At 56.0% G+C, this 57,671-nt stretch carries 49 protein-coding genes (1 of these 49 running past the window's edge); 21 read left to right on the forward strand and 28 right to left on the reverse strand.

The genetic code is table 11. The annotated features are described in order from the left end of the window. Positions 1-253: 253 nt before the first annotated feature. Both tyrS and A377_RS0103315 read right to left on the reverse strand, forming a co-directional pair. Positions 254-1,447, reverse strand: coding sequence for a tyrosine--tRNA ligase (gene tyrS, locus A377_RS0103310; RefSeq protein WP_019894732.1), 1,194 nt, complete (start codon positions 1,445-1,447; stop codon positions 254-256). A gap of 17 nt (positions 1,448-1,464) precedes the next feature. Then, positions 1,465-2,385, reverse strand: a complete 921-nt coding sequence (locus A377_RS0103315; protein WP_245546764.1) for a dihydroorotate dehydrogenase — start codon at positions 2,383-2,385, stop codon at positions 1,465-1,467. Between the two features lie 35 nt (positions 2,386-2,420). On the opposite strand from A377_RS0103315, the gene A377_RS0103320 reads away from it, so the two are divergent. Next, entirely contained in the window at positions 2,421-2,894 is a 474-nt protein-coding gene (locus tag A377_RS0103320) for a tRNA (cytidine(34)-2'-O)-methyltransferase (protein WP_028485223.1), read from the forward strand. A 27-nt stretch (positions 2,895-2,921) separates the two neighbouring features. Here the strand turns inward: A377_RS0103320 and A377_RS0103325 are convergent, their stop codons facing one another. From A377_RS0103325 to A377_RS0103340, 4 genes are all read right to left on the reverse strand, one after another. Next, positions 2,922-3,980 (reverse strand): NAD(P)H-dependent glycerol-3-phosphate dehydrogenase, encoded by a 1,059-nt coding sequence (locus A377_RS0103325; protein ID WP_028485224.1) that lies wholly within the window; start codon positions 3,978-3,980, stop codon positions 2,922-2,924. Between the two features lie 10 nt (positions 3,981-3,990). Next, positions 3,991-4,437: a protein-export chaperone SecB gene (secB, locus tag A377_RS0103330; protein ID WP_019894736.1), complete on the reverse strand. Its 447-nt coding sequence runs from the start codon at positions 4,435-4,437 to the stop codon at positions 3,991-3,993. Between the two features lie 92 nt (positions 4,438-4,529). Beyond that, positions 4,530-4,796 (reverse strand): glutaredoxin 3, encoded by a 267-nt coding sequence (gene grxC, locus A377_RS0103335; protein WP_019894737.1) that lies wholly within the window; start codon positions 4,794-4,796, stop codon positions 4,530-4,532. Beyond that, on the reverse strand, positions 4,793-5,242 hold the full coding sequence (locus A377_RS0103340) for a rhodanese-like domain-containing protein (protein ID WP_019894738.1): 450 nt from the start codon (positions 5,240-5,242) through the stop codon (positions 4,793-4,795). The genes grxC and A377_RS0103340 overlap by 4 nt, the downstream gene beginning before the upstream one ends. A gap of 240 nt (positions 5,243-5,482) precedes the next feature. Here A377_RS0103340 and gpmI point away from each other — a divergent pair, with 240 nt between their 5' ends. Further along, on the forward strand, positions 5,483-7,042 hold the full coding sequence (gene gpmI, locus A377_RS0103345) for a 2,3-bisphosphoglycerate-independent phosphoglycerate mutase (protein ID WP_019894739.1): 1,560 nt from the start codon (positions 5,483-5,485) through the stop codon (positions 7,040-7,042). A 167-nt stretch (positions 7,043-7,209) separates the two neighbouring features. On the opposite strand, the gene A377_RS0103355 is transcribed toward gpmI, so the two are convergent. The 4 genes from A377_RS0103355 to A377_RS0103370 all read right to left on the reverse strand — a co-directional run bounded on the left by A377_RS0103355 (position 7,210) and on the right by A377_RS0103370 (position 12,212). Beyond that, positions 7,210-8,508, reverse strand: a complete 1,299-nt coding sequence (locus A377_RS0103355) for an NAD(P)/FAD-dependent oxidoreductase (protein ID WP_019894741.1) — start codon at positions 8,506-8,508, stop codon at positions 7,210-7,212. A gap of 9 nt (positions 8,509-8,517) precedes the next feature. Next, the gene (locus A377_RS0103360) at positions 8,518-8,829 is read right to left on the reverse strand and encodes a c-type cytochrome (protein ID WP_033422827.1); all 312 of its coding nucleotides are present in this window, start codon (positions 8,827-8,829) and stop codon (positions 8,518-8,520) included. Positions 8,830-9,013: 184 nt separating this feature from the next. Beyond that, positions 9,014-10,999, reverse strand: coding sequence for a BCCT family transporter (locus tag A377_RS0103365; RefSeq protein WP_019894743.1), 1,986 nt, complete (start codon positions 10,997-10,999; stop codon positions 9,014-9,016). Positions 11,000-11,117: 118 nt separating this feature from the next. Next, positions 11,118-12,212 (reverse strand): hypothetical protein, encoded by a 1,095-nt coding sequence (locus A377_RS0103370; RefSeq protein ID WP_019894744.1) that lies wholly within the window; start codon positions 12,210-12,212, stop codon positions 11,118-11,120. A gap of 239 nt (positions 12,213-12,451) precedes the next feature. On the opposite strand from A377_RS0103370, the gene A377_RS0103375 reads away from it, so the two are divergent. From A377_RS0103375 to A377_RS0103395, 5 genes are all read left to right on the forward strand, one after another. Next, positions 12,452-14,578 carry a BCCT family transporter gene (locus A377_RS0103375; RefSeq protein ID WP_019894745.1) on the forward strand — a complete coding sequence of 709 codons (2,127 nt, stop codon included), beginning with the start codon at positions 12,452-12,454 and terminating at the stop codon, positions 14,576-14,578. A gap of 100 nt (positions 14,579-14,678) precedes the next feature. Then, a complete protein-coding gene (locus tag A377_RS0103380; protein ID WP_019894746.1) occupies positions 14,679-15,170 on the forward strand; it encodes a DsrE family protein in 492 nt (163 codons plus the stop codon). A gap of 191 nt (positions 15,171-15,361) precedes the next feature. After that, positions 15,362-15,979, forward strand: a complete 618-nt coding sequence (locus A377_RS0103385) for a TRAP transporter small permease subunit (protein WP_019894747.1) — start codon at positions 15,362-15,364, stop codon at positions 15,977-15,979. After that, positions 15,980-17,356, forward strand: coding sequence for a TRAP transporter large permease (locus A377_RS0103390; protein ID WP_019894748.1), 1,377 nt, complete (start codon positions 15,980-15,982; stop codon positions 17,354-17,356). Positions 17,357-17,675: 319 nt separating this feature from the next. Further along, the gene (locus A377_RS0103395) at positions 17,676-19,391 is read left to right on the forward strand and encodes a DEAD/DEAH box helicase (RefSeq protein WP_019894749.1); all 1,716 of its coding nucleotides are present in this window, start codon (positions 17,676-17,678) and stop codon (positions 19,389-19,391) included. A 123-nt stretch (positions 19,392-19,514) separates the two neighbouring features. Here A377_RS0103395 and A377_RS0103400 read toward each other — a convergent pair whose 3' ends face one another. From A377_RS0103400 to sppA, 4 genes are all read right to left on the reverse strand, one after another. Beyond that, entirely contained in the window at positions 19,515-20,615 is a 1,101-nt protein-coding gene (locus tag A377_RS0103400; protein ID WP_019894750.1) for a Fic family protein, read from the reverse strand. A 211-nt stretch (positions 20,616-20,826) separates the two neighbouring features. Continuing rightward, the gene (locus tag A377_RS0103405) at positions 20,827-22,998 is read right to left on the reverse strand and encodes a TonB-dependent receptor family protein (protein ID WP_019894751.1); all 2,172 of its coding nucleotides are present in this window, start codon (positions 22,996-22,998) and stop codon (positions 20,827-20,829) included. Between the two features lie 88 nt (positions 22,999-23,086). Then, entirely contained in the window at positions 23,087-23,278 is a 192-nt protein-coding gene (gene hemP, locus A377_RS0103410) for a hemin uptake protein HemP (protein WP_019894752.1), read from the reverse strand. A 465-nt stretch (positions 23,279-23,743) separates the two neighbouring features. Next, positions 23,744-24,706, reverse strand: coding sequence for a signal peptide peptidase SppA (sppA, locus tag A377_RS0103415; RefSeq protein ID WP_157760724.1), 963 nt, complete (start codon positions 24,704-24,706; stop codon positions 23,744-23,746). A gap of 374 nt (positions 24,707-25,080) precedes the next feature. Between sppA and A377_RS12645 the strand changes: the two genes are divergently transcribed. From A377_RS12645 to A377_RS12660, 4 genes are all read left to right on the forward strand, one after another. Next, a complete protein-coding gene (locus tag A377_RS12645) occupies positions 25,081-26,400 on the forward strand; it encodes a hypothetical protein (RefSeq protein WP_019894754.1) in 1,320 nt (439 codons plus the stop codon). A 365-nt stretch (positions 26,401-26,765) separates the two neighbouring features. Continuing rightward, positions 26,766-31,283 (forward strand): PAS domain-containing protein, encoded by a 4,518-nt coding sequence (locus tag A377_RS12650; RefSeq protein WP_019894755.1) that lies wholly within the window; start codon positions 26,766-26,768, stop codon positions 31,281-31,283. Next, the gene (locus A377_RS12655) at positions 31,283-33,355 is read left to right on the forward strand and encodes a response regulator (RefSeq protein WP_019894756.1); all 2,073 of its coding nucleotides are present in this window, start codon (positions 31,283-31,285) and stop codon (positions 33,353-33,355) included. The genes A377_RS12650 and A377_RS12655 overlap by 1 nt, the downstream gene beginning before the upstream one ends. A gap of 50 nt (positions 33,356-33,405) precedes the next feature. Beyond that, positions 33,406-37,119, forward strand: coding sequence for a response regulator (locus A377_RS12660; RefSeq protein ID WP_019894757.1), 3,714 nt, complete (start codon positions 33,406-33,408; stop codon positions 37,117-37,119). A gap of 106 nt (positions 37,120-37,225) precedes the next feature. Here the strand turns inward: A377_RS12660 and A377_RS0103440 are convergent, their stop codons facing one another. The 3 genes from A377_RS0103440 to A377_RS0103450 form a co-directional block, all read right to left on the reverse strand. Then, the gene (locus tag A377_RS0103440; protein ID WP_019894758.1) at positions 37,226-37,492 is read right to left on the reverse strand and encodes a hypothetical protein; all 267 of its coding nucleotides are present in this window, start codon (positions 37,490-37,492) and stop codon (positions 37,226-37,228) included. A gap of 219 nt (positions 37,493-37,711) precedes the next feature. Next, the gene (locus A377_RS0103445; RefSeq protein WP_019894759.1) at positions 37,712-38,818 is read right to left on the reverse strand and encodes a TRAP transporter substrate-binding protein; all 1,107 of its coding nucleotides are present in this window, start codon (positions 38,816-38,818) and stop codon (positions 37,712-37,714) included. A 138-nt stretch (positions 38,819-38,956) separates the two neighbouring features. Next, positions 38,957-39,325: a hypothetical protein gene (locus A377_RS0103450; protein WP_019894760.1), complete on the reverse strand. Its 369-nt coding sequence runs from the start codon at positions 39,323-39,325 to the stop codon at positions 38,957-38,959. Positions 39,326-39,462: 137 nt separating this feature from the next. Here A377_RS0103450 and A377_RS11750 point away from each other — a divergent pair, with 137 nt between their 5' ends. From A377_RS11750 to A377_RS0103485, 8 genes are read left to right on the forward strand one after another with little or no spacing between them, the layout of a single operon-like run. Next, on the forward strand, positions 39,463-41,052 hold the full coding sequence (locus tag A377_RS11750) for an FAD-binding domain-containing protein (protein WP_019894761.1): 1,590 nt from the start codon (positions 39,463-39,465) through the stop codon (positions 41,050-41,052). A 13-nt stretch (positions 41,053-41,065) separates the two neighbouring features. After that, positions 41,066-41,236 (forward strand): DUF2256 domain-containing protein, encoded by a 171-nt coding sequence (locus tag A377_RS12950; protein ID WP_083919090.1) that lies wholly within the window; start codon positions 41,066-41,068, stop codon positions 41,234-41,236. Then, positions 41,233-42,156 carry a GIY-YIG nuclease family protein gene (locus A377_RS11755; protein WP_019894762.1) on the forward strand — a complete coding sequence of 308 codons (924 nt, stop codon included), beginning with the start codon at positions 41,233-41,235 and terminating at the stop codon, positions 42,154-42,156. The genes A377_RS12950 and A377_RS11755 overlap by 4 nt, the downstream gene beginning before the upstream one ends. Then, entirely contained in the window at positions 42,153-42,635 is a 483-nt protein-coding gene (locus A377_RS12665) for a DUF3429 domain-containing protein (RefSeq protein ID WP_019894763.1), read from the forward strand. The genes A377_RS11755 and A377_RS12665 overlap by 4 nt, the downstream gene beginning before the upstream one ends. Further along, positions 42,632-44,218, forward strand: coding sequence for a cryptochrome/photolyase family protein (locus A377_RS0103470; RefSeq protein ID WP_019894764.1), 1,587 nt, complete (start codon positions 42,632-42,634; stop codon positions 44,216-44,218). The genes A377_RS12665 and A377_RS0103470 overlap by 4 nt, the downstream gene beginning before the upstream one ends. Before the next feature lie 55 nt (positions 44,219-44,273). Continuing rightward, a complete protein-coding gene (locus A377_RS0103475) occupies positions 44,274-44,594 on the forward strand; it encodes a type II toxin-antitoxin system TacA family antitoxin (protein WP_019894765.1) in 321 nt (106 codons plus the stop codon). Next, on the forward strand, positions 44,594-45,100 hold the full coding sequence (locus tag A377_RS11765; RefSeq protein WP_019894766.1) for a GNAT family N-acetyltransferase: 507 nt from the start codon (positions 44,594-44,596) through the stop codon (positions 45,098-45,100). The genes A377_RS0103475 and A377_RS11765 overlap by 1 nt, the downstream gene beginning before the upstream one ends. Positions 45,101-45,130: 30 nt before the next feature. Further along, positions 45,131-45,679 (forward strand): lipocalin family protein, encoded by a 549-nt coding sequence (locus tag A377_RS0103485; protein WP_019894767.1) that lies wholly within the window; start codon positions 45,131-45,133, stop codon positions 45,677-45,679. Positions 45,680-45,727: 48 nt separating this feature from the next. Here A377_RS0103485 and pdxH read toward each other — a convergent pair whose 3' ends face one another. From pdxH to A377_RS11770, 3 genes are read right to left on the reverse strand one after another with little or no spacing between them, the layout of a single operon-like run. Further along, complete coding sequence (gene pdxH / locus A377_RS0103490; protein WP_019894768.1) at positions 45,728-46,423, reverse strand: pyridoxamine 5'-phosphate oxidase; 696 nt, start codon at positions 46,421-46,423, stop codon at positions 45,728-45,730. Continuing rightward, a complete protein-coding gene (locus A377_RS0103495; RefSeq protein ID WP_019894769.1) occupies positions 46,424-46,636 on the reverse strand; it encodes a CPXCG motif-containing cysteine-rich protein in 213 nt (70 codons plus the stop codon). A gap of 12 nt (positions 46,637-46,648) precedes the next feature. Further along, positions 46,649-47,677 (reverse strand): alpha/beta hydrolase, encoded by a 1,029-nt coding sequence (locus A377_RS11770; protein WP_019894770.1) that lies wholly within the window; start codon positions 47,675-47,677, stop codon positions 46,649-46,651. A 212-nt stretch (positions 47,678-47,889) separates the two neighbouring features. Between A377_RS11770 and A377_RS12670 the strand changes: the two genes are divergently transcribed. Then, on the forward strand, positions 47,890-49,749 hold the full coding sequence (locus A377_RS12670; RefSeq protein WP_019894771.1) for a GGDEF domain-containing protein: 1,860 nt from the start codon (positions 47,890-47,892) through the stop codon (positions 49,747-49,749). Between the two features lie 19 nt (positions 49,750-49,768). On the opposite strand, the gene A377_RS11780 is transcribed toward A377_RS12670, so the two are convergent. The 8 genes from A377_RS11780 to A377_RS0103545 are packed head-to-tail and all read right to left on the reverse strand — an operon-like array spanning position 49,769 to position 56,705. Beyond that, the gene (locus A377_RS11780) at positions 49,769-51,523 is read right to left on the reverse strand and encodes a complex I subunit 5 family protein (RefSeq protein ID WP_019894772.1); all 1,755 of its coding nucleotides are present in this window, start codon (positions 51,521-51,523) and stop codon (positions 49,769-49,771) included. Further along, positions 51,520-53,013 carry a complex I subunit 5 family protein gene (locus A377_RS0103515; protein WP_019894773.1) on the reverse strand — a complete coding sequence of 498 codons (1,494 nt, stop codon included), beginning with the start codon at positions 53,011-53,013 and terminating at the stop codon, positions 51,520-51,522. The genes A377_RS11780 and A377_RS0103515 overlap by 4 nt, the downstream gene beginning before the upstream one ends. Continuing rightward, positions 53,010-54,425 carry a complex I subunit 5 family protein gene (locus A377_RS11785; RefSeq protein WP_019894774.1) on the reverse strand — a complete coding sequence of 472 codons (1,416 nt, stop codon included), beginning with the start codon at positions 54,423-54,425 and terminating at the stop codon, positions 53,010-53,012. The genes A377_RS0103515 and A377_RS11785 overlap by 4 nt, the downstream gene beginning before the upstream one ends. Beyond that, complete coding sequence (locus A377_RS0103525) at positions 54,418-54,699, reverse strand: NADH-quinone oxidoreductase subunit K (protein WP_019894775.1); 282 nt, start codon at positions 54,697-54,699, stop codon at positions 54,418-54,420. Before A377_RS0103525 ends, A377_RS11785 begins: the two co-directional genes overlap by 8 nt. Beyond that, complete coding sequence (locus A377_RS0103530) at positions 54,696-55,625, reverse strand: hydrogenase subunit MbhD domain-containing protein (RefSeq protein ID WP_019894776.1); 930 nt, start codon at positions 55,623-55,625, stop codon at positions 54,696-54,698. The genes A377_RS0103525 and A377_RS0103530 overlap by 4 nt, the downstream gene beginning before the upstream one ends. Then, the gene (locus tag A377_RS0103535) at positions 55,625-55,930 is read right to left on the reverse strand and encodes a cation:proton antiporter (RefSeq protein ID WP_019894777.1); all 306 of its coding nucleotides are present in this window, start codon (positions 55,928-55,930) and stop codon (positions 55,625-55,627) included. Before A377_RS0103535 ends, A377_RS0103530 begins: the two co-directional genes overlap by 1 nt. Next, a complete protein-coding gene (locus A377_RS0103540) occupies positions 55,927-56,196 on the reverse strand; it encodes a monovalent cation/H+ antiporter complex subunit F (RefSeq protein WP_019894778.1) in 270 nt (89 codons plus the stop codon). The genes A377_RS0103535 and A377_RS0103540 overlap by 4 nt, the downstream gene beginning before the upstream one ends. Beyond that, on the reverse strand, positions 56,193-56,705 hold the full coding sequence (locus A377_RS0103545) for a Na+/H+ antiporter subunit E (protein WP_019894779.1): 513 nt from the start codon (positions 56,703-56,705) through the stop codon (positions 56,193-56,195). The genes A377_RS0103540 and A377_RS0103545 overlap by 4 nt, the downstream gene beginning before the upstream one ends. Before the next feature lie 231 nt (positions 56,706-56,936). Between A377_RS0103545 and A377_RS11790 the strand changes: the two genes are divergently transcribed. Continuing rightward, a protein-coding gene (locus tag A377_RS11790) for an ABC transporter substrate-binding protein (RefSeq protein WP_019894780.1) crosses the window boundary here: on the forward strand, positions 56,937-57,671 show its 5' portion. Its footprint extends 279 nt past the window's final position; the window shows 735 of its 1,014 coding nt (coding positions 1-735); it begins with the start codon at positions 56,937-56,939; its stop codon lies off the right edge, out of view.

Below are 57,671 nucleotides of genomic sequence, written 5' to 3' on the forward strand. Positions count from 1 at the left end.
AAACCTTCGCTCTTTACATCCCTTCTCAGACCAAAACGGGCGCATTAAAACCGTTTGTTCAACTTGCTTCTCTGCGCCTTGCCCGGCCTGACTGGCTCACTCGCTGAGCAGGTGGCGTATTCTAGCTGTTCTGACTTGGAACGCAAGGGGTTTTTTGGAAATTTTTTTGGTTTTTTTAAAGCACCTGTTCTTGGTAAGCAAAACTGACCAGGTCTGGTCAGTTTTGCATTGGCTGTCTTCCTGAATCCTGGCGTTACTTCAGAGTGACCCGGGCAAACTTGCGCTTGCCAACCTGATACACATCGCCGTCCGCCGTTTCGATCAGTGCGCGCGAATCGGTGAGTTTTTCACCATTGCATTTGACTGCGTTCTGCTTGACCATCCGATGCCCCTCGGAGGTAGAAGCCACCAGGCCGGTTTCTCTCAACAAGTTTGCCAGCGGCATGGATGAGTCGATAGTAATTTCCGGCATCTCATCCGGGATGGCGTTTTTGCTGAAGCGCGTCTCGAAATCCTGCAAGGCCTTTTGCGCGGCGTCATCCGAATGGAAACGTCCAATCAGCTCCAGCGCCAATTTGATTTTGATGTTACGGGGGTTTTCGCCATCCGCCACCGTCTGTTTGTAATCGGCAATGGTTTCCAGTGACTGTAGAGACAGCAATTCAAAGTAGCGCCACATCAGTTCGTCCGACACCGACATGATCTTGCCGAACATCTCATTGGGCGGTTCCTGAATCCCAATATAGTTGTTTAGGGACTTGGACATTTTCTGCACCCCGTCCAGCCCTTCCAGAATCGGCATGGTCAAGGTGCACTGTGTAGGCTTGCCATAATGGTGCTGCAGGGTACGCCCCATCAACAGATTGAACTTCTGATCGGTCCCGCCCAGTTCGATGTCGGATTCCAGCGCCACTGAATCATATCCCTGAACCAGCGGATACAAGAACTCATGGATCGCAATCGGTGTTTTGGATTCATAGCGCTGCTCGAAGTCGTTGCGCTCCAGCATCCGCGCCACCGTCTGAGTGGAAGCCAACTGAATCATATCGGCCGCCGAAAGCTCATTCATCCAGCTGGAATTGAACACCACCCGGGTTTTTTCCGGGTCCAGAATTTTAAACACCTGAGTCTTGTAGGTATCGGCGTTGGCAACCACGTCCTCACGCGAAAGCGGTGGGCGCGTGGTGGTTTTACCGGAAGGGTCGCCGATCATGGCGGTAAAGTCGCCGATCAAAAACTGTATTTCGTGCCCCATATCCTGAAACTGGCGCAGTTTATTGATCAGCACCGTGTGCCCCAGGTGCAAGTCCGGTGCCGTTGGATCGAATCCGGCCTTGACCCGTAGAGGGCGACCGCTCTTGAGTTTTTCAATCAACTCGTCTTCGACAATGATTTCTTCGGCACCGCGTTTGATCACGGCCAGTTGCTCTTCGATACTTGGCTTCATGCGAATGTCATCTTCTCTTATTCGTTTAATCTCAGACGGCCAGTCAGATCGCTTACCCGACTGTAACCGTAACGTTTCATGTAGCGGCGCAAACCGCGATTAATTTTTTTGACCAGCAAAGGGTCCTTCGCCAGCGCCGTGCCCACCGCCACCATCGAGGCACCGGCCAGCAGAAATTCAATCGCATCTTCGGCCGAGGCAATCCCTCCCAGACCAATCACCGGGACATTATGTGCCTTGGCAACCTGATAGACCTGATGCACCTTCAGCAAGGCCACCGGCTTGATCGCTGGGCCGGACAAACCGCCCTGATTGTTGCCCAGAGTGGGCGCCTGAGTATGAATGTCAACTTGCATCCCCATCAGCGTATTAATAGCCGAAAGCATGTCGGCACCGGCATCGATCACCCGCCGGGCGCCTTCGGCAATGTCGGTCTGGTTGGGCGACAGTTTCACAATCAGAGGCTTGGTGGTTGCCTTGCGACAGGCTTCCACTACCTGCGCCGCCATGCTCGGGTCGTTGCCGAAGGCCGCACCGCCTTTTTTGACATTGGGACAGGAAATATTGATTTCAATCGCCGGCAAGTCGGTCTGATCAAACATCCGCACCACCTCAGCGTAATCCTCCACCGTGGAGCCGGACACATTGATGATAAACTGCGATTCGCTCAAATCCAGCTTTGGCAGAGTGTTTTCTATGATCGCCTTCGCGCCCGGATTTTGCAGACCAATCGCATTAAGCAATCCACTGGGCGACTCCATCACCCGTTCAGGTCGATTGCCGGTCCGTGGCTCCAGCGTGGTGCCTTTCAAAAAAACCGCGCCAGCATCCCGATTCGAAAAACCGGACACAAACGGGTATTCTATGCCATAACCGGCATTGCCCGAAGCCATGGCCACCGGGCTGGAAAAATTCAGTCCGCACAAGGTCGTCGACAAATCAATCAATGGACATCCCACCCGTTTATTCAATCATGATTCATATTATTTTATACGAACCGGAAATACCTCAGAACACCGGCGCACTGATCCGGCTCAGCGCCAACATGGGGGCGCACCTTCACCTGATTCAACCCTACGCGTTCGATCTGAGCGAAAAAAAGGTGCGCCGCGCCGGACTGGACTATGCCGAACTGGCGCAACTTCAGGAACATGCCTCACTGACAGATTGCCTGGCGACCGTGCAGCCTAATCGCGTGTTTGCACTGACCACCAAAGCCCGCCGGCTGTATACCGAACCGACCTTTCAGCCGGGGGACGCGTTTCTGTTCGGCCCCGAAACCCGCGGCTTGCCGTCGTCGGTTCTGGACGATTTCATCCCGGATCAACGCCTGACCATCCCGATGACGCCCGGCGGTCGCAGCTTGAACCTGGCCAATGCCGCTTCCATTGTGGCCTACGAAGCCTGGCGCCAACTGGACTTTGCCGGGGCCAAAACGCTCGATTGAAGCGTGATCATGGCGCTCATGCGAGCGTCAGAAAAACTCCAGTTCGGATTTCCCGGATCGGGCCATCAAGGCCTGAGCCGCGGCTTCAACCGACTTCTGCCCATGAATCACCGCCCAGACTTCGGCCATGATCGGCAGTTCGATCTGGTGGCGTTCGGCAATGGTCTTGACGGCCTCGGCCGCCTTAATCCCTTCCACCACCTGCCCGATGGACTGCAAAATCGTTTTGGAGCGTTCGGCCACATCGCCGGAAGTCGCGGTCTGAGACTGGGCCAACGCCATGCCATAACGGCGATTGCGCGACTGATTGTCGGTACAGGTCAACACCAGATCGCCCAAGCCGGACAGACCCATCATGGTTTCCTGATGCCCGCCCAGCGCATTGGCCAGACGCATCATTTCCACCATGCCGCGACTGATCAGCGCCGCCCGGGCATTGGCTCCCAACCCCAGACCATCGGACAAACCGGTGGCAATGGCCATAATATTCTTGTAAGCCCCGCCGACTTCCACCCCGGCCATGTCCTGCTGGGTGTACATCCGAAACTGTTCGCCGTGAAAGGCATCGGCCCAAAATTGGGCAATGTCCAAATCAGTGGACGCCGCCACCATGGCAGTCGGCAACCCCTTTGCCACCTCTCCGGCAAACGTCGGACCAGACACCACCGTTTGCGGTGTCGCAGCGCCCAACACATCCTGAGCGACCTGATGCAACAGCAGACAGGTCTCGGGCTCAAAACCCTTGGTGGCCCAGGCCACAGGCAAAGACGAGGGCAGGTGCATCGACAACCGCTGAAGCACCGAGCGAAATGCGTGACTGGGCACCACCACCAACACCGCGTGAACCCCGCTGACCGCACCAGACAAATCGGCGGTGGCATTCAGAGCACTCGGTAACGCAATGCCTGGCAGGTAACGTTTGTTTTCACGGTCCTGCTCAAGCGTCTCGGCGCGTTCCGGCTGGTGATCCCACAGCCGGATGCGATGCCCCTTGCGCGCCAGATGCACCGCCAGAGCCGTGCCCCAGGCACCGGCTCCCAGCACAGCCATTGTCAGTGTTTGGTGCGATTCAGTCGAATCAGACATATTCTACGGCTTATTGCGCCTGTTCCGAATCGCCCTGCTGCTGCATGTGATTGGCGTACATGGCGTCAAAATTGACCGGCTCCAGCAACAATTGCGGGAACCCACCGCGAATCACCAGGTCGGACACCGCTTCACGGGCATAGGGAAACAGCGTATTGGGGCATTGCGCGCCCAGCAGATAATTCAATTCGCCTTCTTCAAACCCTTGAATGGTAAAAATTCCGGCCTGCTCCACTTCGCACAAAAAGGCGGTGCGCTCTTCCATTTTGGTGGTTGCGGTCACCCGCACCACCACATGAAACACATCGTCTTCCAGCTTTTTGGACTCGACGTTCAAGTCCACATCCAACTGAGGCTGAAAATCGCGGGTAAACATTTCGGGCGCATTGGGCGACTCAAATGACACATTGCGCGTGTAAATCTTTTGGATGGAAAACTGCTTTTCTTGTTCTGACATGGTTATTGTCCTGCTGAATAAATTGGGTCAGGCTCAGCCTTCATTGTGACCAGGCCTGGTTAAAAACATGGTTCTGATGATCGATCGGGCACTCAATGGCCCAACAATTGATCCAACTCTCCGGAATTGTCCGCCGCCTGAAGCTCATCAAAGCCGCCGACGTGATGGTCCCCGATAAACACCTGGGGCACGGTATTGCGTCCGCTTTTTTCCTGCAGCACTTTCCACAGACTGCGGTCGGCGCCCACATCGATCACATCGTATTCCAGTTCGCGCCCATCCAGCAGGCGCGTGGCCATGGTGCAAAACGGACAGGTCTGAGTCAGGTAAATCAAAATCGGTGGCGTGGAATCACTCATGCCTTCTGCCTTTTCTGTTTTTTTTTGGAAACGGGCTTGTTGACCGGCAGGCCGGCACTTTTCCAGGCCGCGATCCCGCCTTTCAGGTTATACACATTGGAAAAACCGTTCTTGACCAGTTTTTTGGCCACACTGGCCGAGCGCATTCCACTCTGACAATAGACCAGAATCGGCTGGTCTTTCTGGTTGGCCAGGTTTTTCATGGTTTGCTCGATTTCGGTCGGCGTCACCAGCGTGGCCTCGCCGATGAAACCGGTTTTGTACTCGCCGTCTGAACGCACGTCCAGCAACTTGGCATCCTGATTATAAACACGCACGGCTTCGTCCGTGCCGATATTATTGATGCCGGAGATCGAGTCTCCCACATAACTCCAGATCAACATGGCCACAATCACCGCCATGGCCACAAACAGCAAAATCTGCTCTTCTACAAATTCAATAAACATTCACAAACCCTCGTCAACGCCGCCATTAAACTGTGCCCTGTCGACACCGGATCCTCCGACCGGACCCTTGGCGGCTTTTCTGGCGCGGGTGATTTTAACAGCGAAAGCCGTTACAATAAATGAGATTTTTCAATCGGACGTTTTCAGCCGTCCCGGCCAACCGTTTCCGCCAGGCCTGCTGCCGACGCCCGACCAGCGATACCCGCTGCACCACGTTTCTCAAAAGGAAAACACAGCATTATGAGTCAGTCGAAACCCTTTCCACGCCCGACCGGTCTGATTATTCTGGATGGCTGGGGACACCGTGAAGAGACCCAGCACAACGCCATCGCCCAGGCCCACACCCCCAATTGGGACCGGCTTTACCAGAATTACCCACACACACTGATCAAGACCTCCGGCGAAGCCGTGGGCCTGCCGGACGGCCAGATGGGCAACTCCGAAGTCGGGCATATGAACCTGGGTGCCGGGCGCGTGGTGTATCAGGAACTGACCCGCATTCAAAAAGACATCGACGATGGGCGCTTCTTTCAGAACAACGCCCTGCTCAAGGCCGTTGACGCCGCCATAGATCGCGGCAAACGCGTCCACATTCTGGGCCTGCTCTCGGACGGCGGCGTGCATTCGCACATCAACCACATCAAAGCCAGCATCAAACTGGCGCATGACCGTGGGGCCAAGGTACTGGTGCACGCTTTCACAGATGGGCGCGACACGTCTCCGCACAGTGCGATTGGCTACATCGAAGAGCTCGAAGCTTTCATGAAAGAACTCGGCGGCGGACGCATTGCTTCGATCACCGGGCGTTATTTTGCACTGGATCGCGACAACCGCTGGGACCGGGTCAAAAAAGCCTATGACGTCATCACCTGCGGCGAAGCCGAGCAGAAAAGCACCAGTGCGGCCAAAGCAGTCGAAGCCGCTTACGAGCGAGGCGAAACCGACGAATTCATCCCGGCCACGGCCATCATGCGAAAAAACGGAAAAACGTTCAAGGTCAAGGAAGGCGATTCCCTGATCTTTATGAATTTCCGCTCAGACCGGGCGCGCCAGCTGACTCAGGCGTTCATTGATGACGATTTCGGCGATTTTCATCGCTGCAAGACCCCGGTGCTATCCGCCTTTGTCACCTTGACCGAATACAAAAAGAGTTTTGAAAAATTCGGCGCACTGGTGGCCTACCGCCCCAACAAGCTGCGCAACACCTTCGGCGAATTCATTGCCAGCCAGAACTTGAAACAGTTGCGCATTGCCGAAACCGAAAAATACGCGCATGTGACCTTCTTCTTCAATGGCGGGGTGGAAGCACCGAACAAGGACGAAGACCGCGTTCTGATCAATTCACCCAAGGTCGCCACCTACGATCTGCAGCCGGAAATGAGTCTGCCGGAGTTGACCGAAAAGCTGATCGCGGCGATCGAATCCGACCAGTACGACACTTTTATCTGCAACATCGCCAACCCGGACATGGTCGGTCACAGCGGCGATTTTGATGCCTGCGTCAAAGCCGCCGAAGCCGTAGACGAAGGGATTGGAAAAATCTTGAAAGCCCTGGAAGCCGCCGGAGGCCAAGCGATTGTCACCGCCGATCACGGCAACATGGAAATGCTGTTCGACGAATCCACCGGCAAGGCGCTGACTTCTCATACCACTCTGCCGGTACCACTGGTGTACTTCAGCCAGGAAAGCGGGCAATTGCGTGAGGGCGGCGCCCTGTGCGATGTGATCCCCACCCTGCTGGACATGATGCACCTGCCTCAACCGGAAGAAATGACGGGCAAAAGCCTGCTCAAAAGCTAGCGCCCGTCAAACACCTTTTTTACCAGGCCTGGTGAAAAAGGGGTTGCGCCTTGGCATGGCACCGTACCGATGTGATCGCGCTTGGACGCAAAACATCCGGTCACAAAAAAGCCCCATCTCATGAATCTGAGAATGGGGCTTTTTTGTGGCTCGGACCTGGGTTGGGATTATCCCCAGACCTCGTCGGTGATGCTGCGATACCAGCCACGGGTGTAGTTGGCCTCCAACTCCCGCTCACGTCGGGTGGCATCCATTTTGGATACGCCACCCGCGGCGTCCACTTCTTCAATAGACCCATTGACCGTGTTGTAGACCGCCGCAACGGAAATGCCATAATCCGGCGCAATCAGTGAATAACAAGTGTTCACGTTTTTGGCCGCAATCGTTTCTTCCCCGGCCATCGTCAACACAATGTTGGCGGCCACAATCTTGCCGTGACTGGCCGCCGAGTGCCCCGACTTGGGCATGGGCGAAGCAATGGCCGCATCGCCAATCACATACACATCCGCCACCTGCGTGGAAGCAAAGGTTTTCTGATCCACCGGACAGAAACCGCTGTCATCGGTCAGACCCATGTCGTGCGCAAGCTGCCCAGCTTTTTGCGGCGGAATGTAATTGATCACATCGCCCTCAAAATTGCCAAAGGTGGTTTCCACCACTTTTCTGTCAGCATCAATGCCTACGGCTTCGCCGCCGTCCATTTTGGCAATCCATTGAATACGCGCGCCATAGTTTTCTTCCCAGCCTTGCATAAACAAGGCCTGCTTGGAGAATTTGTTTTTCTGATCCAGGATGATCAGCTCGGCATTGGGCTTATGCTTGCTCATGTAATGCGCCACCATCGAAGCCCGCTCGTAAGGGCCGGGCGGACAACGGAACGGATTGGGCGGGGCCACCATAATAAAGGTGCCGTCTTCGGGCATGGCCTGCAACTGGTCGCGCAGCAGCAATGTCTGCTCACCGGCTTTCCAGGCATGCGGCGTTTTTGTGGCAATGCCGGGATCGGCGCCTTCTATTTCGTTCCACTTGAAATCGATCCCGGGAGAAACCACCACCTTGTCGTAACCCAGAACCTCACCGCCAGCCAGCTTGATCGTTTTGCCGGTGGTGTCCACCGATTGCACCAGGTCGTGAACCACATCCACCCCGTTTTTACGGGCGGCATCGTAACTGTGGGTAATGGTGGTCATTTCCGCTTCGCCGCCGATCACCCAATTGGAGCCGGGGCAGGTGATGTAGGATTTTTTGGGTTCAATCAACGTCACCGCCAGATCCGGGTTGTAGCGCTTCAGGTACTTGGCCGCACTGCTGCCACCAAAACCGCCCCCGATCACCACGATGTGACCCGCTTTTTTGGAACCACTGTCGGAACACCCCGAAGCCAGCATCGCAGACGGCACGGCCGCCCCGGCCGCGATCAGCTTGAGCAGTTCACGACGCTTTAAACCACTGTTCAATACATTCATACGATCTCCTTACTGCCCTTGTTTGCCAATGTACTGCGCCAGCAGCTCGATTTCTTCGTCGGTGTAACCGCGTGCATGACGTGGCATGACCGTGCCATCGCGCTCACCATCGCGGTAGGCTTTCATTTGCGAGACGATCATCGACGCCGGGTAATCGGCCAAAGGGGGAATGGTCGCACCTTCGACGGTTTTGCCGTCATAACCGTGACAGGAAAAACAGCTGTTTGCCAGCAACTCCCCTTTCGACACGGGCTTTTCGGCCATCACAGGCAGTGAGGCCATTAATACGCCAGTGGTGGCGATCCATGCTTTCCAGGACATGGCAGCTCCTTGTTTACTGAGTTGTTCATTAAATAATTCTTAATAACTATAAACAAACTGTATGGCAATGACCAATCAAAGCCTTTTTACAATCATAAGCTAATTTTATCCTTGCATAAATGTGCATAAAATATGCAAAAAAAAATCCCGCCGCAGCGGGATTCCAAAACGTTTCAACACGGTATCAGCGCAACACGTGCAGAAAGTGCATGTGTTTGTGATAGTGGTCGATCATGTCATTGATCATGGCCAACTTGGACCAGCCCATCACGTCATAATCCTGCCCACCTTCACGCAAGTGCACCTCGGCCCGATAATAATGCGCCTGTTCCGACAACTGATCTTCCGGCATTTCTTCCTGACTGAATTCCGGTTTCAGATGGGAGCGACTGCGCACTTCGTAGACAAAGTCGGTTTCCTCACCGTGCTTGACCACCAGTCTGGCGCGGTCTCGCTCGGTGTCGTGAACGACGTCCACTTCCAGTTCTTCATTGCGCAGCTCTTCGGCCACTTCCTCACAGGCCGGCACCACAATGTTTTTGATAAAGCTGCGCACCTTTTCTTCCGAAGGATAGCCCACAATATTGTGCAGCCGACTCTTCCAGTTCTGTCCGCCGCCGGTGGCCACCGGCGCCAGATTGGTCTGCAGGGTGTCACGCTTGGTAATGTCCACCCGCAAGGCCTTGATCAGGCCATAGGTCGCGATCAGCAACACAATCGAGAACGGCAAGGCACTGGCAATGGTCATGGTCTGAAGCGCCCCGAGACCGCCGGCCAACAGCAGAATGATCGCAATCAGCCCAATACCGATGACCCAGTACATGCGCTGCCACAGAGGGGTGTCATCACGGCCGTTGGAACACAGCATGTTCACCACCAGTGCGCCCGAATCCGCCGAGGTCACAAAGAAAATCACCACCATGACAATGGCAATGAACGACAGCACTGACCCAAACGGAAACTGGTCCAGAAAGGCAAACAGCGCCACAGCGACATCATTGGACACCGCATCGCCCAGGCTGCTCAGGCCGTCATTCAGAATCATGTCGATGGCGGAATTCCCGAAAAAGGTGAACCACATCATACTGAAACCGACCGGCACAAACAGCACACCGGTGACAAACTCGCGGATACTGCGACCACGCGAGACCCGGGCGATAAACAAGCCCACAAACGGTGCCCACGCCAGCCACCAGGCCCAGTAGAAAATGGTCCAGCCGCCGATCCAATCGGTTTTTTCATACGCGAACAGATTAAAGGTGACGCGAATGATGTCGGACATATAGGTCCCGGCATTCTGAATCAAAGCCTGCATCAGAAACACCGTCGAGCCCAGAAACAGCACCATAAACATCAGAATGATCGCCAGACTCATATTCAGTTCAGACAGGCGGCGGATGCCTTTGTCCAGCCCCGTGGCCACCGAAATCGCGGCCAGACCGGTCACGGCGGCAATCAGAATGATCTGCGTAACCACACCGATCGGAATGTCAAACAGGGTATTGAGCCCGGAGTTCATCTGCAGTACGCCATAGCCCAGCGAGGTGGCGATCCCGAAAATGGTGCCGATCACGGCAAAAATGTCCACCGCATGACCGATGGGACCATAGATTTTTTCCCCGATAAACGGATACAGCGCCGAACGCAGGGTCAAAGGCAGGCCATGGCGATAACTGAAGAACGCCAGAATCAGCGCCACAATCGCGTAAATGGCCCACGCATGCAGGCCCCAGTGGAAAAAGGTGATCCGCATCGCCTCACGTGCGGCCTCCACCGTGCCGGATTCGGCCACCGGCGGGGACAAATAGTGCATGACCGGTTCGGCCACCCCGAAAAACATCAGCCCGATGCCCATCCCGGCTGAGAACAGCATCGAAAACCAGGTGATCTTGGTGTAATCGGGCGAGGCATGATCCGGCCCCAGCTTGATGTCGCCATAGCGCGACAGCCCCAAAAAGGCCACGGTGATCAGGACAATGGCCACCGTCAACACGTAAAACCAGCCAAAGTTGGAAATGATCACCGATTGCAACCCATTAAAGGTCGCCTCGGCGTGGGTTGGCATCGCGGCGGCATACGCCAACAGCAAAATCACCAGGCCTGATGCCGTATAAAACACCGGCGGATTCAGCCTTGCCGGCGTTTTGGGTGTTTTATCGGGTACGTTCATAACCCTGCTCCTCTTGAATGATTGTTTCTGATGCGCTTTGACTGCAAGCGCCCTCTTTGGTTCATGTGCCTTTGCCCATCAAAAAACCGGCCATGAGAGCCGGTTTTGGTGGGATCGATCAGAAGTAGAAGTCAATGGTCAGATACAAGGCACTGAAATCGCTCTCATGGCTGTCGCCATTGCGTCCGACATAGCCGCTCTGATCCAGGTATTCGGCATAAATCCAGCCCGGGCCGTAGTTGTATTTCACGCCCGGGGCGTAGGCATACACCGTCCCGGCGTCATTGCCACTGGTGTCGGTTTGTGCCCAGGAGGCATCGACGTAATAGGTCCAATTGCCCGAGCTACGCCCCAATGTGGCCGCATAGCGAGTGGTTTCTGCCTCATCTTCTGCGATGCCCGCATCGTCCACATAAGTGTCAGGCAGCTCACGTTGAGTTTTCATGACTTCGGCGTTGACAAAGGTTTTGCCAAAAGACCCTTTGTAATACAACACCCCGGCCTGATGCGAACCTTCCACATCGTGATCGGTGTTTGCCACCAGATTTTGAAGTTTGCCGGACTGCAATGACACACCAATGCGATGGTCCTCTGAAATCGGATAGTTCAGATCCCCGACCAGGGTCTGCACTTTACGATAGGTGGTGGAAGACCCCCAGTGACCGTTGTCGTCCACGGTATCGGTACTGTCCGTCCCCCAGTCATCTTGATGATAATAAGCGGCGCTGTAGTTGACCTTGCCCATGTCTCCGGTCAGTTTCAGACCGATGTCCATCTGGTCGCCATAGCCTGCCTGCAACAGGTCTCCCGGCCAGAAGTTGGAGGTTTTCCAACCAAAGGGCACCTGGCTTTTACCAATAATGAGCTTGTGATGATCGGCAAAATCAAAGCCCAACCAGGCTTTGTGCAACGCGATCTGATCGCCGGTGGAATTGTTTTCGGTGTCGGTAAAACTGCCCGGCCCGACACGCAATTCGGCGGAATAAGACCAGTTGCCCTGGCCATCTTCTGCGGCCCCATCGGCATACAGCACCAAAGCCTCGTCCTGAAAGTTGCCGTTGTTGTCATTGTCCGCGCCGTCGGTGGTCTCGTACACATAGTTGAACCAGACACCGCCGGCAAGGTTATTACTGGCCTGTGCCGAGGCCGAGCCGGTGGCCAACAGCGCAATGGCCATCGCCCGGCCCAAAGGGGTTAAAGCGTTCGAGTGCATATGGAATGTCTCCTTTGCTTTCATTTTCTCTCCAATCTTTTTCCACACTTCCTTCATCATAGCAACGAAACCGTCTCGTTTTCAAACAAAAACATGTACAACCAAAAAAACATGATCACAATATTTGTACAATTCCTGTCTCTCAGCCCGCTCGGTCGTCACGCGCCATCCGTCCCTGGCATTTGCGCAAAAACCTTGATAGAGTGTTGAGCAATTCCAAGCAAAAGGCTCACAGTTGCATGGCTCAGACAAATCCGCCGGAAACCCAAACCCGAAAGCGCTTCATCCCCCAATCCACCTTGCTTTTGCCTGTTTTCATTCCCGCCGTCAGCGTTCTGGTTCTGATGATCGTCGGTACCCTCAGCAACCCGGAACTGGCCGGCGAACTCTTTTCGGCCACGCTGTCAGCGATCACCACCAATTTCGGCTGGTTTTACATGCTGGCAGTGGCGCTGTTTCTGATTTTCATTTTCTCGGTGGCGATTTCCCCCTGGGGCAAAATCAAGCTGGGCCCCGACCACACCGAGCCCGAATACAGTTTCGGCGGCTGGTTTGCGATGCTGTTTTCCGCCGGTTACGGCATTGCGCTGCTGTTTTTCGGGGTGGCCGAGCCGGTCCTGCATTACGCTTCGCCCCCAAACGGCGCGCCCGAAACACTCGACGCGGCCAAACAGGCGATGCAAATCGCCTTTTTCCACTGGGGCTTTCATATCTGGGCGATTTACGGACTGGTGGGGCTGGTGCTGGCCTACTTTGCTTTCCGCCATGGCTTGCCCCTTTCCATGCGTTCGACCCTGTACCCGTTGATCGGCGAGCGCATTTACGGACCAATCGGGCATACAGTGGACACCTTTGCCATCCTTGGCACTGTGTTCGGGCTGGCTACGACTCTGGGGCTGTCGGTGGCCCAGATCAACGCCGGTTTGCATTACCTGATCCCGGCGATCCCCGTTGCCACCAGTGTGCAAGTGGTGGCGCTGGGGGTCATCACCCTGTTGGGGATCGCTTCTGTGGTCGCGGGCATGGAAAAAGGGATCAAGCGTCTGTCGCTGATCAACATCGGCCTGGCGATTGCGCTGATGGCTTTTGTGTTTCTGGCAGGGCCCACCATTTTCATTCTGGAAGTGTTTTTGCAGAACACCGGCAGTTACCTGAGCGGCATTGTCGAGCGCACCTTCAATCTGCAGGCCTACACCCGCAGTGACTGGATCGGCAACTGGACCCTGTTCATTTTCGGCTGGACCATTGCCTGGGCGCCGTTTGTGGGGCTGTTTATTGCCAAAATCAGTCGCGGTCGCACCATTCGTCAGTTCGTTTTCGGGGTGATGCTGGTGCCGACATCTTTCACCTTTTTGTGGTTCTCGGTGTTTGGCGACACCGCTCTGCACATGATCATGAATGAAGGCTACTCGACGCTCATAACCCAGGTGCAGGACGACCACGCCATTGCCCTGTTCAAGCTATTTGAACGGCTTCCGCTGACCGAAGTCATCTCCACCATTACCGTGTTTCTGATCATCACCTTCTTTGTGACCTCCTCCGATTCCGGCTCGCTGGTGGTCGACTCGCTGGCTTCCGGCGGCGCCCATTACACCCCGGTCTGGCAGCGGGTTTTCTGGGCGGCCATGCTGGGGGTCATCGCCTCGGTGCTGCTGCTGGCCGGTGGCTTGAAAGCGCTGCAAACCGCCTCGATCACCTTTGCCCTGCCCTTTGCCGTGATCATGCTGATTGCGGCCGTGGGGATGTGGCGGGCCCTGACCATTGAAAGCCATCGCGAAGCCAGTTTGCAAAGTGCAATCGCCCACAGTGCCAAAAACCAGAATGGACGCAACTGGAAAGACCGCCTGTCGCACCTGATGGATTACCCAAGCGAAGCAGAAGTGGGCGGTTTCATCAACAAGGTGGCATTTGACGCCATGCATACCGTGCGCGAAGAACTCAACAAGCGCGGCTGGGATGCCGAAGTCTATTACGATGAAGACCCTTTGCGCGTGCGCATAGAGGTGCTCAAAGAAGCGGAAATGGACTTTATCTACGAAGTGCGTCGCTGCCAGTTCACCACCCCCACCTTTGCCTACCCCGAAATCGAAGCCAAGGTCCCGGACAAGGACCATTATTACCGGGCCGAAGTTTTCCTGCGTCGGGGCGGGCAGGCCTACGATGTGTACGGCTACAGTCGGGGCGACATGATCACCGACATTCTGGATCAGTTCGAACGCTACATTCACTTCCTGCATCATTCGCCCGGCCTGTTGCCGTGGAAAATGGAAATGCACGATGAACAACTGCAACCCACCCAGCCCAAAACGCTGGAAGAGGACATCAGCAGCGAAGAAAGTCACAAAGGCCATTCTTCGCAAACCTGAGCAGGCCTGGTCAAAACCATGAAAACACTGTGCAAAGCTGGACTTGAACGCCCTTTAAAGCTAATCTGAAACGGTAGTTTTCACCGAAAAGGAGATCCTCATGAGTTTGAGCCAACGTTTTATGCCCCTGCTGCTCGCCGCCCTGATCTCGCTGGGCTTTGCCTCCGCGACTCAGGCGGCCGACGAAGGGGCCAAAGTGGTTTACCACGTCGACTTCAAAGACCCGACCCGCTATTCCGCCACCCTGACCTCGATCAACAACATCATCAACTATTATGAATCCGAGTTGATGATGCCGGAAATCCACTTGGTGTTTGTCGGCTACGGCATTCGCTTTACCACCGATGACAACCTCAAAGGCACGCCTTATGTGGCCAAAAAGCCTTTGCTGGACCGCCGCGACGAACTCAAGGGGCGCTTGGATGCGCTGGTCAATACCCGCGGGGTCAAAGTGCATTTGTGTGACAAAACCCGCAGTGAAATCAATCTGGGCAAAGACAAACTCTATGAGTTCATCGACACCACCGCCTCGGGCGTGGCCAAAATCGCGATGCTGCAGAGCGAAGGCTTTGCTTACCTGAAAATTCAATAGCCAAAACCCGGTCCCATCATACAAAAACCACCAGGCCTGGTGGTTTTTGCCTTTTCTTTTCCCTTCAACTCACCCGCTCAGATTGCCATAACCCCACCCGTGCTATAAAATGCCTGACATTTCAAACGTCTAACGCTGGCAGCCAGTTCGGACTCATGCCAACCGGCTGCCTGCTCGCATATGGAACGCTCATGCACTCTGAACCCTCTTCGTTGCAAAGACTGGGGCTGATCTTTTTAAGCCGCAACAACCGATTTCAAAAAACACTGGGGCACTGGACCGCCTGGCTGTCGCTGTCGCTGGTTCTGCTCTCGGCGATGGTGGTGGTGATGCGTTACGGCTTTGACTTTGGCAATGTTGCCCTGCAGGAAACCCTGATCTACAACCACGCCATTTTCTTTATGCTGGGCATGGCTTACACCTTGCAGCAGGACGCGCATGTGCGTGTGGACGTGTTCTACAGCCGTTTTGATTTGCGCCAGAAAGCCTGGGTGAACCTGCTGGGCTCCCTGTTACTGGCCTTGCCGGCCATGGCGTTTCTGTTTGTGGCCAGCTTTGACTATGTCACCGGCAGCTGGGCCATCCAGGAAGGTTCCAGTGAAGCCGGCGGTCTGGCCTGGCTGTACCTGCTGAAAAGTTTCATTCTGATCATGGCGGCGCTGATGATCACCCAGATCCTGGCGCTGGCCAGCGCCAGCGGCTTGCTGCTGACCCTCTCCGCTGAACAACGCCAACACCCGCTGGCACAGGCCGCCTTGAGCGACACCCTGCAGGCGCTGGACCAACATCACAACCAAGAGGTGGCGTAAATGGAATGGTTGGCGTTGCTGTTGTTTGTGCTGGTCTTTGCCGCACTGCTGTTTGGGTTTCCGGTGGCCTTGACGCTGGCGGGGATGTCACTGTTGTTTGCCTGGGGCGCGGAAGCCATCGGCGCGTTCGACAGCGCCTTTCTGCAAAGCCTGCCCAACCGGGTGTTCAGCATCATGCAAAACCCGACCCTGATGGCGGTGCCGCTGTTTGTGTTTATGGGCATCATGCTGGAAAAATCCCGCATTGCCGATGAACTGCTGATGGGGCTGGACCAGTTGATGCGGCATTTCCGGGGTGGCCTGGGCCTGTCGGTGATCATGGTGGGCGCGCTCCTGGCCGCCAGCACCGGCATTGTCGGCGCCACCGTGGTCACCATGGGTCTGCTCGCGTTGCCGACCATGTTGCGTCAGGGCTATTGCCCGCGTCTGGCCAGTGGCACCATCTGCGCCGCCGGCACTCTGGGTCAGATCATTCCACCGTCGATCATTCTGATTCTGCTGGGCGATGTGCTGTCCTCGGCCTATCAGGAAGCGCAACTGGCACAGGGCATCTTCTCGCCCGAACCCATTTCCGTCGGCGACCTGTTTGTGGGCGCGCTGTTGCCGGGCATGCTGCTGGTGGTGCTGTACATGACCTATGTGTTTGCGCGCAGTGTCTTCAACCCAAGCGTCGCACCGGGACTCGACCAGGCGCAACTGGACAATTCACCAGGCCTGGTCAAAAACCTGTTGGTCAGTCTGCTGCCGCCCCTGCTTTTGATTTTGCTGGTACTGGGGTCGATTCTGGCCGGTTTCGCCACGCCTTCCGAAGCGGCGTCACTCGGGGCCATCGGCGCATTGATTCTGGCCGGACTCAAACAGAAACTGTCTCTGGACGTGATGCGTTCGGTGATGCGCGGCACCCTCAAAATCACCAGCATGATCTTTTTGATTTTCATCGGCGCGGCCTTTTTCTCACTGGTGTTTCGCGGGCTGGGCGGCGATGACCTGATTCACGAACTCCTGTCCGACCTGCCGGGCGGCACCTTTACCGCGGTGTTGATCGTCATGCTCTTTTTGTTTGTGCTCGGCTTCTTTCTCGACTTCATCGAAATCACCTACATCATTGTGCCCGTGGTCGCCCCAGTGTTGTTGATGCTGGGCGTGGACCCGATCTGGCTGGGAATCATGATTGCGATCAATCTGCAGACCGCGTTTCTGACCCCGCCCTTTGGCTTTGCCCTGTTTTACCTCAAGGGCGTGGCCCCACCGGAACTGAAAACCGCCGATCTTTATCGCGGTGTCTGGCCCTATATTCTGCTGCAACTGGGCGTGCTGGTCATTCTCGCCATCTGGCCGGAACTGGTCACCTGGCTGCCCAGTGTGATTTATGGCTAGAACGGTTTATGGCTAGATAAATAATCCTACACGCATCGTGCTTTTCAAGTACAATGCGCGCATTCATTGATTCAGTGCTTGCCACTGTGTCAAACGCACCATGCCTACCTGTTCGTTTGAGTACGTATTGCATTAGCGGTCATGACGACCGCTTCAGGGGAAGCGCAGTTTTTGCGCGACAGGGAGGCATTTTCAGGACAGCCGTGTGGTGAAACACCGCACGCATCCGGCCACAACCTGTCACACACCCAAACAATGCGGTGACGTTACCCTTTGCGCGGCACACTTTTCTGCCGACTCAAACCAACAGGAACATTTCATGACCGAACAAACCAACGCCCCACAACCCACCGAAAAACCCACTTTTTCCGATCTGGGCCTGCCAGAAACCATCTTAAGCACCCTTGACAGCATTGGCTATGAAACGCCCTCGGCGATTCAGGCTCAGGCGATTCCGGTGCTGCTGGAAGGCGGTGACATTCTGGGCATGGCGCAAACCGGCACCGGTAAAACCGCGGCCTTTGCCCTGCCGATTCTGGCACGCATCGACATCAGCAACGCCAGTCCCCAGGTATTGGTGCTGGCACCGACTCGCGAACTGGCGATTCAGGTGGCCGAAGCCTTTCAAACCTTTTCCCGCGGCCTGAAGGGTCTGCATGTGCTGCCGATTTACGGCGGCTCCGACTACGGCACCCAGATTCGTGCGCTCAAGCGCGGCGTGCATGTGGTCGTCGGCACCCCCGGACGGGTGATGGACCACATCAAAAAAGGCACACTCAAGCTGGGTGGCCTGACCAGCATGGTGCTGGACGAAGCCGACGAAATGTTGCGCATGGGCTTTATCGATGACGTGGAATGGATTCTGAAACACACGCCCAAAAGCCGTCAGATCGCGCTGTTTTCCGCCACCATGCCCAAGGAAGTCCACCGCATTGCCAACACGCATTTGCAGAATCCGACCGAAGTCATCATCAAACAGAAAACGGCGACCGCTTCCACCATCGAACAGAAATACTGGTTGGTCAGCGGCATGCACAAGCTGGATGCGTTGACCCGCATGCTGGAAGCCGATCCTTTTGACGGCATCATCATTTTTGTGCGCACCAAAAACGCCACGGTGGAACTGGCCGAGAAACTCGAAGCCCGCGGTTACGCCGCCGTCGCCCTCAACGGCGATGTGGCCCAGAACCACCGTGAGCGCATTGTCTCGCAACTGAAATCCGGCAAAATCGACATTCTGGTTGCCACCGACGTGGTCGCCCGTGGTCTCGATGTCGAACGCATCAGCCACGTCATCAACTACGACATCCCGCAGGACAATGAATCCTATGTGCACCGCATTGGTCGTACCGGCCGTGCCGGACGAAGCGGCAAGGCGATTCTGTTTGTGGCACCACGCGAACGCCGTCTGTTGCGCTCGATTGAAAAAACCACCAAACAGCCCATCACCGAAATGCAGTTGCCGACCGCGTCTGAAATCAATGATTCACGGGTGGCGCGTTTCAAGGACCGCATCGTCAATGCCGCGCAGGACACCGACATTGAGTTTTATCACGAAATGATCGAGGCGATTGAAAACGATCACAACATTCCTGCGATTGAACTGGCCGCGGGGCTGGCCAAGATGCTACAAGGCGACACCCCTTTCTTTTTGAGCGAAAAGCCGATCAAGCAGTCGCGTCCGCCGCAAGAAGATTTCTCACAGCGCCGCCACAATGATAAGCCGCGCAAACCACGTCGCAATACGCCGCCCAATGACGGCATGGCACGTTTCCGCATTGACGTGGGCAATACCCACGGCGTGAGACCGGGCAACATCATCGGCTGCATTGCCAACGAAGCCGGACTGGATGGCGAATTCATTCAGAAACTGTCGATTCAGGACAGCTTCAGCACCATTGACCTGCCCGAAGACATGCCCACACCGGTCCTCAATGACCTGAAAAACGCCTGGGTCTGCGGTCAAAAGCTGAACATTCGCCCCGACACCGACAAAGCCAACCTCAAAAAACGTTTGAAGCCGCGCAAGAAATAAACACGCTCTAACGGCTCTCAACCAATCCCAACCACCCGCGCCCGGTCGTAAAACCACCAGGCCTGGTGGTTTTTTTGTTTCAGGCCGACAAAGCCAATGCACCAGGCATGACGATAACGGGCATCATTGCAGTCTTAAGTGGTATTTGGTCGCACGGCCACTGCCAGAGGCCTCCAAAATTCGTTTTTCGGTTAAATCTTTTAAGTCCCTGGTCGCCGTGATATCGGTGGTATGGGCGAGGCCTTTGTATTTTTTTCGAGAAATACCATCAGCGAAATCCTCGGTTTCCAACAACCGAACCAGTAATTTTCGTTGACGTCCGTTAAGCGGCGTTTCCCGATGCCGGTCCCAGAAACGGGTCGCTTGCTGAATTTTATACAGCTTTCGATGGCTCTTTTGAGCCGCATTTGCGACCTGCTCAAGAAACCACACAATCCAGTCGGTAATATCCAAATCGCCTTTTTGTGTTTTTTCCAGCAGCTTGTAATAAGCGTCTTTATTTTTGTCAATTTCGGATGAAAGCGAGTAGAGCCGCAGTGTGGTGTTTTCCGCTTGCGCCAGCAGGCGTTCAGCGATAATCCGTGAAAACCGTCCGTTACCGTCGTCAAAAGGGTGAATGGTGACAAACCAGAATTTGGCAATGGCCGCCTTGATATACAGCGAGACGTGCCCAGATCCATCCAGGCGATTAAGGTCATCCAGAAACGCCGCCATCTGTTTTTGTACACACGCCCTGCTTTCACAGGGGGCCTGGAAGTGCACCGTTTCTTTACCGAATCGTCCGGAAACCACCTGCATCCTGTCATCCCGATAATCGCCGATGACAAGGTCGTAAAGCGCGGGCTTTTCGGTGAAGAGCATTCGGTGCCATTTAAACAAGCCTTTTTCAGTGAGTGGTTTCTGGCAGCTTCGGATCGACTCAAGCAATACATCAATAAACGCCTGGGAAGATTTAGACAGTCGCGTGCTCTGACCGATGCCCAAACGGTTGGCAATACTGGAGCGGACGGATTCCCGATCCAGCAACTCGCCTTCGATTTTGGCCGTGGAAAGCGCTTCTTCAAGCAGAATTTGTGATTCGAGGGTCAGGCGCTTGGGTTCGTCCAGCTGACTGGCCAGGGTCGCCAAAGGTGACACGGCCCGAACGACCTTTTCCAAAACAGGCAGGAGGCGCTCGGTTTGATAGCGAAATGCTGGCCAGTGTTCGGATTCCCAAATCCACATAATCTCTTCCCCTTGCCTCCATGCGTCGATTCAAAGTAATTATCGTATCATTTTATGATATGAAAATAACGCATAATCGTATCATTTGATTTGCGGCCTTTAAACGCTGCAACTTCATACAAAAAAACCGGTGACAAACTGGGTTTGCCACCGGTCAAAGGGTCTGCCGCAGACGCGGCAAACCGGAACGTTACATGAAAAAGTCGGGGACTTAGAAGTCCATTTTGTAACCCACGGTGATGGTACGGGGCATGCCACCACGAACACCGGCCGGACGACGGGCGGTCATGTATTCTTTGTCGAGCAGGTTATCGACTTTCAGGTAAGCCGCGCCGTCTTTGCTCACATTGTATTGCCCAGTCAGATCAAACACGGTATGGCTGTCGATTTTCTGGTCGCTCGGGATCGATCCGCTGCCCGCTTGCGTGCGCATTTGATCCATGTATTTGGCGGACAGAAACGCCTGCCAATCGGTTTTGACCATGCCAGCGCTCAGATACAGTTGATGCGGGGCCAGATACGACATTTTGTCGCCTTTTTCCACATCGCCCCAGAAGCCGTCACTGAAAGATGAACCGAATTCCGCGTCGGTATAGGTATAGGTGGCCATCAACGGATAGCGTGTCCCGGCCTGTTCCAACACATAGTTGAGACTGGCTTCCAGCCCTTGCACGGCCACTTTACCGGCATTGTGCTGATCCCCGATGTCGCAACCACTGCCCGTTGCGGCGGTACACTCACCCAGCAAATTGTCGAAATCGTTATAGAAACCGATCACTTCGGCACCCAGATTGGCCGCCTGATAACGCGCACCCAGTTCGTAGTTCACGCTGTCTTCCTTGTCGGCCTCATTGTTGCCCGGACTGGCGGGCGCAAAACCTTTATGCACCCCACCCAGCAATTGCCACCGGTCGTTCAACTGATAGGTCACGCCCGCACCCGGCACCCAGGCGGTAATGCTGTTTTTCTTGACCGCGTCTTTGCTGTCACGCCCGGTTCCCGCGTATTCGACCCGTTCGGTATCAATGGTTTCAAAGCGCAAACCGCCCTGGAAACCCCATTGGCCATAGGCCACTTGATCGTGGACAAACGCGGAAAAGGCTTTGGCGCTTTCAACCCGGTTGGAATCACTGCCTGGCTCGCCACGGCTGTTCAGTGTCATATCACCATCGGCGCTCATGTTGTATTCGTCCACCCACTGGAAGCGGTCCATTTCATCCTGATGATAACGCGCGCCGACGGTCATTTTGTGCTGGGCTTCGCCGGTATTGAAACGCATGCCCAGAGCGGATTGAACGCCTTCCGAAGTGTAGTCACGGTTATTGGCTTTCACATCCACTGTGCCCGCCTGATCCCCTTTGGTCACAGCCAGTGCCGTGGCATTGCCTGACGGATCGGACAGAATGTCACCGATGCTCGTCCCATCCACTTTGTCGGTCTTGTACCAGTTACGGTGAAACTGATGGTGATACACGGTGGTATCCAGTTCCAGCGCATCATTCAATTCAATGTAGTGGTTCACACTGACCGACTTGTGGTCATTGTTCATCACATCTTCCTGCGCCGCCGCATAGCGTCGATAAGGGTCACGGTCAAAATCGGATTCGGTCAGCCCCAGGTACGACATGTGCGAGGTTTCATCGGCATAACCCAGCTTGATGTTCAATTCCTGATAGCGCTCGGCGTCCGGCCCCGAATTGATGCGGAACTTGGCCATGAAATCGTTCTTGTCGAAACCGGTGTCGCCACCGCCATCTTGGTCCTTGAACCCGTCGGAACCGTAGCGCAGACCTTCGATCAGCGCACCGAAGGTTTCGGTCGAAGCCCCATAATGCCCGTGCAGTTTGTAATTCCCAAACTGCCCGCCGCTGACATCGATGCCACCGGCCTCGCTAAACGGAATCGGACGCGTGATCAGATTGACGGCCCCGGCCAGCGTGCGCGGCCCATATTGCACCATACCCGGCCCCTTGGTCACTTCCACCGCGTGGATGCGCGGTGCGGAAGGAAAGTAATACGCCGCAGGAGACGCATAAGGCGCAGGCGCGATCAAGACCCCGTCTTCCATCAGGGTGATGTTGCTGCTTCGACTGACCCCACTGCCGCGAATGCCGATATTGGGCCGCAGGCCAAAGCCTTCCTCTTCCTGAACATTGACGCCCGGCACTTCACGCAGAATCCGGTGAATATCGGTGTATTCATTCTGTTCCAGTCGTTCGTTGTCCAGGTATTGGACCGACCCGGCTTTGGCCGCCACATCGGCCTGTGAGCCAATGATCGAGATTTGGTTCAAACGCTCGACTTCTGCTTGAGCGCTCATTGATACCGCCAGCCCGATCAGAGTGGCCAGAGTTTTTTTACGAAAATGACAATGCGTTTTCATCTTATCGCTTCCTTTTTTACATGGTTTGTCAGTTTCGCAACGTGGCTGGCTGGGGTTGGCCTGGCTGGCTGGTTGCTGGGTTGATTGTTTACTTGGTTAAAATCAGTTTGTTTTCCTTGGTGCGTCTTAGTAGATACTGCTGGTCGCCATGCTGGATAATCACTTTGTCCGCCTCACCCAACAGGGCCCGCGAATCCACCTGCTTCGGTGCCTGCGCATCCACTCGATCGGACAATGACTCGTTTTCCCGACGACCTGCACCCTCACCATAAGCTTCCATAATCGCCTCCCTCAATCTTGAACGGCACAATATAGTGAATACAAACGGTGATGTCAATAGTAATAACAATGGTTATCATTGAGATAATGGAATGCCATATCGGTGATGACGGCTGACTGAAAAAACGAAGAACTCAACACCCAAAGGGGTAAGTCGAGCCACATGCCTTGTGGCATCAGAGGCATGCTAGGTCGGTGTAAATTGGTGACATATTCGGGTCGGGGATCAAAACAAGGCTGGCACGCCAAAGAAAGCAAAAAAAAAAACCGACAAGCCTGAGGCCTGTCGGTCAAATGTTTACTTAGGAGGATATCGGAACCCACGTTCCTGAAGAAAACGACGGAACCGACTGCCATCGAACCCTGGACAGACGCAGAGGATCGATGAAGGTCGGTCAGACCGTGATCTGTGGTTCATTCTATTTTACTTGAATACAAATGGCAACCATTACCATTATTAATTTCACTATGGTGCGTTTTCCGGCCAATAGAGATAATACTGACCGGGCTTGAGCCAACGCTCACTCAACTCAGCGCCTGGCAACAACGACAGGGACGGCGCATAAGGCGATTGCATGCCGGGACTGTAGCGGTTGGCATTGGGATTGAGGTCAAACCGATAGGCCACTGTCTCACAGGCTTTCGCGCCTCCGAGGCGACAGGCCCGTTCCAACGTCTCCGGCAAATAAGCCACAGCATCCACCAGACCGGCGCCCACCGCCTGCTCGCCCAGATAGATTCGGGCGGTTTTGATCGACTGCATGGCCTGGTCATTCAACTGACGGCGCTCCTGCACCAGCGCGTGAAACCGCGCCGCCATCCGGTCGATCAAGCTCTGCCAATACACCGCATCTTCCGGCTGATGCGGCCGAAACGGCGATCCCACGTCCTTTTTCTCACCGCTTTTGTAGGTGTGCACTTCCACCCCGAGCTTCCGGGTCAGCCCAGTCACATCCGCGGTCAGACTGATCACCCCCACTGAGCCGGTCAAGGTCGTCGGGTGGGCGTAGATTTCCTCCGCGGCTAGGGCAATGTAATACCCGCCCGAAGCGGCCACATCCATCATCTGCACCACCAGCTTTTTGCCTGTGTTCTGACGGAAACGCTGCAATTCCCGGTACAGAATGTCACTGGCGGTCACGCCCCCGCCCGGCGAATCAATGCGCAGCACCACCGCCACGATTTCCGGGTCTTCCGCGGCCTTGCGTAACTGCATGGTGACCCGGTCGATCATCCCCGGACGCTGGCTCAGCAAACCGCTTTCGGGCTCGTTGGCGATCATGCCTTCAATCGAAATCAGCAGGACCTTTTTTTCCGCCCCGTCTTGCGTTTCCAGCGTCTGCTCCTGCAAAGGATCCCCTGCGCCCGGTCCCAGATGAATGCTGACACAGCCGCTGAACATCAGCGACACCATCAACAACGTTGTCATTTTTACCAGGCCTGGTAAATTTTGCCTTGCTTGCCTTGACGGCCCGCCCCCATTCAACCTTGAAACCATGCGTGTCTCCTCGTTGCGAGTCAATTAACTGCGTCCCGTCATTATCCCTTTCTCTGTCTTGCTGCGCCATACGTCTAAGGCTTTTTCTCTTGCCGCCGTTAACCCCAATAGCGCCCGTTTAAAAATAAAAACAGCACAAAACAAGAGGCGCACACCGTTGCCAGACCAGAAACGCAATGTGTACTCCCGTCACGCCGGCATTCAAGCCGGACCCGTGACGCATTAAACAAGGGAAATTGTTTAATTCGGAACCTTCAATCTGACCTCATGTGTCAGACAAAGGTTCCTCACAGGAGTCACTTATTATGATCATACACGCATCCAACATTCAGCTTGCACAGAGTCATCATTCGCAACAACTGATTGAAAGCCAGACCCGCCAACGCGCCCAAATCACCGCCAATGACGCCCCACCGGACGCGCCGCGCCGACTGATCACCGAAACCCACAGCCGGTTTGATTACCTGCAACAACATCAGGAACGCTTTCGCAGCCAAAGCCAGATCACCCATGCCGACGGTCGAGAACAGCAGCACAGCCACCACCAGAGTCTGGAGGCGCTGACCCGCTTGCATCTGTCGGGGCATCATGCACAGGCCGCGGCCATTCGGGCCTTTCCGGTGGCCAATCAGGCCGATGCCTCCGGCAAGGGGCTGGAACTGAGCGGCGAAGTCGGGTTTGAACTGACCCACCAGATGCAAATGCAAAGCGAACAGTCCTCACAAATGGCCGCACAGGGAAACATCACGCTGGAAGACGGACGTCGGATCCGCTTTGATCTGTTCATGCAGCATCAGACCCAAACCCAACTGCATGCGATCAGCCAAACCCAACTGTCCCTGGCCACGTTTCAGGACCCGCTGGTGATCAACTTCGGCAGCGAGCGCACCCACCTGACCGATCAGGTGTTTGAGTTTGACCTCAACAGCGATGGGCAAAACCAGTCACTGGCCAGCCTGGGCCGGGGCAGTGGCTATCTGGCCCTCGACCTCAATGACGACGGGCAGATCAATGACGGACAGGAACTGTTCGGCCCGCAAAGCGGAAACGGCTTTACCGACCTGGCCCAATACGATGCCGACGGCAATGGCTGGATCGATGAACAGGACCCGATTTTTGACCAGCTCAAACTCTGGATGCCGCAACAGGGAGAGCAAGACGGGGCGCTGGTCAGCCTGTCCGACAAAGGGGTGGGCGCGATTTACCTGCAACAGGTCGCTCAGGCGCGCACCCATTTCAGTGAAGAAGGCGAAACCTTGGGCCAAACCCACGCAGGCGGACTGGTGCTGATGGAAAGTGGCGAAGTCAAAACCGCCGAAGCGATTGATTTGGCCGAACGCCAGACAGACGGTCAAGCTTCGCACCCTCCGGCCAGAGATCGGTTACAGGAAATGGCGGACGCCTTCAATGAGCGCCAGCGTGAATGGGAAACACGATTCGCCGCATTATGGGGCCCCGCCCCGGAGCGTGGCACCGCCAATGGCGTTGCTCAACCCGGTGACAAAGCCAGCGACAAAGTCAGTGAAACCCGCGATTTCTTTGAGCGATTGCAGGCACAGATCGAACAGATCGTCGCCCAACGCAAAGCCCTGCTGGAAAGGGTGGAGCAACGCTACCAAACCTAGCAGCCTGTCGGACCTAAGCCATTCGGGGCTGAAGCGCTCGCCTGCCTGATGATTAAAGATGAGAAAGCAACCAAAACGCCGAAAAAGAGACGCAAACGATTGAAAAATGACAAACGCAAGGCGTAGAATTGAATCTGAAACATTCGGCTGTAACCGACTCGTCTGTTTCATGCTTTTGTACTGAGTTCACTTGGAAACCTGTTTTCACAAAGCCGTTTGCGAACAAGTATCGTGTCAGTGATTGCCACCGACTGAGAAAGCCTGCCTGAAAAACAGGTTTTGTGGAATCAAGGGCAAGTTAGGTCAATGCAAGGCATGAACCATCCGGATCAAGCCCACCCATTAAAAAATAATAAGACTTTTTGATGCACTTTCCCATACTAGCAGACATTGCCACCCCAAACGTGGTCACCATTGACGCCAGCGAATCGGTTCGCAGCGCCATTCATCTGATGGTGTCACACAACCTCAGGGATGTCATCGTCACTCATCAGAACGATTTGCGCATTCTGACCAGCCGTGAACTGATCGCCTTGCGACTTGAAGGCACCTCTTTCGACCGGCCTTTGTCCGACATCGGTTTGAACCCGGTGCCGACTCTGTCGTCACAGGCCAATGTGCTGGAGGCTCTGGAAGTCATCCGTCGCCACCCCAATGATCATGTCTGTGTCACCGACGCATCAGGGCATCTGAGCGGCATTGTCAGCTACAGCGATCTGGCCACATGCCTCGACCCGGCAAATCTGGCCAAAAGCAAAACGCTGGCAGACGTTCTGAAAACGACCCAATATGTGAAAGCCGACATTGACCAATTGATGTCGGACGTGTTCCAGACACTGAACCGGGCCAACCAAAGCGCCGCAATTGTGTATGAAGGGCAACAGGCTGTGGGATTAATCACCCAAAGCGATGCCATTCGCTTCTTTGACCGCAATGGCGACCTGAGCACCCGGGCCGGGTCGGTCATGTCAGCCCCTCTCAAAACATTCAACAGTGACCTGGCCATAGGCCATGCGCTGAGCAAAGCCAGAGACTGTCAGATCAAACGATTGGTGATCATCGACCCCAATCACGGTCAGCCTGTGGGCCTTCTTCACCAGAAAGACCTGGTATCGATGGTGTATCTGGAATGGAGTGAACGACTGGCGCAGGAAACCGAGCGCCTGAAAACCGAACGCGACCTGTTTGCGGGCGGCCCCGTCATTGTGTTCAAGTGGCGTCCGGAACCCGGCTGGCCGGTGGCCTTCGCCTCTCCCAACGTGCAACAAGTACTGGGTTATTCGCCCGACACACTGATCGAAGACCATCAGACATTCATTGATCTGGTTCACCCCGAAGACCGGGACCGAATCGGAAACGAAGTGGCCCACTATCTGGTCGAAAAGCGGGAATTCTGGGAACAGAATTACCGTGTGATCAACGCTCAGGGAAATTACCGCTGGTTCTATGATTACACTCGCCCTCTCTACAATGATCAGGGCGAGGTGGAAGAAATTCTCGGTTACCTGGTGGATCAGACCGAAGCCCGCCATGCCCAACACAGACTGGAAGAGTTGGCCAAAAACATTCCAGGCATGATTTATGAGTTGGTCCGCTCAGCGGATGGGCACCTGGCGTTTACGTTTGCCAGCCCGGCCATTGTGGATTTGTTTGACCTGTTGCCCGAAGATGTCAGCGACGACGCACGGATTTTATTTGAGCGCATCCACCCGGATGACCATGACGCGTTAATGAACGCGGTGAACGAATCTGCAAACAATCTGACCCCCTGGTCACAGGAGTTTCGGGTGCAGTTGCCCAGCGGCCTGACCCGCTGGCTCAGCGGCCAGTCCAGCCCGACCCGCCTGGAAGACGGATCAATACTCTGGCACGGTTTTGCCTCCGACATCACCAATTCGAAATCGGTGGAACAGGCCCTGAAGGAAAGCGAATCAAAATACCGGACCCTTCTGGAAAACCTGCCGGTTCTGATCTATCGATGCGAAGTGAACCCGCCCTGGCACATGCACCACATCAGCCAGAACGCAGCAAAGCTCTGCGGCTATGAGCCCGACGTCTTCCTGTCGGGGCAGATGACCTGGGCCGATGTCATCGAGCCAGCAGACATGCCCGAAGTGGAAGCCGCCGTGGCCGAAGGTGTCGCTCACCACTGCAAATACGAAGTCAGCTATCGGGTGCGCCATCGCGATGGCCATGTCATCTGGGTCAATGAAATCGGGTCCGGCCAGGGGCACGATGCTCATGGAAATGCGGCTTATCTGGATGGTGTCATCACCGACATCACCGACCGGAAAGCCGAACAGGACAAGCGGCTGGCATCTGAAAAACGCCTGCAGGATGTGATCGATGCCGCCGGAGCATACGTTTGGGAGGTCGATCTTGAAGGCCATTTTCTCTTTGCCTCGGATCAAGCGGAAACCATTCTCGGGTTGACGCCGGACCAACTTCAGCACACGCCTTTTGACCTCATGCCAGACGACGAACGCCAGAGAGTCAGTGCGTTTTTTGCCGACATCGTCGCTCAAAAAGAACCTTTTCACAACCTGGAGCATCGCTCTCTCCATACAAAAGGACACGAAGTCTGGCAACGTGTCAGTGGCGTTCCGGTGTTTGATTCAGAAGGTCAGTTGTACGCTTACCAGGGCACTTCTCTGGACATCAGCAAACACAAACACTTAATGAAATCACTGGAACAAAAAGAAACGCGCTTTGATGGCCTTTTCAAGAACACCCGCAGCGGCGTCGCCATTTTTGAGCCGGTTGAGAATGGCAAGGATTTTGTGTTCATTGACTTCAACCCCGCTGGTGAAACCATTGAAAACGTCTCCAAGGATCGCGTCCTTGGACGCAAAATCACTGATGTCTTCCCGGGTGTAAAAGAATTTGGATTGTTGTCGGTGCTGCAACGGGTGACGCGTACAGGTCAACCGGAAACCCTGCCGATCAAATCCTACAAAGATCACCGCATCCAAGGGTGGCGCGAAAACAATGTGTTTCGCCTGAGTTCAGGAGAGGTCGTAGCGGTTTACGAAGACTTGACTGAAATCAAACAAGCCCAACAAGAGGCTGAAGCGGCCAATCAGGCCAAATCCGAATTTCTGGCCAACATGAGTCACGAGATCCGCACGCCCATGAACGGCATCATTGGCCTGAGTGAAATCGCCCTGTCCGAAAAAGACCCTGACACCATGCACAGCCACATCAAAAAAGTACACCAATCGGGCCGCATGTTGCTGGGCATCATTAACGACATCCTCGACTTCTCCAAGATCGAGGCCGGCAAACTGTCTCTGGACCCTCAGCCCTTTTATATCAGCACTTTGATTGATAACCTCTACAGCCTGTTTGCCAACAACGCACACGAAAAGGGGCTTGATCTGGTGTTTGAACACGATGCACTGGATCAGACCTGCGTTGTCACCGACGAGCTGCGTCTGCGACAGGTCATGACCAACCTGATTGGCAATGCCATCAAATTCACCGAGCAAGGGCAAGTCACGGTGCATGTGAGTCAAACCGACTCTGACGCTTCCGTGCCCCGCTTTCGTTTCCAGATTTCAGACACAGGCATTGGCTTGAGCGAGGCACATCAGCAAAAGCTGTTTCAGGCCTTCAGCCAGGCCGACGCCAGCATCACGCGCAAACATGGCGGCACCGGTCTGGGTCTGGTGATCAGCCAGCATCTGGTGCAACTGCTGGGAGGCGAACGCATTCACATAGACAGCCGCCTGAACCAGGGTTCCGATTTTTATTTTGATCTGCCGATCCCTCTGTGTCACACCGGTCAGTTTCCGGAAAAAGCGGCTCCTGCCGAACCAGACCGCGTATCGGGCTCGAAGCTGAACGGACACATTCTGCTGGTGGAAGACAATGCCATCAATCAGGAAGTGGCCGCCAACATGCTGGAACAGTCTGGACTCACTGCCACCATGGCCGAAAACGGGCAGGTGGCCGTCAACAAAGCACGCACCCACGCCTTTGATCTGATTCTGATGGACATCCAGATGCCGGTGATGGATGGCTATCAGGCCACACGGGCGATTCGCGCGTTTGATTCCCGGGTGCCGATTGTCGCGCTGACCGCGGCGGCGATGATCGAAGACAAGGAAAAAGCACTGCAAGCGGGGATGAACGACCATTTAAGCAAGCCCATTCATGCCAAAGACTTGCACACGCTGATGAGCCGTTATCTTGACTTACCCAGCCAGGAGAAAGACACCATGCTCGACGAATCCAGGGAACGCAAGGAGCAACCGACCTCATCCACCCCCCTGATTGACCATTCCGCCGGTCTGGCACAACTGGGCGGCAACAAGGCCCTGTATCAAAAGCTGCTGGTGCAGTTTGACCAACAGCTGGAACACGAATACGCACAGTTACCTGAGCAATTGAAGGCTCTGGCGGCCACCGATGACCCGACACAGATCAGCGACACCACTTGGCAGGAACTGCAGCAACAAAACCACGCACTCAAGGGCGTTGCGGGCAATCTGGCCATCATGGCCCTGTTTGAGCAGAGCCGGAAAATCGATCTGTTATTAAAGCAGCATCAGTGCCCCAGCTCCCAGCAGGTCGAAGATTATGAACAGGCGTTCACGCAGACCCAGGCCGCACTGACCCAGATACAATCGGATGCGTCGAGGGCGCGCACACCGTCACCCAAAACCGATCCATCCGGCACAGCCGATCGAAATCAGTTGCAGGCACTGCTTGAGCGCATCCGTCAAAGCGAATTCATTGAAGACGAGGAGCTGGATCAGATCGGCCAACAACTGGATGCCAGACACCAGAGCAGCTGGACGGCCCTGGCCCAGGCACTCGAGGACTTTGAATTCGATCAGGCCGCCCGGCAACTGCAAACGATTCTGGACACACTCGACTGATGCCTGCGTCTGCGGCCCGTCTGAGGCAACTGAAAACCAACTGGGTGTATGCTCTACCGGCTATGATCACCGCTCTTGTGGTCTGGGGGCTGGCGCACTATTACAGCCAGGTGGCGCATCAGAAGGCGCAACTGGAACAACGCCAGAACGTGTCGCATACGCTGGGTCAGTTGCGTATGCAGCTTGAAAGCACAATCATCAGCAGTGCCAGCCGGATTGAGGGCCTGATTGCCTTTATCAAGTTGCACCCGCAACTGTCACAACAGCAGTACCGGAACTTTGCCGCCGAACTGATCGAAGACTACCCGCTGATTCAGAACATCGCCGCCGCCCCGGACCTGACCGTGCGCTTCATGTACCCCTATGAGGGCAATGAAGCCATAGTGGGCAAAAGCTACCTCGACATTCCAGCGCAAAAGCAAGGTGCCCTGAAAGCCCAACAGGCACGCACGCTGGTTCTGGCCGGGCCCGTCAATCTGTTGCAGGGTGGGGTCGGTTTCATTGCGCGTTATCCGGTTTTTATTCAGGACTCCGATGGGGAACGATTCTGGGGACTGGTGTCCAGTGTCATGCCCACACAGGCCCTTTACCAGAGCGCAGGCCTGACCCGAAAAACGGGCCTGAAACTGGCCATTCGCGGTCAGGATGCGACAGGAGCGAAAGGCGAAGTCTTCTTTGGTGAAGAAGACGTATTTACGTCACAACCGGTTTTGCAGAGCGTGACCCTGCCGCATGGCTCCTGGCAACTGGCTGCCCTGCCTGAAAAAGGCTGGCTGAAACACGCTCCCAGTGACTGGCAGACCCGGGTCATATTCTGGGGACTGGGAAGTTTTCTGGTGGCTCTCGCCGCCTATATCGGTCGTCTGTGGCAGCAGCGCCGCCAACATGCACTGGCGCTGGAAAAGTCGGCCAGACAGGCCCAGGCGGCCAACCGGGCCAAATCGGAATTTCTGGCCAACATGAGTCACGAAATCCGCACCCCTCTCAACGGCATTCTGGGCCTGAGTGACCTCGCCCGAAGCGAACGCAACGACAACCGGCGTGACTCGCATTTGACCCAGCTGCACCATTCCGCTGAATTGTTGCTGGCGTTGATCAATGACATTCTGGATTTTTCCAAAATCGAAGCGGGCAAGATGACGCTTGACCCACAGCCGTTTCAGTTGAAACACCTGATCAAATCCCTGACCGGACTGTTTGGACCGATGGCCCGCAAAAAAGCCCTGACACTCAAATTGGACATAAGGCTGTCGGCCAGCACCTGGCTGCTGGCCGACAGCCTGCGGCTTCGCCAGGTGTTGTCGAATCTTCTCAGCAATGCCATCAAATTCACCCCGGACGGTCAGGTAACAATGAGCATCACAGAAACCACTCAAAATCACCAGGCCTGGTTGGTTTTCAGGGTTTCCGACACAGGCATTGGCATGACACCGGCACAACAGACCAATCTGATGCGTCCGTTTCATCAGGCAGACACGTCCATCACCCGTGAATACGGCGGAACGGGACTGGGACTGGTCATCAGCCAGCGCCTGATTCAGGCAATGGGAGGTCCGGGCTTGACATTGAACTCGACACCCGACCAGGGCACGGACGTCGGTTTTCGCATCCCCCTGCATATTGTCAAGGCCCCGGAAAACACCGCCAATGCTTTTGAGTCATCTGCGCCTCAGCCACCGAAAACACTGCAGGGACGCGTGCTGCTGGTCGAAGACAATGCCATCAACCAGACCGTGGCTGTGGCGCAACTGGCTCAGATCGGGCTGACGGTTGAAGTGGCCGACAACGGCCAGAAAGCGGTACAATGTATGCAAGAAAATCACTACGACGTCGTGTTAATGGACATTCAGATGCCAATCATGGACGGCTATCAGGCGACTCGCAGCATTCGTTTGTTTGACCGGGACACACCGATCATCGCCCTGACCGCCGCAGCCATGATCGAAGACAGACAAAAAGCTCTGAATGCGGGCATGAACGACCATCTGGCCAAGCCCATCGATGCCCGACAACTCCGACAGACCCTTTCTGATTATCTGAACACCTCTTTGCAAAAGGACGGACAATTTTGACCGACCACAGCACGCCTAATCCTGCCAAATCAACCAGGGACGAGACACCCATGTCGCGCCCCCGGACCGGACTGAATCTGGCGCATCGACTGATGCTCTATTCCCAACTGGTCTTTGTCGGACTGACCCTGTTGGTCGGTCTGGCCATGGGGTACCTGGTGTACCAGGATTCCAAGGCGCAATTGATCCAGCAGCAAAACACACTGAATCTGCAACTGGCACACCGCATTGACGCGGAAATGCTTGACCGTCGAAACACCCTGGCACCTCTGGCCAGACAACTGACCGACGGGAAAGCACTCAAACCCTTGCCGGCCATGCAACAGGCACTGGACTCCCGGATCAAACTGCACCAGTTCTTCAATGGCGGCCTGGTGATTGCCGACGCCCGTGGCAACATTCTGCTTGATTCGCCCACGGTCGATGGGCGCGTGGGACTCAACATCAGTGACCGCCCCCACTTTCAACGGATTCAGGCGGCCAATGGTCCTTATATCACCAACGCCTTTAACGGGCGAGCGGTCAGGGAACCGGTGTTTCACATCTATGTGCCCATCCGGGCAGAAGACCAGACCATTCTCGGCTATGTGTTTGGCGTCACCAAACTTCGCGAAGACAATTTTTTGACCAGCCTCTCTCAATCCCTGCTGCAGGACAACCACCACTTTTATGTTCTGGACATGACCGGTGAGCGTATCGTGGCTTCGACCCGCCATGAACTGGTGCTCAAAGATTTGTCAATCTTCGATGACAGTGCCGTACTGGCGGAGGCCCGATCAGGCCAATACACCGGCATCGCCGCAAGTCACTTTGGCGGCGACGTGATCTACAGTGGCAATGGCCTCGAATCGGTGGACTGGCTGGTTGTGCATACCGTGCCCAAACAGGCGGCCTTTGCCCCGGTGCAATCGCTTCTGCAGAAACTGTCGCTGCTGGCACTGCTGCTGTTCACGCTGGTGATTGCCACCAGCATCTGGTACATCCGGCGTGAACTGGCCCCACTGGAAACCATGTCCAGCCAGATTGAACGGATGGTGCAAGGCTCCCTCGCACCCGAGCCACTTGAACACGATCGAAATGACGAACTGGGACGCCTGATCGCTGCGTTCAATCGCCTCCAGGCCAAACAACAGCACACCATGAGCGAATTAAGGCAAGCCAAACAGACGTCCGATGCCGCCAATCTGGCCAAGTCGCAATTTCTGGCCAACATGAGTCATGAAATCCGCACGCCTCTCAATGCCGTCATTGGGCTGACCGAACTGCTACTGGATGACCGGTCGCTGACATCGAAAGCGGCTTACCGGATTCAACAGGTCCACGGTTCCGGCAAATTGCTTCTGGGGATCATCAATGACGTGCTGGACTATTCCAAAATCGAAAGCGGTCGTCTGGAGCTGGAAACCGAACCCTTCAAACTGAACGCCATTCTGGAACAAATGTCGGTCCTCTTTGGCGATCTGGCATCGGAAAAACGGCTTGAACTGATCTTTCACGTTCACCCGGACGTCCCCACCTCTCTGGTGGGCGACAGCCTGCGCCTGACCCAGATCCTGACCAACCTGATCAACAATGCGATCAAGTTCACCGAGGAAGGGGAAATCGAGCTGTGCATCCGCACCACCCAAGTCACATCCACCCATGCCACCCTGGCGTTTGCCGTCAGAGACACCGGCATTGGCATGACCGATGCACAACGCCAAAGACTGTTCCACGCCTTCATGCAGGCCGATACCTCCATCACCCGCAAACATGGCGGAACCGGACTGGGTCTGGTCATCAGCCAGCGCCTGGTGCATCTGATGGGGGGCGACGCCATTCAGGTGGCATCGGAACCGAACGAAGGCTCCGTCTTTCAGTTTGAACTTACCCTGCCGACAGCAGGGCCATCACAACGTCTGGCCCATCAGTTTGACTGTGATCCCGAACCCTGTCGTGCGCTGGTAGTAGACGACCAACCCACTACTCGAGCCATTCTGGGAGAAATTCTGTCATCCTGGCGGTTTGAGGTGGACGAAGCCGAAGACGGCGCTCAGGCGGTGGAAAAGGTCATCGAGCATCAGGAAGAAGAGCGGTTTTACAAGGTCATACTCATGGATTGGGAAATGCCCAGACTCAACGGGCTCGATGCCTTGCGTCGCATCAAATCACTGTATCTGGAGTCCGGGCACGAACAGGATCTGCCAGCGCTTCTGATGGTCAGTGCGCACCACGAAAGCGAACTGAACATGCAGTCCTCGGACCAGTTTTCGTTTTTACACAAGCCCTTCAGTCCATCGCACCTGTACAACGCCATCAACACAATGCACCGGCTGGACAAGCTCGGCGTGAGCAGCCACCACACGACCGTTGCCTTTACCGGCCAGTCAGTGCTGGTGGTGGAAGACAATGCCATCAACCGTGAAGTCATCACCGAAATTCTGAAAGGCCTGAACCTTCAGGTAACCTGCGCCGAAGATGGGTCCGAGGGACTTCAGGCCGTCAGAAAAGGGGATTTCGACATGGTATTGATGGACATACAGATGCCGGTCATGGATGGCTATCAGGCCACTCGCGCCATCCGCAAAATCAAACCCAACCTGCCCATTGTCGCTCTGACGGCCGCCGCCATGGTGGAAGACAAGCAAAAAACCCTGGCAGCAGGCATGGATGCGCATCTGGCCAAACCCATTGATCAGGCCGAACTCAAGCGTGTTCTCATGAACTATCTGGACTGGACCGAAACCGATGCTTCTGCGCCAGAGCCCGAAAAGAAGTCCACTCAACCCGCTCTGGACAAGGCAGCGGAACAAATGCTGGAACAACCCGGAGAAATGGAAGTGGACGCAAAAACCCATGCCGTTCTGGCGCGTACTCGCCCAACGGTACTGGTCGTGGACGACGAAGCCGCCAATGCCAAAATTCTGGCCAACGGTCTGAAAGACGACCACCGCATCAAGGTGGCCAATACTGGCCGAAAAGCCCTGAGTGTCGCCGAAACCCAACCACAACCCGACTTGATTCTTCTGGACATTCTCATGCCGGACATGGACGGCTACGAAGTCTGCCGGATTCTGAAAAACAACCCGAAAACCCAGTCCATCCCCATCATTTTTGTCAGTGCTCTGGACCACAATGCCGAAGAAGAAAAAGGCCTGAACATGGGGGCCGTGGACTACATTTCCAAGCCTTTTCACCTGCCGATTGTTCGCTCCAGAGTGCGCAATCACCTGGCACTCAAGCTCAAAACCGACCTGCTGGAGCAAATGTCGCACATGGACGGACTGACGCATATTGCCAACCGACGCCAGTTTGACGAAACCCTGACCAGAGAAGCCAAACGACTGGCGCGCAGTCACGAACCACTGGGCATCCTGATGATGGACATCGACTTTTTCAAACCCTTTAATGATCACTATGGTCACGGCCAGGGTGACATGTGCCTACAGAAGGTTGCCGAAGCTCTGCAGGGTGTGATCAAACGACCTGGCGATCTACTGGCACGCTATGGCGGCGAAGAATTTGTGGTCCTGTTGCCGGAAACGCCCATAGAAGGAGTTGAAAAAATCGGCAACGAACTTCGCGCGGCCGTGGAAGACCTGACATTGAAGCATGAGTATTCGGAAACATCCGAATACGTGACCATCAGTGTCGGCGGCGTGTCCGGGACCGTTTCCGATGAGCAACAGGCGAAGCGTCTTCTCAAAGGCGCTGACCAGTCGCTGTATCATGCCAAAGAACAGGGGCGCAACCGGGTGGTGGTGACTGAGGGCGGAGAGAAATAAAAAAAAGCCGGTCGTTCCAAGGAACGCCGGCAAAGGTCTGAGGAGAATCAAAAATCGTTTGCTTTTTTTGTCCCTGACGCAAACCTTCAGGGCAGATCATGCCTGTTTACAGAAACGAATAGGTCTCGTAAGTGCGCCCGTAAACACGGGGTTTGTCCACGGACGCATCCCATGACCAGCTATTGACTTCGTTGTCATAAACCTCTGAGGTTTCCAGAGCGGCTTCGTCTTTGGCCTGCTTTTCCGCAGCCAGTTTTTCAATCACCGCCGGATCACCGTCAAACGCCCAAGTATCCGCCGCAGCCATCGGTGCAACGGCACTCATGCCAAATGCCATCATCAACCCAATCAACGTCTTTTTCTGTGCCAACATCGGTTCACTCCTTCTTTTATTTCAGCTAACATGCGGCAACTCATTAAATATTCTTGCTCCGCATCAATATCTTCAATATTAGAGTTTACTGATATATAAACAGCATGCAAGGTTTTTTATACGGGTATCAGTTTATTTTGTGTAAATGGCTCCGGCGAAAAAAAAAGCGCCGGACGGCGCTTTTCGGATGTCAAAGTGGCTGATGACAGCCTGTCGGCGTCATAAATTACGGGCACGCATATAGGCATATTCAGACACATTGGTCCAGCGGGTGACCTGCTGGGTAAAGGCTTTCTGTGACGCCCAGACCCGGCCCGCCAACTCGTTGCTGGCCGCCAGTTCTTCGACCACTTCGGCCGAAAGGACTTTGAGCTCCTTCAGGACCGAATCGGGGAAATGGCGCAGTTCAACACCGTGTTCGTCCACCAATGTCTGTAGAGCGCGCTGGTTTTGCGCGGTGTATTCGCTCATCATCTCCAAAGTCACCACTTTCATCGCATTGCGTACAATGCTCTGCAAGTCTTCGGGCAAGGCGTAAAACGCCTCGGCATTGATCATGCATTCCATGGAAGTGCCGGGTTCGTGCCAGCCGGGGGTGTAGTAGTATTTGGCGGCTTTGTAAATGCCAAACGCCAGATCGTTGTAGGGACCCACCCATTCGGTCGCATCCAGCGCGCCCGATTGCATCGACGGGAAAATTTCGCCGCCGGGCAAGGACACCGGAAGGCCACCCGCGCGTTCAAACACTTCGCCGCCCAATCCCGGAATCCGCATTTTCAGCCCTTTCAAATCCGCCAGCGACTCAATCTCTTTATTAAACCAGCCGCCCATCTGAGTACCGGCATTGCCCGCCGGATTCGGAATCAGATTAAACGGGGCATAGGCTTCTTCCCACAGCTCCAGGCCACCGCCGTGGTACAACCAGCTGTTCATCTCCGAGGCCGTCAGGCCGAAGGGCACCGAGGAAAAAAACGGGGCCGCCGGTATTTTGCCTTTCCAGTAATAGGCCCCGGCATGACCCAGCTGGGCATTGCCGCGTGAAACCGCGTCGAACACCTCAAACGCACTGACCATTTCCCCCGCGCCATACACTTTCACATTCATGCGCCCGCCACTCATGGTATTGATCAGCTCGGCCACGCGATTGGCACCCGTGCCCAGCCCCGGAAAATTTTTGGGCCAGGTGGTCACCATTTTCCATTCCACGGTTTCCATCGGTGCCAGGGTTTGAGGGGAAGCGGATTCCTTGTCACCGCAAGCGGTCAGGGACGTCACCGCTGTGGCGCCGGCCAGGGCACCGATAAAATCACGTCGGTTCAAACTCATACTCATACCTCATTTATTCGGATCACAATGATGAAAATCAATGCGTGTATTTTGCCATGAAGTGAGGCATTTGTCCGAAGGAGTCTCAATCCGAATGTTTGAGGACAGATTTTCAGGGAAGGATTTTAACGGTGGGGTTCAGCGACGTGCCTCAACCTGCTGCTCACGGCTCAACTGATCATACACCTCATTCAGAGTCTTCTGTTCTTGAGGCAGAATGCTTTCAATCCGAAAGCAGTATAAAAACGCGTCGGACTTTGCATGGCGGCTGTGCACCACCATTTTCGGCATGTAAACGGTTCGCCCCTCCACCTGAATAAAGCAGTCGCGCACTTTCTGATGACGTTGGAATTCGAATTCGCCGGGTCGGCCGGGCGGGCACAAAACGCCCACGCCCTCCCGGCACAGCAACACCCCTTTCCACACCCGATCCCGGTAATGGAAACTGAACGGATGGGGAATCGGCGTGGAACGAAAAGCTTCGGCCCAATCAGGTTTGTAATACATAAAAACAAAGACAACCGGCTAAGAATGTATAATTATTGTACAATCAATAAATAACTTTTCTTCAACTGAAAAACCATTATTAGCATTTGATTGTACGGAGCCAACTGCGGCAATCAAGTGAAACTTTGGAAAGAGCGATGCAACATCCACATTCTGTGCCCATTCACCTTGTCTGGTTCAAGCGGGATTTACGGACATGCGATCACGCGGCATTGCACCAGGCCTGGTATCGGGCAAAAACGCTGTCACAACCGCTGCTGCCGTTGTGTCTTTTCGAATTCCGCCTGTGGACGCAGCCCGACACATCGGGTCGCCACAGTTGGTTCTGGGCCGACTCTGTACAGACGCTTTCACAGAGATTGCAGACCCTGGGTTCTCGGCTGGTTGTTTCCACCGCCTCTGTCACAGACGTTTTGGCACACTTGCTGGCTCAGGGTTATGCCCCCACACTGTACAGCCACCAGGAAACGGGCAACGACGAAAGCCATGCGCGTGATCGCACAGTTGAGCGCTTTTGCCGCGCTCATCGTATTGAGTGGCATCAACCCAGGCAGCTCCCGATTCAGCGCGGACGCCACACCCGGCGTGACCGTTGGGCCTCTGAAGCGCGACACTTTTTTGACCAGGCCTGCCTGCCCGAGCCTGACCGGCTTCCAGCCTGGCCGGATTCATTGACTGTGCCCGGGCGTATTGCTCTGCACCGACTGACCCACTACCTGCCACCGGACCCTTTGGCGAAACGGCAAGACATTCAAGCCGGCGGGCGGGACAATGGCCTGGCATTATTGAACACGTTTTTGCATCACCGCCATCACCGTTATTTGCGCACCCTGTCCAAACCGAGTTATCACGGTCAGTTCAGTTCACGCCTGAGTGCGCATCTGGCGTTTGGCACCCTGTCGATGCGCGAAGTGATTCGGGCGGCCAGACAGGCATTGGCCGATTCTCCCGCGCGGCGGGATCTGAAAGCCTTCATACAGCGACTGCACTGGCAAAGTCATTTTATGCAGAAGCTGGAGACCGAACCCGATTTGACGCACCGGGCCCTGCACCCGGTCATGCGCGCATTGGAACAACCCTTTAACGACACTTTTTACCAGGCCTGGTTATCCGGGCGCACCGGTTACCCGCTGGTGGATGCCTGCATGCGCTGTGTGGCGACAACCGGCTGGCTGCCGTTTCGGATGCGGGCACTGGTCATGAGCTTCGCCAGTTATCAGCTGAACCTGCCCTGGCAAACCACGTCCAAACACCTGGCCCGCTGTTTCACCGATTACGAACCCGGCATTCATTACCCGCAGGTTCAGATGCAATCGGGCATGACCGGCATCAATGCGATGCGCGTTTACAACCCGGTCAAACAATCGATTGATCAGGATGCAGACGGTCGATTCATTGCACATTGGTTACCGGAGCTGGCCCATTTGCCCACTCACTGGCGTCATACGCCCTGGGAACTGGCCACACATCAGCGCGAAGCCCTGACATTGGCATCGCATTACCCGACCGAACCCATTGTCTGGCATCCGCCAGCTGCCCGGGCGGCCAAACAATTACGTTCGCAATGGCTGAAAACCGATCAGGCCAAAGCCGAATCCAGAAAAGTGTACCAAACGCATGGCAGCCGTCGCCGTGCCAATGCGCGTCGCAAAAACACAACGCTTCAAAGCTCGGACCAAAGCAATGAAAAACCCCAGGGCGATTCAGCGCAATTGCCCTTGTTTTAATGGAAGGTGTCAGATGACAAAAACGCCGCACAAACAGGGTCGGCCGAGTAAAATCTGCCCCGTCTGCGAACGCGCCTTTCAGTGGCGCAAAAAATGGGCGCGGGACTGGTCGCAAGTGCGCTACTGCTCCCACCGCTGTCGCGCTCTGGCCAAGGCCGCAAACCGTCAGGACAGCCACGTATGAGCGACCAAATGTTTTCGGCGCAGACATCCGGGCGTGTCTGGCCGCCTCACCTGCCACGAAATGCTCTGGACGATCTGCCACGGACACCCGGCGTGTATTGTTTTTACAGCCCCACCGATCAGTTGCTGTATGTGGGCAAATCGGTGGACATCCGAACCCGGGTCCTGAGTCATCTGTCGGCTCATTCTGATCAGGCGGTCGACCGGAAACTGCAACAGACTCTGGCGCGGATTGACTTTACAGTCACCCCCGGCGATTTCAGCGCCCAATTGCTTGAAAGCCGCCTGATCAAACAGCGTTTCCCACTCTACAACCGCCGTCTGAAAAAAACTCAAACTCTGTTTCAATGGCAATGGAGCAACAACGCAGAAGGTTATGCGACTCTGGCCTGCACGCCGGTCCATTGCGAACGCCCGGACTGGCACGCTTTCGGTCTGTTTCGCGGCAAGCGTGCGGCCCAATCGGCGCTGGAAACACTGGTGAGTGATCATGCACTGTGCCAGCGTCTGTGTGGCTTGGATAAAGCCCGCCGTGGTGCCTGCTTTGCCCATCAGTTGAAAAAATGCCTCGGTGCCTGCTGTGGCAAAGAAGCACCGGAAACGTACAATGACCGACTGATGAATGCCCTGCAGAGTTATCGGCATCAGGTGTGGCCCTGGGAAGGCCCGATTCTGATCAGAGAAGTCAGCGACCACCATGACAGCCTAAGCGAACCGCCGCACCTGGTTGACCAATGGATCTATTACGGTCAGGTCAAAGACCCCAATCGTCTTTCCTGCCTCAAAAGGCCACCTTTTGATTTGGACACTTACAAAATATTACTGCGTTTCCTACTCACCGAAACACGTCAACAAAGCGCTGGTTTACGCATCAGCCCTTTGTCCGAAAACATGATGACAATCTCTGGAGGTTCACAATGAGCGCACCCATGACACTGGCCCACAATCGCTGGCTCAAACCCCTTGGCTACGCCGGGCTGACCCCGTTTATCGGTTTAAGCCTGATGTTATGGCTGCAACCGGCGTTTTTGAATACCACCCTTCTGGCGCAGGCACTGCTCAGTTACAGCGCCCTGATTTTCAGTTTTTTAAGCGGACTGCTCTGGTTCGGCAGCTTAGTGATCGGCCTGCATGATCAGCGCCAGGCCTCACAAACCCTGTGGATCAGCGTTGTGGCCATGCTTTGGAGTTGGAGCTGGTTCTGGTGGGCCATGCTGGCACCAGGCCTGGTATTTCTGGCCGCTGGATTGTCGTACCTTCTGCTCTGGGTGTACGAACGTGAAATCCTGGCGCACTGGTATCCACAAGGGTTTTTTGCCCTGCGCAGCCGTTTGAGTCTGGTCGCGGCCTTCAGCCTGTGGCTGGCCGCAATGGCGGTGCATTTTGGTGGTGCCCTGTGAGTCAGATTGAAACATCGGTCAACAACCTGGGCCTGATTTTCGGCGACCAGCTCAATGCAGACAGTGCACTGCTGCAACGGCTCCACCCGAAAAAAGACACGTTATGGATGGCCGAAGTCATGGCCGCGCAAACCCACTCTTCCAAAGCACGCAGTGGGGTATGTCTGAGCGCGATGCGCCATTTCCGCGACACCTTGAAGTCGAACTGGTCGCTGGATTACACCGAATTGACGGAAGGCGTGACCACCTTTACCCAAGCCCTGTCAAAAGCGATTGAACGCCATCGCCCCAACCGACTTTGCGCGGTACTGCCGGGCGATCAGTCCGTCCGTAACGAAATCCAGCAACTGGCAGACAACTATGGCCTGCCGATCGAATGGCTGGGCGACTCTCACTTTATTAGCCGTCCGGGGGAATTTCGTCAATGGCTCAAAGGCCGAAAAATGCCGCGCATGGAGCATTGGTATCGCTATCTGCGCAAAGATAGGGGCATACTGATGCAGACCAACGGTCAACCGGAAGGCGATCAGTGGAACTTTGACAAAGCCAACCGCAAAGCCTTTGGCAAAAACGGCCCCGGCCAAATGCCGCCCCCGCTGTCCTTCCCCCCGGACGCGATCACAAAAAACGTGATCGCCGACTTAAAACACGCCTGTCCGACACTGCCCGGACACGAACCACAAGCCGAATCCTTGCCTTGGCCCGTCACCCCGGAGCAGGCGCAAGCTACTCTGGATGATTTCATCACGCACCGCCTGCCTTGGTTTGGCGACTATCAGGACGCGATCTGGCTGGGCGAACCCTGGCTCTATCACGCCCGCTTGTCGAGTGCCCTCAACCTGAAATTGCTCTCACCCATGCAGGCGATCAAAGCCGCTGAAAACGCCTACCACACTGGCAAAGCCCCTTTGAATGCGGTCGAAGGCTTTGTCCGTCAGATTCTGGGTTGGCGCGAATACGTGCGTGGACTCTACTGGTCGCATCGCGATCTCTGGCAAGCGCTCACGCAAACCGACGATCCGGGTGCGCTCAATGCCACCGCCGACCTGCCTGATTTTTACTGGCATGGCCGCACCCATATGACCTGTCTTCGGGATGCCTTGCAGCCGGTCCTCGCGCATGGCTATGGCCATCACATCCAGCGGCTGATGGTCACCGGCCTGTTTGCTCTGCTCTGGGGTGTGCGCCCGCGCCAGATACACCAATGGTATGGCGCGATGTATGTGGACGCGGTGGACTGGGTGGAAGTGCCCAACACGCTGGGCATGAGCCAATACGCCGATGGCGGCATCGTCGGCTCCAAGCCCTATATCGCCAGCGGTGCCTATATTGACCGCATGAGCAATGCCTGCCAACACTGTCGTTATCGCCCCAAACTCGCGGTCGACAATCCGGCCAAAAATCACCAGGCCTGCCCTTTCACCACGCTCTACTGGGACTTTGTCGCCCGTCATGAACCGCTTTTGGCACAAAATCCGCGCCTGGGCATGCAAGTCAAAAACTGGCATCGCAAAACCGACACAGAAAAAACCGCCATCCGAAAGCAGGCCCGCTGGCTGCACGCTCACCCTGAACAGCTTTGAATCTTGCGCCGTATATCTAAAAGCTATACAATTAGATAAAAAGAGAGGACATGTAATGATTGAAGCAACCCAGTCAAAAAAAGCGCCGATCAATATGCGCGTGTTACCCGAACAAAAAGCCCTGATCTCAAAGGCCGCCGATTTGCTCAACATGGATCGTACCACCTTTATTTTGAATGTGGTCTGTCGCGAAGCCGAAGAGGTCTTATTGAACCAGCGCTTTTTTCATTTGAATGACACGGATTTTCAAGCCTTTGAACAGGCATTGACTGCGCCGATCCCCTCGCCCGAAAAGCTGCAGCAATTATTGTCTGAGCGGCCTGTCTGGCAGGCAGACATTGATGCTGAAAACGGCCAAACTCAGCAGACGGTCTGATGCTTCCCCCTCACCCGCTCACGCGTTCACACGCCGTCGAATCCTTTGATTGCGGTCAACCCATACTGGATCACTGGTTGAAAAACCAGGCTTTGAAAAACCAGGGCAATCACGCCAGCCAGACCTTCGTCGTCACCAACGAAATCGGCCAAGTGATCGGTTATTATGCCTTGGCCGCCGGCAGCGTAGAAAGACAGGCAACAACCTCTAATCTGGCGCGCAATATGCCCGACCCCATCCCCGTCGTGATCCTTGGACGTCTGGCCGTTGACCAAAGCATGCAGGGCAAATCATTGGGCAAATCGTTACTGAGGGACGCCCTGCTCAGAACAGTGAACGTGGCCGAAAACATTGGCGTGAAAGCCCTGCTGGTGCATGCTTTGGATGACAAAGCTGCGCAATTTTATCGCAGCTTTGGCTTTCAACCGATGCCCAATGCGGACCACACCCTCATGCTTTCGGTCAAACAGCTATTGCGCCAGCTTGGCACCCCCGACACCCAATAAACAAACCAAGAAACAGGAGAGACACGACTGATGATGTTGCCATTATTCAATACAAGCAAGCACCTGTTACCAGGCCTGGTGATTTTGGCCTCGCTACTGCTCGGCGGCTGCACTCAGGTGCCCAAAGGGGTCACGCCGGTGACGAATTTTGAGCTGGAAAAGTACCTGGGAAAATGGCATGAGATTGTGCGTCTGGATCACAGTTTTGAAGAAGACTTGATGCAGGTCACGGCCACCTATTCCCTGCGCGAAGACGGTGGCGTGCGGGTGCTGAACCGTGGTTGGAATACGGCGGAACAAAGCTGGGAGGAAGCCGAAGGCAAGGCCTATTTTGTGGAAACGCCCGACATCGGTCGCTTGAAGGTGGCGTTTTTTGGCCCCTTTTACGGTGGCTACAATATTCACAAACTCAGCGCCGATTATGACATGGCGTTGATCATCGGTCCCTCCAAGGACTATGCCTGGATTCTGGCGCGAAGCCCGCATCCGCCCGCTGCCCAATGCGAACGTTTTTTACAGGCGGCGGATCAACTGGGCATTGAACGCAGTGACTGGATCAAGGTCAATGCCTGCCGCTGACACCGCTATGACAGCGTTCTGGCAACAGCCAGAACGCGTCAGGGACGATCAGGGAGCCAGCCGCTGTTTTAACCAAGCCTGGTCATTTTTGGGGTCGCGCCGGTATTCGATCCGGTCATGCAGGCGGTTGTCGCCGCCTTGCCAGAACTCCATCACCTCCGGGACCACCCGGTAGCCGCCCCAGAAATCGGGAAACGGGATTTTGCCACGTTTGAATTTGTCCTTGAGGCGCGCAAACTCGCTCAACAAAACCTCTTTGGATGAAATCACCTCGCTCTGCGCACTGACCCAGGCCCCGAGCTGACTGCCTTCCGGGCGCGAGGTGAAATAGGACATGGATTCTTTGGTGGGGATTTTTTCCGCGCGCCCCTGAATTTTGACCTGACGCTCCAACGGCAGCCAGTTGAAATGCAGCGCCACCTGATCGTTGCGGGCCATGTCTTTGGCTTTTTGGCTGCCGTAGTTGGTGAAAAACACAAAACCGTGATCAAACTTTTTCAGCAACACCGTGCGCGTGGTCGGCATCCCGGCTTCATTGACCGTGGCCAGCACCATCGCATTGGGTTCCAGCAGCTCGGCTTCCTGCGCCTGCGCAAACCAGGTTTCAAACTGCCGCATCGGGTCGACGTCGGTGTTGTCCTCGTCCAGCCCGCCTTGCAGATAACGCCGCCTCAGATGCCCCAAATCCTGACCCGTCGCGCATTCTGGATGGCTTTCTTGCCTCGGTTTTTCCTGCTCGCTCATTTAATACTCCTCTTCCACGACCACACGCAAGTCGCCCTGATCGCATTGCAATACAAATTGAATGGGATGACAGCACACATAGCAGTCTTCCACAAACCTGGCTTCTACTTCCCCTTCGTCCAGCTGTTCCAACATCGCCGGGTCCAACACCAGATCGAAAAATTCCCAGCAATGCGGGCACTGTACCGATTGCGTTTCCAGATTCAAAAGCATCACACTCTCCGTTTACGGTTGTTTGAGCACAGACAGCAGCGCCGGATAAAACGTTTGCGGCTGCTCCACCCATGGAAAATGGGCGCAGGCTTTCAGCACCGTCACCGAATCCAGCGTCATACTGGCCTGCATCACCGTCAAATTGGTGGGCATAAAATAATCCTGATCGCACTCGATGAAATCGACGCGCCGGTTGCCCTGATTTTGCCAGTTGCGCACCCAGTCATACCCAATCGGGTCGGCGGCGTATTCCTGCCAGGCCTGGACATTCAGGCCGGGGCGAAAATCTCCGGCGTCAAACTGCGCGGCATAGCGCCTGCCTTGCGCCATGTCGGCAAAATAGGTCGGCAGAACGTCCATTAACTGGCGTTCGGCCAGCCGGGACTCGCTCCCCTCTGACCGACTCTCTTCGCGGTCATCGGGCCAGTCGTCCCATTCACTCGTCCGATCGGTTTGCCCCGTCAGGCGACTTCGGCGCTGATCAATCATTTCGACCAACCCCTGCATGGCCTTGCGCTCGGGATCCACCGGGTTGAGCAGCACCCACTGTGTCACCTGTTCCGGGTATTCGCGAGTGTACAGCATCGCCATCAAGGCACCCCAGGAATGGCCCACCAATATCAGCGGTCGTTCGCCAGACGCCTGATGCAGCGCACGAATCTGACGAATCCAGATCGGCAGAATCGGCGGCGTCGCCCCCGACAGTTGGTTCAGCACCTCAACGTTTTCACCGATGCCGATCATGTCCATCGACACAACACTGTGCCCGGCCTGATGCAACCGTTTCTGAATCGGTTCCAGATTCCAGCTGGAAAAGCCGGGACCACCGCCTAACAACAATACCAGTGGAGACCCTGCCGATTCAATCGAAGACGACGAAGAGAGCAGATGAAATCGAAACGCCGGCCCGGATTCGGACAACGCCAGCGAATGGGCAGGGGACTCATAATTGGAGGCCGAACCCATCGCACCCATCGGCGCAATCAGCCCAACCAACAGTGCGGCCAAGCGGCCCCACAGTGTGAACCCCTCCCTTTTCATAAATCCACCCTGTTATTTTTATACAATACTAATACATATTTTATTCATTAACAATCGATCTCGCAGGTTGTTTGCTGAAGACCACGGACTTTTGACAGACGTCACCTGACAGCCGGAAACCCCATGCCCGGTTTTAATTTTGTGCGCTTTGTTTTGCGCTTGAAGCGCTGACCCCTTACAATCAAAGCTTTCCAGTCATTCGCCCAGGCTCCATGAGTTTCAATCCCATTTTTCAAAAAAAACGCTGGCTCTGGTTGTTACTGGGCACACTGATTATCCTGCAGGGGCTGGTCTGGTGGGGCGTATCCTACAAACAGTCATTGTATGACCAGGTTCGTCAGCAACAACTGGAACAGCGTTTGACGGCTGACATTGACCAGCAGATTCAGGAAAAACAAAAGGCCATCACCGCCGTTTCCCTGGCATTGCAAACCGCTCTGACTCCCGCACTGATTGCGCATTCCGACAACGCCGAGACCCTGTCGGAGAAAGTACAGCCTCTGTTGGAACAGATTTCCCGCCATGCCCGCTATCAGTTCCTGTGGGTGCAGTTACTTGATGCCCGGGGGACGCCTGTTTTTCAGAGCTGGCAACCGACGCCCTCCTCTCTGGACCCGGTGATGCCCAACCGTCTGGATCTCGGCATTTACACCCAGCAGGATTCCCCGCTGATGAACATCACCACCACCAAAGACGGTCTGGGCCTGCAAATCACCTCACCCATCGCCCACAAGGGGGAGCGAATCGGCTACCTGGATGTGATCACACGCTTTCATTCACTGCAAACCTATTTTCAAAGCAAAAACATTGTGTCTATGGCCGTGCTCAATCCCAAACACACCAGCGCCGTCCAGACCGAACTCAACGACACCCTTTACCGTATTGACGATTTCATCCTGGGCAGCTTGAACAACCAGCAGGACACCGTCAACCGGTTAAGCGCTCAAGTGATCCGGAAATGGCTGTCGATGAAAGCGGACTCGGCCATCTGGCAGGAGCAGCTGGTGATCCGTTATCCCCTGAGCAGCCTTTCCGGACAGGAGCTGGGCGCATTTTTGCTGTTTTACCCGCTCGACGCCACTCAGGCCACCGATACCCTGTCCGCGATTTCGCGGAACCAGACCTGGCTGATTGCCATGGATGTTGTGGTAAGCCTTCTGCTCATTGTCGGCCTGATCGTATTGGGCTTCAAAAACCAGAAAGACTATTACCGGAACATTCTCAACAGCGAAGAAGAAATCGTCATTGTGACCACCGGATTGAAAATTTTCGATGGCAACCGGCAGTTTTTTGAGTACTTTCCGCAATTCAGGCAAAACGCCGATCAGTGTGTCTGTAATTATTTTGAACCAGAAGAAGGCTACCTGCAGAAATTTCACAACGGCCAACTCTGGATCGATTATCTGCTGCAACGCCCGGACCAGACCCACAAGGTCAAATACGTTCACGGGGACAACACCTATATTTTCAAAATCAGCGCACACCTGTTCAACAGGGCCGAATCGCTGTCGGTGGTGATTCTGACCGACATCACCCACCTTGAGGAACTCAATGGTCAACTGCTGGAACAGGCACAAAAGGACGTATTGACCGGCATAGGCAACCGACGGTTTTTCAATGAGGCCACCGAACAGTTGCTCAAAACCACCGATCTGGAAGAAACGCCCCTGTCATTCATCTCCTTTGACATTGACCACTTCAAACGCATCAATGACACCCATGGCCACAAAGTCGGCGACGACGTGCTCAAACACCTCACCAACACCATTGGTCGCCAGTTGCGCGATCACGACCTGTTTTTTCGGGTGGGTGGCGAAGAATTCATGATCATTCTGCCCGGCCACACCCCCGACCGGGCCTTTGAGATTGCCGAGCGTTTGCGCCGCAGCGTGGCGGAGCAGGATTTTTCGCCGGTCGAGCAGGTCACCATCAGTTCGGGCGTGGACCAGATCGGCCAAAACGAAACTCTGGACGATCTGCTCAAGCGCCTGGATGACGCGCTCTATGCCTCCAAGGATGCGGGGCGCAACCACACCACGCTTGTCCGGCACCAATCACAGCCGAAGGACTGAATCTGACAGACAGCGAAGACTAAACAGTCACCCAGACGCTGGCGACCAACCCCAATGCCACCAGCATCAGACCGGCGGTCACCACCGACCATTGCGACAGACGCGTCTCCCACCGGGTTCGCCAGTGACTTTTTAGCAATCGGGCCGTTTGCCAGTGACGCCAATGCCGGGCAGCCAGACGTTTGCGGGCCCGCCAGCTTCGGTGCCGTTGTTTGAAAACCCTGTGCGCATGAGCGCCCAGCCATTGGTACCCAACCAGCACATCCCCCGGTGGCGCCTCCCACTCTGGCCAGCGCAACCGACGCCAGAGCCAGACCAGCAGCAGCGCCGTCGCAACCGAAGCAAGCCCCTGCACACTGCCCGACCAGACATGGCCCGTGCCCCAGTGACTGGTCTGCCACCAGGGCCAAACCAGTACCAGTCCTACCAGCGCGATCCAACTGAACCAGACCCCGATCGTCATGCCTGTCAGCGTCTGATTGCCTGCCGCCGTCGGCTTGTGCCCACCCAGATCACGCAGCACCGCCACAAACCGAACCATCAGCAGCGCGGTGGCCAGACCGCCCAACCAAAGCAACGTGGATGGCACAACCGCCCCTGCATTGTCTGCCTCGGCTTTTAACGCCGTCTTGACCCAATCGCCACTGGTCAGCGGCAAACCCGCCAGCGCCAGCGCCAATACGCCAACGCCCATCCAGGTCGCCGTGCGCAACCCCGGTTGCGCCATCAGCGCCGACTGTTTGACCCAGCCCACGCTCAAAAACAGTCCGCCTTTGACCAACCCATGATGCAAGGCAAAGGCACTGAGCCAGAGCATGCCCGCTTCGGGCGTGCCCATCTGCCAGACCCAGCCCAGTCCCCAGATCAGCCAGCCCATCTGACTGATACTGGAATAGGCCAGCAGCGTTTTGGGATCGCTCTGCATCAGGCCGAACACGGCTCCGTAAAACATCGTCAGCACACCCAGCCACAGCATGAACTCAGGCCAAGCGGTCTGCGCCATCACCTCGCCGGGCAACAACAGCCACCAACCGATGACCCCGGCCTTGATCATCACCCCTGACAGCACCGCACTGGCCGGTACCGGGGCCGCCGGATGCGCCAGCGGCAACCACACATGCAACAACGGCACCCCGACCTTGATCGCCAGCCCCAGCCACAGACAGATCAGCACCCAATCCGCACCGGGCACCGATGACCACTCACTGAGCGTGGTGGTGCCGGTTTCGGCGGCGCGTGCCACCACGCCCACAAACAGCGTCAGTTCGCCGATCAGCGCCAGCACCAGATACCAGCGTCCGGCGCGCTGGGCTTTGCGGCTGCCCTCATGGATCACCAGCCCCCAGGCGCTCAGGCTCATCAGGCTGAAGCCCAGATAAAAACTCACCGCATCGGCGGCCAGCACCCAGAGCAAACTGCCCGACAGACTCAGCAGAAAAAACAGCGCATAACGCGCCTGATGTGCCGACACCATCACCAGCGAATGCAACGCCGCCAGCGTCCACACCACCAGCGTCAGGCCCAGCCAGCTGTGCGACAACGCATCCAGTCGCCACTGGCTGCCCAGCAACCAGAATGACCAGGCCTGGTCAATTTTGCCCATGGCCAAATCGGGCAAGCCCCAGGCCAGTCCCCAGAGCGCCCAGGCCGGCAGCAACGCCAACAGCAACAGCGGCATCGCCCTCCGTCGCAACAACGGCCAGGCCAGCAGAACGGCCACACCCAATGGCCACAACCATACCCAGCCAATCATGTGCTGCATCAACGAACTCACAGTCCAAACTCCCGATGAATCAACCACTGCACCCAACCGAGCGTGGCGATATTGAGCCCGGCAAACAGCCCGAGCAAGACCACCAACATGGCCGTAATCAATGGCGGGAACAGCAACAGCCCATGGGTTTCAAACACTCGGCTCAGGGTTTTGGGTTGCGGCCAGGCAGGCGGTGGCGGGCCAAACCAGGCCCGATAGAGCAGGGGCAGAAAATAGGCCGCATTGAGCAACCCGGACACCAGCAGCACCGCCAACACCCAGTTGGCACCGGCTTCCCAGGCACCCAGCCCCAGATACCACTTGCTCACAAACCCGGCCAGCGGCGGGAACCCGATCATGCCCAGTGCGCCCAGGGTAAACGCCGCGGTGGTCCAGGGCATGCGCTGGCCCACACCGGACATTTCCGACACCTTGTGAATGCCCAGGGTTTCAGCGTAATTGCCCGCCGACAGAAACAGGGTGATTTTCATCACCCCCTGATGCACAATGTGAATCAAGCCGCCAATCGCCCCAAAAGGCCCGGCCAGCGCCACCCCCAGCGCCACATACGACACCTGACTCACGGTGGAAAACGCCAGTCGCCTCTTCAGATCGGTTTCAAACAGGGCGCGCCAGGACCCATAGACAATGGTCGCAGCCGCCAGTACCAGCAACAAATCCGTGACCCCGATCTCGGATGCAAACTCAATTCCATACACTTCAAACACCAGCCGCACAATGCCAAACGCCCCGGCCTTGACCACCGCCACTGCATGCAAAAGCGCACTGACTGGAGCCGGAGCCACCATCGCTTTGGGCAACCAGCCATGCAAAGGCAGCAGCGCCGCTTTCACCCCCAGACCGATCAGCAACAGCACAAACACCACCCACAGCCAGACCGTGGCCACGCCCTGATCCGCCAGATAGCCACCGGGGACAAAATCCGGCGTGCCCACCAGCCCATGCAGAATCACCGCCCCCAGCAGCAACACACTGCCGCTGATCAGGGTATAGCGCAGATACACCCGCCCGGCGGCCAGCGACTGAGGCGTGCCCCGATGCACCACCAGCGGCCAGGTCGCCAACGTTAACAGCTCGTAGAAAATCACAAAGGTAAACAGATTGGCCGACATCGCCACCCCGGCGGTGGCACTGACGCAAAGGCTAAAAAATCCGAAAAAGCGGGAGCGATGCGGTGAGTGTTCCAGATAACCGATTGCGTACAGCGTGGTCAGCAACCACAGCACCGCCGACAGGATCAAAAACAGCCCCGCCAGCGCATCCACTTTCAATGCCAGCGTCAGTCCCGGCATCAGCGACCACTGCCAGTGATAGGTCTCACCGGCATACAGCCCCAGCAACAGCAACACCACCAGCTGCAGCTTCACCAGTGCCGCACCGATATTAAGCAAGCTGCGCAAGGTGCGCCGGGTTTCGGGAATAAAGAAAATGACCAGGCCTGGTAAGGCCGAACTCATCAACACCGCCAATGGCCAGAAAGACGAACTCATACGCCCTCCCAGAACCAGTGGCCGCCAAAGCCACCCATGACCCCAAGCAGCGCCAGGCACAATGCCACCCAGTCTCGTGCCACAGACACGGGTTTAAGCGCCTGCGGCAAACCGCGATTGACCAGACTCAGATTGAGCAGACGCCAGCCATACGCCATGGTCAGCAAACTGCCCAGCAGAGACACCAGCAACCATGCCCAGGCCTGCAATTCCCACGCCAGCGACAACAGCCACCATTTGCCCAAAAACCCCATGGTAAAGGGCAAACCGGCCAGACTGATCACCGCCAGCGCCATCGCCACCACGCTGATCGGCGAACGATGCAAGGCAAACCCGATCTGGGCCAGATAATCGCTGTCGGCCCGTTTCTGCACCGTGCCCGCCGCCAGAAACCACGCCGCTTTGGCCAGGGCATGGACGGCGATCAACCACACCAGTCCCTGCCACAGATGCACGGATGGCACCGACGAAATGGCTTTGGCCTGAACCACCAGCGCCAGTGCCAGCACCAACATCCCGACCTGCGCCACGGTGGACCAGGCCACCAAGCGCTTGAGACGGGCCGTTTTCAGTGCCTGATACCCACCCCAAAAAATCGCCGCGCTGGCCAGAAGGCCCAACACCCAACTGGCGCTGACCGTGGCCAGAGGACCGAACACTTCCAGCCACAGACGCATCAGCCCGTAAAATGCCGCCTTGATCACCAAGGCCGACAGAATCGCGCTGACCGCTGTGAGCGCTTTGGCATGCGCCTGCGGCAACCAGCCATGCAACGGGAACACCGCGGTTTTGGCCAAAAGCCCGACCGTCATCAGCGCAAAGGCCAGCATACTGGGCCAGTCCGGTGTCATCTGTGCGGCCAGCAGCGTCATGTCCAGAACCCCATAGCGCCCATACAGCAACGCCACCCCCAGCAGAAACAGCATTGAGCCGGTCAGACTCACCAGCAGGTAACGAAACGCGGCGCGGGTCGCCCCCGCCCCCGGGGTCAAAGCCACCATCGCCACCGACGCCACGCTCAACAGCTCCAGGGTCACATAAAAATGAAACACGTCCGCAGTCAGAAACAGGGCGTTCATCGCGCCCCAGGCACCCAACCACAGGCCCCAAAAAGTCGGCGGCAACCCTTTGTCCAGCCAGGCATAGACACTGACCAGCCCGCCGACCACCGCGGTCACCCCGATCAGACTTTGCGCCATCCCATCCAGTCGCCAGCCCAGTCCCAGCGGCGTGGACCAATTGCCAAGCACCAAGAATTGCGGCGACAGGGTCACCGCCCACACGCCCAGTCCCGCCGTAACCAGTGCCGCCAGCCCGCCTGCAACCGTCACCTGTCGTGCAGGCACCACCATGGTCAGCGCGCCCCATAACAAGGGCCAGACCACCAGTAAGGCCAACCCCCACTCAGTCATGCGATTCGGCCTCTTCGGCGGCCAATCGTCGCAACAGCGCCAATCCCAGCGCCAACGCACTGATCGCCACCACAATCCCGGTCAGCACCAGCGCCTGCGGTACCGCATCGGCCGGTGGGTGCCGCGCCGCCATTGTCAGCAGCAACATAAACACGCCCGCGCTCATCACATTGATGGCCAGCAATTGCTGCAAACCGTGATGGGCGCGTGCCAGACCATACAAGCCGATCATCACCAGCCCCAGCGCACACAGAGAATAGATCAGCCCGCTCATAAGGTCCCTTCCTGAAAATCCGGCATGCTCACCAGCACCATCGAAGCCAGCAACAGCCCGATGCTGAGTGCGGCCGCGCTCTCAATCAGTAATATCCAGGCCCCGGCCTGATCGGGCGGGTAGCCCATAAATCCGGCGCCCTGAAACACGCCCAGCAGACCGACCAGCAAAAACACTGTGACCCCGCCCAGCCAGCCTGCCTGGATACCAAGACGCATACCGCCCTGTTTCCGGCTCAGGCCGGGCAGCTGTGCCAGCCACAGCATCAGCCAGGCCGATGCCAGCACCGCCCCACTCTGAAACGCCCCGCCCGGTGCGCTGCTGCCGCGCCAGAGCAGATACACCGCCACCAGAACCATCAAAGGCAACAGCGCCTTGACCGCCGTTTTCAGCACCTGCCCCTGCAGTGGATAAACCGTTTGCCGACCTGGCACAAACAATTGCTTCTGCGCCATCCAGGCCCAGAGCAGCACCGCCAGCTCCAGCGCCGTATCCAGCGCCCGAAAATTGAGCAGCACCGCCGTCACCGGATGAGTCACGCCCGAATCCGACAAGTGCGCCTGTACCTGCGGCATCAGTGACACCGACGTGGTCTGTATGGCGGCGACACCTGAGACCAGCGCCAGACCCAGCGCCCCCCAAAGCCCCCACCAGAACCAGCCCAAACCGGTTGTTTTCGCGCCTGGTGCGCGTGTTGCAGACATCTCCGGCATCTGGCGCAAACTGGCCAACAGCAGCGCCCCCGCCAACCCCGCGCCGATCGCGGCTTCGGCCAGCGCCGCGTCCGGGGCCTGCAGACGGGTCCAGGCCAGAGCGACCAACATCCCCAACGCAATAAACACCACAATGGCCTCAAACAGATCCGTGGTCCGCACACAGTGCCAGGCCAGCGCCAGAATCAACAACGTCAGGATCGCATCCAGCATCACGGTTCTTCCTGCCTTTGCGAACACAGGCTCTGTCCGATCAAATGGCTCACCAGTGCGGCACTGACCAGCCCCAATGTCCAGACAATGATCAGTTTCAATCCGACGGCCAGCCCGGGCGCCTGCAACACCAGGCCAAACACCACCAGCCCCAGACCCAGCGTGTCCGCTTTGGTCAGCGCATGCAGCCGATTGATGCTCTGGTCAAAACGCAGCAACCCCAAAGTACCGGCCACAAAAAACCCCACGCCCAGAGCGATGACCCCGGCGCCGAGCCAGTCCAGTCCCACCATTACCCAGCTCATCGATCCAGCTCCTCCCAGTCAGGGCGCAAACGCACAAACGCCACCCCGGTGACCCCCGCCAACAGCGCCAGCACCAACGCCACATCGCGCAAAGCCGGTTGTTGATACGCCTGAGCCGCCAGCAACAATATCGCCACCCCGGCCGTGCCCAACAGCTGGACCGCCATCAACCGATCCGCAGGGCGCTGCCCCCAGACCAGCCGCACCAATCCCAGCACCATGCTCAACAGCAACACCAACATCATCCCCTGATAAAACCCACTCATCCGCGCTCTCCTGCCAACCGCTGCAAATGCCGTTCCAATCGTTGCAGGGCATGGGACACCGCCATTTCCCGGTCCAGCACATGCACCCGAATCCGGTTCTCTGCCACACCCACCGCCAGCGTGCCCGGCATCAGCCCGATCAGGCCGATCCACACATCTCTGGCCCAGGGCGTGCAAAGCTTCAGCTCATAATCCATCAGATAGGCGTCCGTGCGCGGAGGCATTTCAAACGCCCGAATCGCCACATCGACCCCGCCCTGAAACGCCTCCATCAGGTAAAAAATCACCAGGCCTGGTAAAAAACGCCATTGCAATTGACTGAGCACCGCCTGACGCTGCACCCAGATGGTCAGCAACAAGCCCAACGGCACCCCCCAGATCAGGCCCGAGGCCTCGCCTTCGGTGATCGCCCACCAGCCCAGGGTCAACAGCGCCCAGAGCATCGCGCCCCGCAACCAGTAAGCCCCTGATCGGCCGAACGAAGACGTTTTCAACTGTTTGCTACGCACTGGACAGGCTCCACAAATTCAAAAGACCCTTTCTTTTATACCCTGTTTTATACCAACTAAACCGCCCCCTCACAAGCTTGGGGTTCGCTTTGGGTTCGGTTTGGACTGGGTTTGGCTTTGCTTTGAAACCGGCTCTGACTCGCCCGGAATGACACCACAAAAAAATGCCAATGAAACCCGTCGATTTTTTCTATAGAATAAAGTCACGTAAGAGAAAAAGCGAAGCCAGCCATGATGCCAGCCAATACGCCCGACCTGTCGCGTCGAACCCTGATCAAAAACACTTTGTTGAAATCCGCTTTCGCCGGTTCGGCGCTGGCCGGATTCGGCATGACCGGCGGCTGCGAAAAACGGGCCGACAGCCGCTTCGGCATTCACACCTGGATCGGTTACGAAAGCCTGTTTCTGGCCGACCAGTCCGGGCGTCTGCCTCCCAATATCACCCTGTCAACCGGCCAAAATGCCAGCGACAGCATCAACGGCTTGCTTTCGGGCGAGCTGGACGGGGCAGCGCTGACCCTGGACGAAGTGTTGCAAGTCAAAAACCAGGGCATTCCGTTGCAAGTGGTGCTGGTCTTTAACATCTCCGCCGGGGCCGACAAGGTCATCGCCCGCCAGCCGGTCGCGTCTCTGAACGACATTGCCGGCCAGCGCATTGCTTACGAACACTCGGCTCTGGGCGAACTGATGCTGTCAAAACTACTGGATGCCGCGGATCTGCAACGTGACGACGTGACTCTGATTGCGTCTTCGCCCGATCGTCAGCTGGAACAATGGCAGGCCGATGCGGCCGACATTCTCATTACCTACGAACCCACTGCCTCGCGTTTGCAGGCGCAGGGAGGCCAGGTGATCTTCGACAGCCGTCAACTGCCTGAAACCATTCTGGACGTACTGGCCGTTCGCAGTGACCGGGTGGACCGTTTCGGAGACAATTTGCGGGATTTGATCCGGGCCCACTTTCAG

The sequence above is a fragment of the Hydrogenovibrio halophilus DSM 15072 genome, assembly GCF_000384235.1.
Lineage (GTDB): Bacteria > Pseudomonadota > Gammaproteobacteria > Thiomicrospirales > Thiomicrospiraceae > Hydrogenovibrio > Hydrogenovibrio halophilus.

Excerpts from the sequence above, each read along its gene's own strand:
- tyrS (WP_019894732.1), bottom strand. The coding sequence starts at position 1,447 with ATGAAGCCAAGTATCGAAGAGCAACTGGCCGTGATCAAACGCGGTGCC.
- A377_RS0103320 (WP_028485223.1), top strand. The coding sequence starts at position 2,421 with ATGATTCATATTATTTTATACGAACCGGAAATACCTCAGAACACCGGC.
- A377_RS0103325 (WP_028485224.1), bottom strand. The coding sequence starts at position 3,980 with ATGTCTGATTCGACTGAATCGCACCAAACACTGACAATGGCTGTGCTG.
- secB (WP_019894736.1), bottom strand. The coding sequence starts at position 4,437 with ATGTCAGAACAAGAAAAGCAGTTTTCCATCCAAAAGATTTACACGCGC.
- grxC (WP_019894737.1), bottom strand. The coding sequence starts at position 4,796 with ATGAGTGATTCCACGCCACCGATTTTGATTTACCTGACTCAGACCTGT.
- A377_RS0103340 (WP_019894738.1), bottom strand. The coding sequence starts at position 5,242 with ATGTTTATTGAATTTGTAGAAGAGCAGATTTTGCTGTTTGTGGCCATG.
- gpmI (WP_019894739.1), top strand. The coding sequence starts at position 5,483 with ATGAGTCAGTCGAAACCCTTTCCACGCCCGACCGGTCTGATTATTCTG.
- A377_RS0103355 (WP_019894741.1), bottom strand. The coding sequence starts at position 8,508 with ATGAATGTATTGAACAGTGGTTTAAAGCGTCGTGAACTGCTCAAGCTG.
- A377_RS0103360 (WP_033422827.1), bottom strand. The coding sequence starts at position 8,829 with ATGTCCTGGAAAGCATGGATCGCCACCACTGGCGTATTAATGGCCTCA.
- A377_RS0103365 (WP_019894743.1), bottom strand. The coding sequence starts at position 10,999 with ATGAACGTACCCGATAAAACACCCAAAACGCCGGCAAGGCTGAATCCG.
- A377_RS0103370 (WP_019894744.1), bottom strand. The coding sequence starts at position 12,212 with ATGCACTCGAACGCTTTAACCCCTTTGGGCCGGGCGATGGCCATTGCG.
- A377_RS0103375 (WP_019894745.1), top strand. The coding sequence starts at position 12,452 with ATGGCTCAGACAAATCCGCCGGAAACCCAAACCCGAAAGCGCTTCATC.
- A377_RS0103380 (WP_019894746.1), top strand. The coding sequence starts at position 14,679 with ATGAGTTTGAGCCAACGTTTTATGCCCCTGCTGCTCGCCGCCCTGATC.
- A377_RS0103385 (WP_019894747.1), top strand. The coding sequence starts at position 15,362 with ATGCACTCTGAACCCTCTTCGTTGCAAAGACTGGGGCTGATCTTTTTA.
- A377_RS0103390 (WP_019894748.1), top strand. The coding sequence starts at position 15,980 with ATGGAATGGTTGGCGTTGCTGTTGTTTGTGCTGGTCTTTGCCGCACTG.
- A377_RS0103395 (WP_019894749.1), top strand. The coding sequence starts at position 17,676 with ATGACCGAACAAACCAACGCCCCACAACCCACCGAAAAACCCACTTTT.
- A377_RS0103400 (WP_019894750.1), bottom strand. The coding sequence starts at position 20,615 with ATGTGGATTTGGGAATCCGAACACTGGCCAGCATTTCGCTATCAAACC.
- A377_RS0103405 (WP_019894751.1), bottom strand. The coding sequence starts at position 22,998 with ATGAAAACGCATTGTCATTTTCGTAAAAAAACTCTGGCCACTCTGATC.
- hemP (WP_019894752.1), bottom strand. The coding sequence starts at position 23,278 with ATGGAAGCTTATGGTGAGGGTGCAGGTCGTCGGGAAAACGAGTCATTG.
- sppA (WP_157760724.1), bottom strand. The coding sequence starts at position 24,706 with ATGACAACGTTGTTGATGGTGTCGCTGATGTTCAGCGGCTGTGTCAGC.
- A377_RS12645 (WP_019894754.1), top strand. The coding sequence starts at position 25,081 with ATGATCATACACGCATCCAACATTCAGCTTGCACAGAGTCATCATTCG.
- A377_RS12650 (WP_019894755.1), top strand. The coding sequence starts at position 26,766 with ATGCACTTTCCCATACTAGCAGACATTGCCACCCCAAACGTGGTCACC.
- A377_RS12655 (WP_019894756.1), top strand. The coding sequence starts at position 31,283 with ATGCCTGCGTCTGCGGCCCGTCTGAGGCAACTGAAAACCAACTGGGTG.
- A377_RS12660 (WP_019894757.1), top strand. The coding sequence starts at position 33,406 with ATGTCGCGCCCCCGGACCGGACTGAATCTGGCGCATCGACTGATGCTC.
- A377_RS0103440 (WP_019894758.1), bottom strand. The coding sequence starts at position 37,492 with ATGTTGGCACAGAAAAAGACGTTGATTGGGTTGATGATGGCATTTGGC.
- A377_RS0103445 (WP_019894759.1), bottom strand. The coding sequence starts at position 38,818 with ATGAGTTTGAACCGACGTGATTTTATCGGTGCCCTGGCCGGCGCCACA.
- A377_RS0103450 (WP_019894760.1), bottom strand. The coding sequence starts at position 39,325 with ATGTATTACAAACCTGATTGGGCCGAAGCTTTTCGTTCCACGCCGATT.
- A377_RS11750 (WP_019894761.1), top strand. The coding sequence starts at position 39,463 with ATGCAACATCCACATTCTGTGCCCATTCACCTTGTCTGGTTCAAGCGG.
- A377_RS12950 (WP_083919090.1), top strand. The coding sequence starts at position 41,066 with ATGACAAAAACGCCGCACAAACAGGGTCGGCCGAGTAAAATCTGCCCC.
- A377_RS11755 (WP_019894762.1), top strand. The coding sequence starts at position 41,233 with ATGAGCGACCAAATGTTTTCGGCGCAGACATCCGGGCGTGTCTGGCCG.
- A377_RS12665 (WP_019894763.1), top strand. The coding sequence starts at position 42,153 with ATGAGCGCACCCATGACACTGGCCCACAATCGCTGGCTCAAACCCCTT.
- A377_RS0103475 (WP_019894765.1), top strand. The coding sequence starts at position 44,274 with ATGATTGAAGCAACCCAGTCAAAAAAAGCGCCGATCAATATGCGCGTG.
- A377_RS11765 (WP_019894766.1), top strand. The coding sequence starts at position 44,594 with ATGCTTCCCCCTCACCCGCTCACGCGTTCACACGCCGTCGAATCCTTT.
- A377_RS0103485 (WP_019894767.1), top strand. The coding sequence starts at position 45,131 with ATGATGTTGCCATTATTCAATACAAGCAAGCACCTGTTACCAGGCCTG.
- pdxH (WP_019894768.1), bottom strand. The coding sequence starts at position 46,423 with ATGAGCGAGCAGGAAAAACCGAGGCAAGAAAGCCATCCAGAATGCGCG.
- A377_RS0103495 (WP_019894769.1), bottom strand. The coding sequence starts at position 46,636 with ATGCTTTTGAATCTGGAAACGCAATCGGTACAGTGCCCGCATTGCTGG.
- A377_RS11770 (WP_019894770.1), bottom strand. The coding sequence starts at position 47,677 with ATGAAAAGGGAGGGGTTCACACTGTGGGGCCGCTTGGCCGCACTGTTG.
- A377_RS12670 (WP_019894771.1), top strand. The coding sequence starts at position 47,890 with ATGAGTTTCAATCCCATTTTTCAAAAAAAACGCTGGCTCTGGTTGTTA.
- A377_RS0103515 (WP_019894773.1), bottom strand. The coding sequence starts at position 53,013 with ATGAGTTCGTCTTTCTGGCCATTGGCGGTGTTGATGAGTTCGGCCTTA.
- A377_RS11785 (WP_019894774.1), bottom strand. The coding sequence starts at position 54,425 with ATGACTGAGTGGGGGTTGGCCTTACTGGTGGTCTGGCCCTTGTTATGG.
- A377_RS0103525 (WP_019894775.1), bottom strand. The coding sequence starts at position 54,699 with ATGAGCGGGCTGATCTATTCTCTGTGTGCGCTGGGGCTGGTGATGATC.
- A377_RS0103530 (WP_019894776.1), bottom strand. The coding sequence starts at position 55,625 with ATGCTGGATGCGATCCTGACGTTGTTGATTCTGGCGCTGGCCTGGCAC.
- A377_RS0103535 (WP_019894777.1), bottom strand. The coding sequence starts at position 55,930 with ATGAGCTGGGTAATGGTGGGACTGGACTGGCTCGGCGCCGGGGTCATC.
- A377_RS0103540 (WP_019894778.1), bottom strand. The coding sequence starts at position 56,196 with ATGAGTGGGTTTTATCAGGGGATGATGTTGGTGTTGCTGTTGAGCATG.